Source organism: Streptomyces sp. NPDC089915 (genome assembly GCF_040684675.1).
GTDB lineage: Bacteria > Actinomycetota > Actinomycetes > Streptomycetales > Streptomycetaceae > Streptomyces.
In genome coordinates this window covers 1-47,434 of the sequence record NZ_JBFBGN010000046.1, presented here as the reverse complement: position 1 = coordinate 47,434, position 47,434 = coordinate 1, and the positions used below count along the sequence as shown (strand labels likewise).

Sequence of the window (47,434 nt, the reverse complement as noted above, 5' to 3'; positions counted from 1 at the left end):
ACGTACTGGGTGAAGACCAGCACGGAGCCGCCCTCGGCCAGGATCGTGTCCAACAGCTCGTCCAGCAGGGCGAGTTTGCCCGAGCGGTGCGGGATGCGCGGATCGGCCTCCCGCAGGTACTGCGCCGGGTGGTTGCAGATCTGCTTGAGCGAGGCCAGCAGCTTCATGATCATGCCGCGCCGCTCGATGCCCTCGCTCCCCTCGATCACCGCCATCGCCTCCTCCACCGCCGCCTGGTACAGCGAGACCTGCTCCCGCGTCAGGGACACCGGATGGTCGGTCTCGGTCTTCGGCGGCAGCTCGGGCGCGATGCCGGGGTCGGACTTGCGGCGGCGCAGCAGGAACGGCCGCACCAGCGCCGCCAGCCGCGCGACGGCCGCCTCATTGCCCCCGTCCTCCTCCTGCTGGTGCTCCACCGGACGGGCGTGCCGGGCCCGGAAGGCGGTGAGCGGGCCGAGGAGGCCGGGCGTGGTCCAGTCGAGGAGGGCCCACAGCTCGGACAGGTTGTTCTCCACCGGGGTGCCGGTGAGCGCGACCCGGGCCGGGGAGGGGATGGTCCGCAGGGCCTTCGCGGTCGCCGAGTGCGGGTTCTTCACGTGCTGCGCCTCATCCGCGACGACCAGCCCCCAGCTCTGGGCGGCCAGGCGCCCGGCCGAGGCCCGCATCGTCCCGTACGTGGTCAGCACGAACCCGCCCGCCAGCGAGTCCAGGCTGCGGTCCCCGCCGTGGAAACGCCGCACCGCCACCCCCGGCGCGAACCGCTCGATCTCCCGCTGCCAGTTCCCCAGCAACGACGCCGGACACACCACGAGCGTCGGCTCCGGACGCCCCCGGTGCAGATGCAGCGCGATCAGCGTCACCGTCTTGCCCAGCCCCATGTCATCGGCGAGGCAGCCCCCCAGCCCCAGAGAGGTCATCAGGTCCAGCCAGGCCAGACCCCGCAGCTGGTAGTCCCGCAGGGTGGCGTTCAGCCCCACCGGGGCTGTGACCGGGGCGAGCTCACCCGTCAGCCGGTCCCGCAGCGCCGCGAGCGCGCCCACGGGGACCGCCTCCACCGGCTCCCCGTCGATCTCGGCCGAGCCGGTGAGTACGGAGGCCAGCGCGTCGGCGGCCGTGACCGCGGCGGGCCGCTCCCGGCGGGCCCGGGCGGCGCGCACGGCGGCGGGGTCGACCAGCACCCACTGGTCGCGCAGCCGGACCAGGGGGCGCTTCGCCTCGGCGAGGCGGTCGAGTTCGGCCGGGGTGAGGTCGCCGGCCCCCTCGCCGAGGGAGTGGCGCCAGCCGAGGTCGAACAGGGCGGTGGGAGGGAGCGCGGGGGCGCCGGCGGGCGGGGGCACGGCGCCGGTGCCGATCACGGCGCGGGAGGTGAGGGTACGGGCCAGCCCGCGCGGCCAGTCCACCTGGACGCCGTCGGCGGCGAGCGCGGCGGAGGCCTCGCCGAGCAGCTCACCGACCTCCTCGTCGGCGAGGTCCACGGCGTCCGGTACCGCGGCCGTGAGCAGCGGGGAGAGGGCCGGCCAGATCCGGGCGGCGCGGCGCAGGGCGCGCAGCGCGTCCAGCCGGGCCCGTGGCGGGAAGGCCGCCGCGGCGGGGTGCGAGGCCGTCCAGACGTCGGCGGCGTCGGCGGCCAGGGAGGCGTCGGCGCGGCCGTGCAGGCGCAGGACGGCGCGGAAGGCGGGGGCGGCTGAGGCAGCGGGGGTGAGTGGGCGGGGTGTTTCGCGTGCTCCGTCGGGGTCGTGCGGGTCGTCCGGGTCGTGCGGCGCGAGCGGTTCCCGCAGTTCGAGGCGCAGGGAGATCCGGATCCCCGCGTCGTGGGTCGCCGCCACCTCGTCGGCCCAGGGGCGCAGGGCGGCGTACGGGCGGGGGTCCGGGGAGGTCCCGGCGGCGGCGTAGGCGGGCCCGCGCGTGGCGGCGGGGGCGGCGGGGGAGCGGGGCAGGGTGTCGGCGACCGCGTCGAGGAAGGCCCGCAGCAGGGGCTCGGGTGCGGGCAGGCGGAGCGCGCCGGGGGCGTCGAGGGGGGCGGGGGTGCCGCCGGGGACGAGGGGGGCGGTGGGGATGGTGGGGCCGAGGGGGCCTGTGGGGGCCAGGGGGACCGTGGGGCCGAGGGGGACGCAGTGGGCCCCGGGCGGCATCGCGGCCGCCAGCTCGCGGATCCGCGCGAGGTCGTCGGCGTCCAGCGGGCCCATGCGCCAGGCGTCGTGGCCCGCCGGGCTCAGGCCGGGCAGGAGCAGCCCGCGCGCGGCGAGGCCCAGGGCGAGCAGCGCGGCGGCACCCCAGAACGCGGCGGGGGAGGCGGGGGAGGAGGCCGTGGCGGCCGTGGCGGCGGCGCGGGCCCGGGTGAGGACGGGCAGGGCGGCGCCGACGGGCAGCACGAGGGCGGGCACGGTGGCGAGGCGGAGGTCCGGGGTGACGACGGTGAGCTCCTCGGCGGCGGCCGCCGGGGGGACCGCCGCCGGAAGGCCGGCGCCGTCCGGGTGCCAGAACGCCACCCGTCCCTCGCGCGGGGGGTCCGCGGGCAGGAAGACGGCGGAGCGGTGGACGAGGCCGGAGATCTCGGAGAGCACGCGTTCCTCAGTCGTTCCTGCCGGGTACGGGGCGGCCGAGAGTACCCCACCCGGGTGACCGCCCGGACGGAGCGCCGGAGTGACCCGGGTCACGTGACGGCCTCGCGGACGATCACGTGGCGTAGGGTCCGCGTGGCCGGGAACACGGCCGGGCGCATGGCCGGGAACGCACCACGGCCGCGGCGCGTTGTGCGGGTAGTGCCCGGCACACAGGAGGAGGTGTCCGCGATGTCGAGGAGCGGAAGGACCGCGGTCGTCGCGGTCGCGGCAGCGGTCGTGCTGTTCTGGCTGTTCGGATTCTGGCCCGCGCTGGCGGTCCTGATCGGGGTCCCGGTCCTGGCCTACCTCCTCCTGGACTCTTCCCAGAGGCAGCGGGTGCGGGGCATGTCGAGGAAGCGGATCGGCCGCTGAGAGCGGCGCGAGCAGGGGGGAACCACCAGATGAACACCACCGCACAGGTAGCGGCGGTCAGCAGCAACGGCGTGTACTCGTTCACCAAGCCGAACCGCGAGAGCATCACCCTGCTCTCCGGCCTCGGCGTCGAGGGCGACGTGCACGCGGGGGTCACGGTCAAGCACCGCTCGCGCGTGGCGGCGGACCCGACCCAGCCGAATCTGCGCCAGGTGCACCTGATCCACCGGGAGCTCTTCGCCGAGGTCGCCGAGGCCGGCTTCAGCGTCGCGCCCGGCCAGCTCGGGGAGAACGTCACCACCGAGGGCATAGACCTGCTCGCGCTCCCGACCGGCACCCTGCTGGGCATAGGCGAGGAGGCCGTCGTGGAGGTCACCGGCCTGCGCAACCCGTGCCCGCAGATCAACGCCTTCCAGGACGGGCTGCTCAAGCAGGTCGTCGGCCGGGACGAGGAGGGCAGGGTGGTCCGCAAGGCCGGCATCATGGGCGTCGTCCACCGGGGCGGCACGGTCCGCCCCGGCGACGGCATCACGGTCACCCTCCCGCCGCTGCCGCACATACCGCTCGAACGGGTCTGACCCGCGTCAGTAGTAGTCGCGCATCAGGGCCGTCGCCCACTCCGGCTGGCGGACCTCGCCCCGGGGGCCGAACTCGTCCATGTACGGCTTGAGGTCGAGCACCGGTGTGCCGTCCACCGCGTCCAGCCCCTCCACGTGCACGTCCAGCCCGTCCACCCGCACCACCCGGCAGCGGGAGACCCCGAGCCGGTTCGGCCGGTTCTTGCCGCGCTGGGCGAAGATGCCGACCAGCGGCCAGTCCTCGTTCCCCCGGGGGTGCCGGGCTCCCGTCTCGATCCTCTCCGCCGGTACCCGGTCGAAGTGGTAGACGACCTCGACGTGCGAGAAGTCCTCCAGCCCGTAGAGGGCTTCCGGTCCGAAGAGGCCGGGGTCCAGCCGGATCACGGCCCGTTCCCGTCCCCAGTCGTCGTCCACGACCTCCGCCCGTCCACCCACGACCACGCCCACGGGCGTCGACTCGACCATCACCGTTCCCCGTTCCCCTTCGTGTGCACGCCGGTTCAGACCGGCCGCGCGGCGACGCGGTCCAGCGCCGCCAGCAGGCCGGACAGTTCGGGCAGTCCGCCCGCCGCCTCGCGAGGTACCGCCAGTACCTCGCCCGGCTCGTCGTCCAGCAGGACGAAGGCCGCGTCGTCGGTGCGGGCCACCAGTGACCAGCCGGGCCCGTCCGCCCGGAGGGTCCGTACGCCCTCACCCGCGAAGGCCGACCGGACCCGCCCCGGCGGCGGCGCCTGCCGGGTGTACTCCTCGGCCTCCCGCAGCGCCCGCGCCAGCCCGGGGTGCGCGGCGGCCGCGGCCCCGCCGTCCTCCGCCACGCGCTCGCGCCAGTCCGCCCACTCCCGGGCGATCTGGTCCGCGCCCAGCCGCCGCTGCACCGGCCCCCAGGTGTCCGCCGAAGGCGGCGCCAGCGGCACCCGCCCGGTCCCGTCCGCACCCCGCTCCGGGTCGTGCGGCTCCGGGACGCCGGGCGCCGACACCGTCAGCTCCAGCGGCCAGCCCGCCAGCGAGAGCACCACCGACCGCTCGTCGGGGGACAGGTCGTACTCCATGCCGCAGTCCCAGGAGGCGATGGCGGCGGCCACGAGCGACACGTCGTCCACGACGACCGTCCAGCGGGCGCCCTCCTCGTCCTGGCCGAGCACGAGCCCGTACCCCTCGGCGGCCGGCGCCACGCCCAGCAGCGCGCAGGCCTCCGGGAAATCGTCGCCGAGCAACGCCGGGAACCGCGTGGGGGTCAGCAGTACGGCACTCAGCACGTACAGCGAGCCCCCGCCCTCCTCGTCCGACACGTGGCCTCCCGATGCAGTCTCGTCCGGCGCACCCTAACCAGCCGGTAACTCACCCGTCGAGACCCGGCGGCCTGCGATTTTCAAGCCCGCTACCTGCACGTAGAGTTGAGCACCCGCCACAGAAAGGGAGACCGGTGCAGCGTTACGACCGGCTGAAGGAGATCCTCCGGCTCGACCCCGACAAGGACTTCCTCGCCATCTACCGGCTCACCGCCACCTACGAATTCCCCTGGGACTTCACCCGCGCCCTGGAACTCGCCCTCTTCCGCACCTACGCCGTCCCGAGCATCGGGGGTCTGCTCGCCGAGACCGCCGAGTTCACCGAGCGCCCCCAGAAGCGCTACGACGACACCGCGCTGCTCCTCGACGCCGTCGTCGAGCACGGCTTCGACCACGACACGGCCCGCACCGCGATCCGCCGGGTCAACCAGATGCACCGCAGCTACGACATCTCCGACGACGACATGCGCTACGTGCTGTGCACGTTCGTGGTGATCCCGTCACGCTGGATCGACGCCTACGGCTGGCGCCCGCTGACCCACCACGAGCGCCGCGCCTGCGCCAACTACTACGCGACCCTCGGCCGGCACCTGGGCATCAAGGAGGTCCCGGGCTCGTACGAGGAGTTCGAGGCCACCCTCGACGCCTACGAGGAGGCCCACTTCGGCTGGGACGAGGGCAGCCGCGCGGTCGCCGACGCCACCCTGGGCCTGATGGCCTCCTGGTACCCGCAGCCCCTCGCCCCGGCCGTGCTCCGCGCGAGCCTCGCCCTCCTGGACGAGCCGCTGCTGAAGGCGTTCCGCTACGAGCGCCCGCATCCCGCCGTCAGCCGTCTGGTCCACGGGGCCCTGCGGCTGCGCGGCCGGGCGGTACGGCTGATGCCGCCGCGCGGCGCCCCGCACTACGGCCGTCAGAACCCCGAGATCAAGGGCTACCCCCACGGCTACGACGTGGGTGAGCTCGGCACCTTCCCGGTTGCCGGGGCCGGCGGCTGCCCGGTGCCGCACCCGCGCCGCCCGGCCGGCGCGGAGGCCCAGCCCCCGGCGTAGCCCCCGGGTCCGGCGGGGACCGGGGGTGCGGCCGGGGGAGTGCGCGGGGTGCCTCAGGGGCGGCGTACGGCCAGGACCAGGAAGCGGGAGTCCTCGTCGGCGTACGAGGTCATCTCCCAGCCGGAACCGGCCAGCAGCGGGCCGAGGTTGTGCTCGGCCCGCAGGTCGTCCGGGGTCAGCTCGCGGCCGTGGCGCGCGGCGAGCGCGGCTCGTCCGATCGGGTGGAACAGCGCGAGCCGGCCGCCGGGGCGCACCGCGCGGGCGAGCTCGCGCAGGTTCGCCGCGGGCTCGGGCAGGTGCGCGATCAGCCCGGCCGCGAACACCGCGTCCAGGACCCCGTCGCGCAGCGGCAGCCGGGCCACGTCCGCGCGCAGCAGCGTCCCGTCCGCGTCGCGTCCCGCCCGCCGGGCGGCGGCCAGCATCCGCTCGGTGAGGTCCACGCCCAGCACCGTTCCGGAGGGGCCGACGGCCGCGCGCAGCGGGGTCAGGGCCCGCCCGGTCCCGCAGCCCGCGTCGAGCACCCGGTCGCCGGGCCCGACGCCGAACTCGGCGACGGCCGTCGCGAAGGCGGGCCCGTCCTCCGGGAACTTCTCGTCCCAGGCGTCCGCGCGCGCCCCGAAGAACTCCTGTACGCGCGCCGGGTCCTCGCTCATGCGGTTCGCAGTGTCCATGCGCCCATGATTCCGCACCGGGAGCGGCCCGTGTGCAAGCTGTCCACCGCCGCGATCGCAGATGAACGTATCTCTGTCATATTCCAGCAGTTCCAGCGGCTTTCGAAATGCGCCCCGTGTTCGTCCCCTCACCCGGACTAGCGTCCGGTGGCCATGGGACACCTGGACCACGCCGCCTATGGCTGGCTGACACCCGCGCTGTCATACGTGATGGCATCGATAGGCGCCGCCCTCGGGCTGCGCTGCACCGTCCGCGCGCTCGCCGCGACGGGCCCCTCCCGCCGCAACTGGCTGCTCACCGCGGCGTCCGCCATCGGCACCGGCATCTGGACGATGCACTTCATCGCCATGCTCGGCTTCCACGTCACCGGCACCGAGATCCACTACAACGTGCCGCTGACCCTCCTCAGCCTGTTCGTCGCCGTGATCGTCGTCGGCGCCGGGGTCTTCGCCGTCGGCTACGGCAAGGACCGCGGCCGCTCCCTCGTCCTCGGCGGCCTCACCACCGGCCTCGGCGTCGCGAGCATGCACTACCTCGGCATGGCCGCCCTGCGCCTGCACGGCCGGATCTCCTACGACCCCCTCACCGTCGGGATCTCCGTCGCCATCGCCGTCGTCGCCGCGACCGCCGCGCTCTGGGCCGCACTCAACATCCGGTCGCCGCTGGCCGTGGCCGGCGCCTCCCTCGTCATGGGCGCGGCCGTCAGCAGCATGCACTACACGGGGATGATGGCCGTCGCCGTCCGGGTGAGCCCCTCGGACCAGGCGCTCCCCGGAGCCACGGCGATGCAGTTCATCTTCCCGCTCGCGGTCGGTCTCGGCTCGTACCTCTTCATCACGGCCGCCTTCGTCGCGCTGTCCCCGACGGCGGACGAGCGGGCGGCCTCGGACTCCGCGTTCGCCTCGGCGTCCGGTACGGGGTCGGCTCCTGCCCCCTCCTCCGCTTCCTCCGCTGCTTCCGCCTCCGCCTCCGCTTCGGCGCAGGTCTCCGCCCGGCCCCCGGTGGAACGGGCCGCCCCCTCCCGTTGAGCCCCTCCCGCGGCCCAACCGCGCCCCGTCCACCCGTACCGCCCCGGAACGAGGAGCCCATGCGCACACCCCGCAGAAGACCGGAACCGGCGCCGCCGCAGCCGCCCGCGCCCCCGTCGCGCGGCCGCCGCGCCCACGCCGGTCCGCCCGCCGAGGAGGCGGGCGCGCCGGGGCGGCCCGGCCCGGGCGACGGGGGCCTGGTGCGGCCGGGGCTGCGGCTGCGGCCCGCCACCGTCCGCGCGAAGATCGTCTCGCTGCTGATGGTGCCGGTGGTCTCCCTGCTCGCCCTCTGGGGGTTCGCCACCGTCGGCACCGCCCAGGACATCGCCCGCCTCGACCGCGTCCGGCAGGTCGACGCCGAGATCCGCACCCCCGTCGCGGCCGCCCTCACCGAGATCCAGGCCGAACGCCGCGCCACCGTCCGCTTCCTGGCCGATCCCGCCTCCGACCAGGCCTCCGCCCTGGAGGAGCAGGCCCGCCGGACCGACGCGGCCGTACGGCGGCTGCGCCTGGGCGACCGCCACACCGTCGCCGAGTCCGGCGACTACCGCGCCGACGTGGTCGCCCGGCTCGGCGCCTTCGTCACCGACGCCGAGGCGCTCGGCTCCGCCCGCAAGGACGTCACCGCCCGCCGCACCACCCCCGACGGCGCCTACGAGACGTACACCCGCGTGGCCGAATCCGCCCTCGCCGTCGAGGGAGCCCTCTCCGACGGCCGTGACGCCGGCAGCGGGCCGGACGCCCGGGTGCTGCTGGAGTTCGCCCGGGCCGCCGAACTGCTCTCCCGCGAGGACGCACTGCTCGCCCTGCCGAGTACGGGTACGGGTACGGGTGCGGGTACGGGCGCGGGTGCGAGTACGGGCACCGGCGCGGGCGCCCGCAACGCCGAGGCGCAGCGCCGGCTGACCGGCACCGTCGAATCCCGCCGCACCCTGACCGCGACCGGTGCGGCCGACCTGCCCCCCGGCCAGCGGGCGGTCTGGGACGCGGTGGCGAGGAGCGCCGCCTACACCGAGCTCACCGGCGCCGAGGACAAGGCCCTGACCCCCGCCGCCACCGGGCCCTCCGCCGCCAAGGACCCCCGCGGCACGCCCCCGGGCTGGGACGCCGCGTACGCGAGCGTCAGCAGCTCGATGCGCGAGATCGGCCAGGCCGCTCGCGCCGAGACCGCCGGACGCGCCGACCCGCTCGTCGAAGCCGCCCTCAGCCCCTCCGGCGCAGCCGTCCTGCTGGGCCTGGCCGCCGTCGCCGTCTCCCTCGTCATCTCCGTCCGCATCGGCCGCTTCCTGGTCGTCGAGCTGGTCTCGCTGCGCAACTCCGCCCTGGACATCGCCCACCGCAAGCTCCCGCGGGCCATGGACCGGATCCGGGCGGGCCGGGCCGACGAGATCGACGTCGAGGCCGAGGCCCCCTCGGGCCCGCCCGCCGAGGACGAGATCACCCAGGTCGGCGAGGCCCTGTCGACCGTCCACCGGGCCGCCCTCAGCGCCGCCGTCGAACGGGCCGAACTCGCCAGCGGGGTCAGCGGGGTCTTCGTCAACCTCGCCCGCCGCAGCCAGGTCCTGGTCCACAAGCAGCTCAGCCTGCTCGACTCGATGGAGCGCCGGGCCGACGACCCGGGCGAACTCGGCGACCTCTTCCGGCTCGACCACCTCACCACCCGGATGCGCCGCCACGCGGAGAGCCTGATCATCCTCTCGGGCGCCGCCCCCGGCCGGGCCTGGCGGATGCCGGTCCCGCTGACGAACGTCGTGCGCGCGGCCGTCTCCGAGATCGAGGACTACCCGCGCGTGGAGGTGCGCGGGCTCGCCGAGACCTCCGTCGCCGGCGGATCGGTCGCCGACCTCACCCACCTCCTCGCCGAACTGATCGAGAACGCCGCCCAGTTCTCCCCGCCGCACACCAAGGTCCGGGTCAGTGGGGAGCCCGTCGGCGCCGGCTACGTGCTGGAGGTCGAGGACCGGGGGCTCGGCATGGGCCGCGAGGCCCTCGCCGGGGCGAACCGCCGGATCGAACAGTCGGAGGACCTCGACCTCTTCGACAGCGACCGCCTCGGGCTCTTCGTGGTCAGCCGGCTCTCCGCCCGCCACGGCATCCGGGTGCACCTGCGGCCCTCGCCGTACGGGGGCACCACTGCCGTGGTGCTGCTGCCGCTCTCGCTGCTCCAGGGCGCCATCGGGGCCCCGCCGGCCGTCACCGCCGAGCCGCCCGAGGAGGAGCACGGCCAGGCCGCCGAGCTGCGGCCGGGCCCGCTGCGCGCGAGTGCCGTACGGGGGACCGCGCGCGGCATCCCGGCCCCAGGCCCGGGCCGCCCGAGGGTCGGGGTGCCCGCCGCGTCCGCCGACCCCGACGGGCCCGTCCGCCCGGGCCCCGACGGGCCTGTCCACCCGGGCCCTGCCGCGTCCGCCCGCCCCGGCCCGGCCGACGGCGATCCCGCCGATCCCGCAGCCTCCGCCCGCCCCGGCCCCGCCGCCCCGGCGCCCGGGCCCGCCGTTGGACCCCGCCCCGCGCCGGGGGAGCCCCTTCCCGCCCCGGTGGCGGAGCTCCGGCCCCGGGGCCCCGGTGGCGCGGGCATCCGTACCGCCCGGGGGCCCGTCCCGGTTCCGCCGCCGGAGGCCGCACCGGTCCCCGTACCGGCTCCGGGACCCACCGGCTCCGTCGCCGAACTGCCCCGCCGGGTGCGCCAGGCCAGCCTGGTCCCGCAGCTGCGCGAGGCCCCGGCGGGGGAGCGGGGCCCCGAGGAGCCCCCGGTGCGGAGCCCGGAGCAGGCGCGGGACCGGATGGCGGCCTACCGGGCCGGATGGGAGCGCGGCTCCCGGGACGATTCCCCCCACGCAGGCAGCGAAGGAGAAGTGTGATGATCGAACACCACAGAGCCGGTCTCGACGGCGTCCGCCGGACCGGGGACCCCGACTGGCTCCTCGACGAACTGGTGATGCGGGTCCGCGAGGTCCGGCACGCGGTGGTCCTGTCCAACGACGGGCTCGCCGTCGGCTCCTCCAGCGGCCTGGGCCGGGAGGACGCCGAGCACCTGGCCGCCGTGGCCTCCGGCTTCCACAGCCTGGCCAAGGGCGCGGGCCGGCACTTCCACGCCGGGGACGTGCGCCAGACGATGGTGGAGATGGACGAGGGGTTCCTCTTCGTCGCGGCCGCCGGAGACGGTTCCTGCCTGGCCGTCCTCAGTACGGCCGGCGCCGACATCGGCCTGATCGCGTACGAGATGGCCCGGCTGGTCAAGCGGGTCGGCGAACACCTCCACAGCCCGCCCCGGTTCGCCGTCCACCACCCGCCGGCCGCCGGATGAGAGCGGCGGCCCGGCACGTGGACGGCCGGTGGTACGACGCCGACGCGGGCCCGCTCGTCCGCCCGTACGCCATGACCGGGGGGCGTACGAAGCCGGGCGCGCACGGGGTCCGCTTCGACCTGATCGCCCTGGTCGTGGTCGACGGCGCCGCCGGCGGCGCGGCGGACGAGGCGCTGCTGGGGCCCGAACACCGGGCCCTGCTGGGGCTCTGCCGCTCCGAGACCCAGTCGGTGGCGGAGCTCGCCGCCGAGGCGGACCTCCCGGTGGGCGTGGTGCGGGTGCTGCTGGGGGACCTGCTGGAGGCGGGGCACGTGCGGGTCAGCCGTCCCGTGCCGCCCGCCCGGTTGCCGGAGATGCGGATTCTGCGGGAAGTCATCGAAGGATTGCGAGCACTGTGATGGGACTGCACGACGACGGGCCGGCGGAGACGGGGGGCCCGGCGAGCGACGGGGAACTGGCCGCGCTGGCACTGAAGATCCTCGTGGCGGGCGGGTTCGGGGTGGGGAAGACGACCCTGGTCGGCGCCGTCAGCGAGATCCGTCCGCTGCGGACGGAGGAGCTGCTGAGCGAGGCGGGCGAGCTGGTCGACGACACCGGCGGGGTGGACCGCAAGACCACCACCACCGTGGCCATGGACTTCGGCCGGATCACCATCCGCTCGGGGCTGTCCCTGTACCTGTTCGGGACGCCGGGCCAGGACCGCTTCTGGTTCCTGTGGGACGAGCTCTCCCAGGGTGCGCTCGGGGCGGTGGTGCTCGCCGACACCCGGCGGCTGGAGGACTGCTTCCCCGCCGTGGACTACTTCGAGCACCGGCGGATCCCCTTCGTGGTCGCCGTCAACTGCTTCACGGACGCCCGGCGTTACGGGGCGAACGAGGTGTCGCGGGCGCTGGACCTGGAGCAGGGGACACCGGTGGTGCTGTGCGACGCCCGGGACAAGGACTCGGGGAAGGAGGTGCTGATCCGGCTGGTCGAGTACGCGGGTCGGGTGCACACGGCACGGCTGCTGGACTCGGTGGGGCCGCAGGCCGGTTCCCTGTGAAGGGCCAGATTCCGTCTCTTGACGCTGCCGCCGCCGGCGGTGGAGGCGGGGCGGACGCCGCCGGGAACGGACCGGATGGGAGGGATGTGCGGGCTTCCGTCCGCTCGGGCCGCGTACGGCGGCGCGGTGGCGGCGGAGCGCGGGCGGGACGCCCGCCATTCCTCTTGAGTCATCTTCCGTGCCATGCGTCCGTCCTCCTTGCCGGAAAGCCCCTGGTGGGGAAGGCTTGCCGCACGACCACGCGGGGAGGGGCGCGGCCACGTCGGCCGGGTCAACGGGGAGGGGCTGGAAATGGCACTGGACAAGCAGCTCGACTGGTTGCTGGACGACCTGACGCGCAGGGTTCCGCAGGTCCGCCACGCGGTGGTGCTGTCGAACGACGGGCTGGTGACGGCGGCGAGCGCCGGGCTGGCACGGGAGGACGCCGAGCACCTGGCGGCCGTCGCGGCCGGGCTGCAGAGCCTGGCGAAGGGATCGGGGCGGCACTTCAGGGCGGGTGAGGTGCGCCAGACGATGGTCGAGTACGACGAGGGCTTCCTCTTCGTGGTGGCGGCGGGCTCGGGCAGCAGCCTGTGCGCGCTGAGCGCCGCCGAAGCCGACATCGTGCAGGTCGCGTACGAGATGACGCTGCTGGTCAACCGGGTGGGAGAGCACCTGGGCGTGGCGGAGCGGCGGATCACCGGGGGCTGAGCGCGGGGCGGGTAGCGGGCCCGGTTCGCGGGCTCGGTTCGCGGGCGCGGATGGTGGGCGCGGATGGTGGGGCCGGGCGTCGGGGCCGGAGGTTATCCACAGGCCCTGCGGGATGTCGTAGCGCTCGGTTACGGTCTTCACACAGAGTGATCGCCATGGGTGGTCGCCGGACGTGGGGGAGGACCGTGATGGAAAGGGAACTGTGCGGGCGCGCGCCCGTCGGGGTGGCGGCGCCGCGGGAGGACGCGCGGCCGGAGGGCCCGCTCGGCGGGGTCCGGGCCGCGGCGGAACTGGGCCTGGGGCGTGGTGAGTTCGCTCGGGCCGTCCAGCTGGGACTGGTGCGCCAGGGGCCCCGCGCCGCGGGCGGCGCCGCCCGCTTCACCCGGGCCGAGCTGGAACGGGTCAAGGCGGAGCGGGGGTTCCCGGGGGCGCTGCGGGCCCGGGTCGAGACGGTGGCCGGCACGGACCACGGGGCGCGGGTGCTGGGCACCGGGCCGACCCGGTTCACCCGGCTCGCCCGCTGCGGGCACCTCAGCCCCGTCGGCTACCGGGTCAACCGCTACCGGGCCCTCGTCTGGCTCTACCTGGCGGCGGAGCTGCGGGAGTTCGCGGCCCGGCGGTCCGCGCTGCTGAGTGGCGCGGCGCCACCGGAGGACCGGGAGCTGCTGGCCGGAGGGGCCGACCTACGGCCGGGCAAGTGGCGGGAGCGGCATGTGGGACTGCTGCTGAGACGGACCGCCGACCCCTGGGAGCGGGCGGCCGTCCTGGCCTCCGTCCTCCCGGAGGAGGAGGTGCTGGCCGCCGTCCCCGACCCGGCGGAGCGGATCGTGCTCGCCGCGCTCGCGCCGCCCCCGCCCTACGGCCACCCGCAGGTCCCGGCCGCGGCGGCCGTCGCCGGTCCGCTGCTGCTGGCGGGCCCGCCGGAGGAGGTCGGCCGCTACCGCGCCGGCCTGGACCTCGCCCTGGCCGGGGCGAGGGGTCAGTCGAACTCGACCGGGGTGAGGGGGCCGACGTAGACCCAGGCGCCGCCCTCCCGGGAGAAGGCGCTGTTCTCGCGCAGCGAGCCCGTGTGCCCGCCCTCGCGGTAGTGGGCGCGGAACTCCACCGACCCCTCGGTCTCGAAGATCCCGCCGCGCTCGGTGGCGAGGATCTCCAGCCGCTCCCAGCGCTGGTCCGGATCCAGTTCGAGCCGGCCCGGGCGGGTCGAGGGGTGCCAGGACCGCAGCAGGTAGGCGGTGTCGCCGACCGCGAAGGCGCTGAAGCGCGAGCGCATCAGCAGTTCGGCGGTGGGCGCCTGCCGGGCACCGGAGTGGAAGCGGCCGCAGCAGTCCGGGTAGGCGGCGGGCAGCCCGCAGGGGCAGGGGAGGACCGGGGTGGTCATGGGTGAGCTCAGTTCTTCGGGACGGGAAGGGAGGGGTGAGCGGGCGCGGCGGGGCCGGGCCTACTGCGGGGAGACGGCCGGCCTGGCCTTCTCGGCCGGGTACGGGCGGAAGAGGCCCTCCTGGACGACGGAGACCAGCAGCCTGCCCTCCAGGTCGTAGATGCGTCCCCGGGCCAGGCCCCGGCCGCCGTGGGCGATGGGCGACTCCTGGTCGTACAGGAACCACTCGTCCGCTCGGAACGGCCGGTGGAACCACATGGCGTGGTCCAGGGAGGCCATGTCGAAACCGCGCATGCCCCACAGCGGCTCCACGGGGATGCGCACGGCGTCGAGGAGGGTCATGTCGCTGGCGTAGGTGAGGGCGCAGGTGTGGACGAGCGGGTCGTCGCCCAGCGGGCCGACCGCCCGCATCCACACCGCGCTGCGCGGGTCGGCGTCCTTGAGCTCGTCGGGAGTCCAGCGGAGCCGGTCCACGTACCGGATGTCGAAGGGCTGGCGGCGGGCCATCCGCTCCAGTGCCTCGGGCAGCGCGCCCAGGTGCTCGCGGATCTCGTCCGCGACCTTCGGGAGCGAGTCCGGGTGGGGGAATTCGAGGCGGGGAGGAAGCTGGTGCTCGATGCTGCCCTCCTCCGGGTGATGGAAGGAGGCGGTCAGGTTGAAGATGGTCTTGCCCTGCTGGACGGCGGTGACCCGGCGCGTGGTGAAGGAGCGCCCGTCACGTACCCGTTCCACCTGGTACACGATCGGCACCCCGGGGAGCCCCGGGCGCAGGAAGTACGCGTGGAGGGAGTGGACGGGGCGGTCGCTCTCGGTGGTCCGGCCTGCCGCCACCAGGGCCTGGCCGGCGACCTGCCCGCCGAACACGCGCTGGAGGGACTCCTGGGGGCTGGCCCCCCGGAAGATGTTGACCTCGATCTGCTCCAGGTCGAGCAGGTCGACGAGTCTCTCGGCGGGGTTCGTCATCAGGGGCTCTCCACTGTCGGGTCCGGGGGGTGCGGCGGGCCGGGCGGGTCCGCCCGGCCGGGCGGCTTGCGGGTCGGGGGTCCCCCCGGACGGCGTCCGGGGGAGCTCAGAGCTCGCCGAGCTCGCCCACCGAGGTGACCCGGATGATCGCCCGGCCCTCCTCGTCGGACGCGGCGAGGTCGACCTCGGCGCTGATGCCCCAGCCATGGTCGCCGTTCGGGTCGGCGAAGGTCTGGCGGACGCGCCACAGGCCGTGCGCGGGGTCCTCCTCGATCTGCAGCAGCTTGGGGCCGCGCGCGTCGGGGCCGGTGCCCAGGTCGTCGTACTCGTCCCAGTAGCCGTCCATGGCCTCGCCCCAGGCGTCGGCGTCCCAGCCGGCCTCGGCGTCCAGCTCGCCCAGCTGGTCGACGTGGTCCAGGGCGGCCAGCTCGACCCGGCGGAACATCGCGTTGCGGACCAGCACGCGGAAGGCGCGGGCGTTGGCCGTGACCGGCTTGACCTGGTCGGCCTTCTCCTGGGCCTGCTCCGCCGTCTCCACCTCCGGGTTCGCCAGCTGCTCCCACTCGTCGAGCAGGCTGGAGTCGACCTGGCGGACCAGCTCGCCCAGCCAGGCGATCAGGTCCTCGAGGTCCTCGGACTTCAGGTCGTCGGGGATGGTGTGGTCGAGGGCCTTGTAGGCGCTCGCCAGGTAGCGCAGCACGATGCCCTCGGTGCGGGCCAGCTCGTAGAAGGAGGTGAACTCGGTGAAGGTCATCGCCCGCTCGTACATGTCGCGGATGATCGACTTCGGGGAGACGGGGTGGTCGCGGACCCACGGGTGGCTCTTGCTGTACACGTCGTAGGCGTGGACCAGCAGCTCTTCGAGGGGCTTGGGGTAGGTGACCTCCTGGAGGCGCTCCATCCGCTCCTCGTACTCGATCCCGTCCGCCTTCATCGCGCCGACCGCGATGCCGCGCTCCTTGTTCTGCTGGGCCGCCAGGATCTGGCGCGGGTCGTCCAGCGTGGACTCCACGACCGAGACCATGTCCAGCGCGTAGGAGGGGGACTCGGGGTCCAGCAGCTCGAAGGAGGCCAGCGCGAAGGTGGACAGCGGCTGGTTCAGCGCGAAGTCCTGCTGGAGGTCGACCGTGAGCCGGATGGTGCGGCCCTCGGCGTCCGGGGTGTCGAGCTTCTCCACGACCCCGCCGTCCAGCAGCGACCGGTAGATCGCGATGGCCCGGCGGATGTGGCGCAGCTGCGCCTTGCGCGGCTCGTGGTTGTCCTCGAGGAGGCTGCGCATCGCCTTGAAGGCGTCGCCCGGCCGGGCGATCACCGACAGCAGCATGATGTTGGTGACCTTGAAGCGCGAGGTCAGCGGTTCCGGGTCGGCGGCGATCAGCTTCTCGAAGGTGGTGTCCGACCAGGCGACGAAGCCCTCGGGGGCCTTCTTGCGCACCACCTTGCGGCGCTTCTTCGGGTCGTCGCCGGCCTTGGCGAGGGCCTTCTCGTTCTCGATGACGTGCTCGGGGGCCTGTGCGACCACGAACCCGGCCGTGTCGAAGCCGGCGCGGCCCGCGCGGCCGGCGATCTGGTGGAACTCGCGGGCGCGCAGCGTGCGGACGCGGTTGCCGTCGTACTTGGTGAGGGCGGTGAACAGCACCGTGCGGATCGGGACGTTGACGCCCACGCCGAGGGTGTCGGTACCGCAGATGACCTTCAGCAGACCGGCCTGCGCCAGCTTCTCGACCAGGCGCCGGTACTTGGGCAGCATGCCCGCGTGGTGCACGCCGATCCCGTGGCGGACGTAACGGGAGAGGTTCTGGCCGAACTTCGTGGTGAAGCGGAAGTTGCCGATCAGCTCCGCGATCTTGTCCTTCTCCTCGCGGGTGCACATGTTGATGCTCATCAGCGACTGCGCCCGCTCGACCGCCTGGGCCTGGGTGAAGTGCACGATGTAGACGGGCGACTGCCGCGTCTCCAGCAGCTCGGTGATGGTGTCGGTGATCGGCGTGGTCACGTACTCGTACGAGAGGGGGACGGGCCGGGTCGCCGAGCGGACCACCGAGGTCGGGCGGCCGGTGCGCCGGGTCAGGTCCTCCTCGAACCGCTTCACGTCGCCGAGCGTCGCCGACATCAGGACGAACTGCGCCTGCGGCAGCTCCAGCAGCGGGATCTGCCAGGCCCAGCCGCGGTCGGCCTCCGCGTAGAAGTGGAACTCGTCCATCACGACCTGGCCGATGTCGGCGTACTTGCCGTCCCGCAGGGCGATGGACGCCAGCACCTCGGCGGTGCAGCAGATCACCGGGGCGTCCGCGTTCACGGAGGCGTCGCCGGTCAGCATGCCGACGTTCTCGGTGCCGAAGAGCTTGCACAGGTCGAAGAACTTCTCCGACACGAGCGCCTTGATCGGCGCGGTGTAGAAGGTGACCTTGTCCTGGGCCAGCGCGGTGAAGTGCGCGCCGGCCGCGACCAGGCTCTTGCCGGAGCCCGTGGGGGTCGACAGGATGACGTTCGCGCCGGAGACGACCTCGATCAGCGCCTCCTCCTGAGCCGGGTACAGGGTGATGCCCTGGTCCTCCGCCCACGAGGAGAAAGCCTCGAAGAGGGCGTCGGGGTCGGCGGTCGGCGGGAGCTGATCAATGAGGGTCACGCCCCCCATCTTGCCTGGCTTCCCGCCGGAAGAGGGAACCGGAGGACGGAAAGAAGATCATCGCCGGTACGCTGGGCCGTCGAGGCGGCCCGACCGAAGTCATCGACGGGGCCCCACCACGACGGGACCGGGGCGGGAAACGAGCATGATGGGTCCGGCGCACTCACTGTCCGGGGCGGCGGCCTGGCTGGGGGTGGGCGCCGCGACCGCGGCCGCCGGGCACCCGATGCCCTGGCCCGTGCTCGTCGTCGGCGCGCTGATCTGCGCCGGCGCCGCCCTCGCCCCCGACCTCGACCACAAGTCGGCGACGATCTCCCGTGCCTTCGGGCCGCTGTCCAAGGGCCTGTGCGAGGTGGTCGACAAGATCTCGTACGCCGTCTACAAGGCGACCCGCGCACCGCGCGACGCCCGCCGCAGCGGGGGCCACCGCACCCTGACCCACACCTGGCTGTGGGCGGTCCTCATAGGCGCCGGCTCCTCCGCGCTCGCGGTGAGCTTCGACCGCTGGGGAGTGCTGGTGCTCCTCTTCGTCCACCTGGTGCTGGCCGTCGAGGGCCTGCTGTGGCGGGCGGCGCGGATGTCCAGCGACGTCCTGGTCTGGCTGCTCGGCGCGACCAGTGCCTGGATCCTGGCCGGGGTCCTCGACGAGCCGGGCAACGGAGCGGGCTGGCTGTTCTCCGGTCCCGGGCAGGAGTACCTCTGGCTCGGCCTGCCGATCCTGCTCGGCGCCCTCGTGCACGACATCGGTGACGCGCTGACCGTCTCCGGCTGCCCGATCCTGTGGCCCCTGCCGATCAAGGGGAAGCGGTGGTACGCGCTCGGCCCGCCGAAGGCCATGCGCTTCCGCGCGGGCAGCTGGGTGGAGCTCAAGGTGCTCATGCCGGTGTTCATGCTCCTGGGCGGCGTCGGCGGCGCCTCGGCACTCGGCCTCATCTGAGACCTCCGCGGACTCCGTCCGGGGCGGCCCGGCCGATCCGGGCGGCCCGCCAGGCCCGCCCGGGGCAACCCGGGACGGCCCGGCCGGGCGGAGCCGCCCGGCCGGCGCCCGGGAACGGTCAGCCGTGCCAGGAGCGCCACAGGGCCGCGTACGCCCCGTCGGCCGCCACCAGCTCGTCGTGCGAGCCGAGTTCGCTGATCCGGCCGGCCTCGACCACCGCGATCACGTCCGCGTCGTGCGCCGTGTGCAGCCGGTGGGCGATCGCGATGACCGTCCGCCCGTCCAGCACCCGCGCCAGCGACCGCTCCAGGTGCCGGGCCGCCCGCGGGTCCAGCAGCGAGGTCGCCTCGTCCAGCACCAGCGTGTGCGGGTCCGCCAGCACCAGCCGGGCCAGCGCGATCTGCTGCGCCTGCGCCGGGGTCAGCGCACTGCCGCCCGAGCCCACCTCCGTGTCCAGCCCCGACTCCAGGGCCCGCGCCCAGCCGTCGGCGTCCACCGCGCCCAGCGCCGCCCACAGCTCGGCGTCCTCGGCGCCCGTCCGGGCCAGCCGCAGGTTGTCCCGCAGCGAGCCCACGAACACGTGGTGCTCCTGGTTCACCAGCGCCACGTGCTCGCGCACCCGCTCCGCCGGCATCCGCGACAGCCGCGCCCCGCCGAGCGTGACCTCCCCGGTCCGCGGAGCGTAGATCCCCGCCAGCAGCCGGCCCAGCGTGGACTTGCCCGCGCCCGAGGGGCCGACCAGGGCCATCCGGGTGCCCGGCGGCACGGACATCGACACCCGGTGCAGGACGTCCACGCCCTCCCGGTAGCCGAACCGGACCTCCTCCGCCCGTACGTCCCGGCCCTGCGGGGCCACCGCGCCGTCACCCGCCGCCGGCTCGATCTCCCGCACCCCCACCAGCCGCGCCAGGGACACCTGGGCGACCTGGAGCTCGTCGTACCAGCGCAGGATCAGACCGATCGGGTCGACCATCATCTGCGCCAGCAGCGCGCCCGTGGTCAGCTGGCCCACCGACATCCAGCCGCGCAGCACGCAGTAGCCGCCGATCAGCAGCACCGCGCCGAGGATCGTCACATAGGTGACGTTGACGACGGGGAAGAGCACCGTCCGCAGGAAGAGCGTGTACCGCTCCCAGGCCGTCCACTCCCGGATCCGCCGCTCCGACAGCGCGATCCGCCGCCCGCCCAGCCGGTGCGCCTCCACCGTGCGCCCCGCGTCCACCGTCTCCGTCAGCACCGCCGCGACCGCCGCGTACCCGGCGGCCTCCGAGCGGTACGCCGAGGGCGCCCGCCGGAAGTACCAGCGGCAGCCCAGCACCAGGACCGGCAGCGCCACCAGCGCGGCCAGCGCCAGCTGCGGCGCGGTCACCGCGAGCGCCCCGTACAACAGCCCCGCCCAGACCACGCCGATGGCCAGCTGCGGCACCGCCTCGCGCATCGCGTTCGCCAGCCGGTCGACGTCGGTGGTGATCCGCGACAGCAGGTCACCGGTACCGGCCCGCTCCAGGACGCCCGGCGGCAGCCCCACCGACCGCACCAGGAAGTCCTCGCGCAGATCGGCCAGCATCTCCTCGCCGAGCATCGCCCCGCGCAGCCGCACCAGCCGCACGAAGCAGGTCTGGACGGCGAGCGCCAGCGCGAACAGCAGCGCCACGCGCCCCAGGTGCAGCTCCCGCGCACCCGTCGAGAGCCCGTCCACCACCCGCCCCAGCAGGTACGGGCCGACCATGGAGGCGACCACCGCGACCGCGTTGACGCACACCAGCGCCGTGAAGGCCCGCCGGTGCCGCCGCAGCAGGCCGCGCACATAGCCCCGTACGGTCGCCGACGTGCCCACGGGCAGGGTCGCGGCCGTCTCGGGGGCCGCCGGATCGTACTCCGGCGGAGCCACACCGATCATGCGGATTCCTCGATCTCTGTGAGTTCCTCGTCCGAACGGGTCTCCCCGTCGCGCTCCCCGTCGCCCTCCCCGCCGGTCTCCCGGGTGACGACCGCCCGGTAGCGCGGCTCGGCGCCCAGCAGCTCGCGGTGGGTGCCCGCCGCCACGGCCCGGCCCCCGTGCACCAGGACGACCCGGTCGGCGCGGTCCAGCAGCAGCGGCGAGGACGCCAGCACCACCGTGGTGCGCCCGGCGCGCAGCTCCGCGACCCCGTCGGCGATCCGCGCCTCGGTGTGCGCGTCCACCGCCGAGGTCGGCTCGTCCAGTACCAGCACCTCCGGGTCGGTGACCAGCGACCGCGCCAGCGCGAGCCGCTGGCGCTGCCCGCCGGACAACGACCGGCCGCGCTCGGTGATCCGCGCCTCCATCGCGTCCTCCACCCCGTCGGGAGCCGCCTGGACCAGCGCGTCCAGGACGTCCCCGCACTGCGCCGCCGCCAGCGCCGCCTGGGCGGTCACCGCGCCCGAGGCCGGTACCTCGAACAGCTCGCGCAGGGTTCCGGACAGCAGCACCGGGTCCTTGTCCTGGACGAGGACCAGCCCGCGCGCCGCGTCCAGCGCGAGGCCGTCCAGCGCGACCCCGCCGAGCAGCACCGACGGCCCGGCGCTCTCGGCCCCGTCGGCGTCCTCGGAGTTCCCGGCGCCTCCAGCGTCTTCAGCGTCCCCGGGGTCCCCGGCGGTCACCGCGTGCCCGCCCAGGCGGTCCGCGAGCCGGCCCGCCAGGTCGGGGTCCCCGCACACGACCGCCGTCAGGCGCCCGGCCGGGGCCAGCAGCCCCGTCACGGGGTCGTACAGGTCCCCGCCCGGTGCCGGGGGCTCCGCCGGCCCGTCGGCGGCGGGATCCGCCGCGCCGTCCGTGCGCGTCAGCGACAGCACCCGGGCCGCCCGCTGGGCGGAGGGCCGCGAGAAGGAGTACGCCATCGCGATCTCCTCGAAGTGCCGCAGCGGATACAGCATCGTGGCGACGGCGCTGAAGGCGGCGACGAGCTCACCGACCGCCAGCCGGCCGTCCAGGACGAGCACGGAGCCGTACCAGACCACCGTGATCATCAGGGCGCCCGGGAGCACCACCTGCACCGCGGCGATCAGCGCCCACATGCGGGCACTGCGCACCGCCGCCGCGCGGACCTCCTGCGAGGCCTCGCGGTAGCGGTCGAGGAAGAGCTCCTCGCCGCCGATGCCGCGCAGCACGCGCAGGCCCGCCACCGTGTCGGAGGCCAGCTCGGTGGCCCGGCCCGCCTTCTCGCGCTGCACGTCGGCGCGCCGGGTGGCCCGGGGCAGCAGCGGCAGCACGGACAGCGCGAGCACCGGGACGCCCGCCGCGACCACCACGCCGATCGCGGGCGCGTAGAACAGCAGCCCCACGCAGATGACCACGACGGCGAACGCGGCGGCGAGGAAGCGGGAGACCGCCTCGACGAACCAGCCGATCTTCTCCACGTCCCCGGTGGACACGGCCACCACCTCCCCGGCCGCGACCCGGCGGGTCAGGGCCGAGCCCAGTTCGGCCGTCTTGCGGGCGAGCAGCTGCTGCACCCGCGCGGCGGCGGTGATCCAGTTGGTGACGGCGCTGCGGTGCAGCATGGCGTCGCCCGTCGCGATGGCCGCGCCGACCAGCAGGAGGAGCCCGCCGACCAGCAGCAGCCGCCCGCCGTCGCGGTCGACGGCCGCCTCGACGCCCAGGCCCACCGCGTACGGCAGCCCGGCGATGCCGCAGAAGTGCACCAGCCCCCAGGCCAGGCTCCGGGCCTGCCCGCCGAGTTGGCCCCGGGCCAGCCACCACAGGAAACGCGGTCCGGAGCGGGCGTCGGGTACCCCGGGATCCGGATACGGAAGGTCGCTGATCTGCATGACGCCCCATCACGGCTCGGTGAGTGCAAACCACGCAAGGTTCGCCTTCCGGTCGCGGCCCCGGCAATCGATTTTCCGGCCGGGGGGCGCCGCTCGGCGCACGCCGTACGCACCCGGGGCGCGCACCGCGCGGGGGCGTACGAGGGGCGTGCGGAAGGGATCAGGGCCGGGTGGCGCGCTCCAGTTCGAGGAGGACCGAGGCGTAGGGGTGCCCGGTGGCCCGCTCCATGCCCACCTCGCACATCCGGTTCGCCGACAGGTACGCGTCGTACGGCCGCGCGGCCACCTCCGCCGCCTCCCGCTCCGTCGCCGAGGCCGTCAGCTCCGGGTGCAGCATCCCCCGGTCGCCGGCGAAGGCGCAGCAGCCCGCGTCGTCCGGGACCACCACCTCGTCGGCGCAGGCCCCGGCCACCGCGCGCAGCTGTTCCTCGTCCCCCAGGTGCCGCGTCGAGCAGGTGGGATGGAGGACCGCGGACCCGGCCGTGCGCCGCACCTCCAGGTGCGGCAGCAGTTCCTCCGCCGCCCAGACGACGGAGTCCACGATCCTCAGTTCCGCGTGCAGCTCCCGGTTGTCCTCGCTCAGGTACGGGACCACCTCCCGGGCCAGCCCCAGGGCACAGGAGGAGGCGTCGACCACGAGCGGGAGGCGGCCCCCGGCGGTCCAGCCCCAGGCGGCCGCCACGATCCGGTCCGCCATCAGCCGGTTGCCGGCCTCGTACCCCTTGGAGTGCCAGATCGTCGCGCAGCAGGTGCCCCGGACGTCGCGCGGGATCCACACCGGCCTGCCCGCCCGTTCCGCCAGGGCCACCACCGCCTCCGGCAGCGAGGGCCCGGGACGGTCCCCGGGGCCGCCGAAGATCCGGTTGACGCAGGCCGGGTAGTACACGGCGGCCGCGCCCACCCGCCGGGTCGGGGGCAGCCGGCGCGCGGCGGCCCCGGGCATGGGCGGGAGCCACCGCGGCACCAGGTCGGGGCGTACGGCCCTGCGCGCGGCCCGGGTGACGGCGGACGGCAGCCGGTCCCCGGCCCGGCCGGCGGCGGCCACGGCCAGCCGGGCGGCGGCCTCCACGACGGCGAACCGCTCGGCGGCCAGCGCGGCGGCACGCTCCTCGAACGGGCCGTGCCGCCGGTGGCGGAACTCCCGCATCAGGGCGCCGGTGTCGATGCCGACGGGGCAGGCGAGCGCGCAGGTGGAGTCGCCCGCGCAGGTGTCGACGGCGTCGTACCCGTAGGCGTCGAGCAGCCGGCCCAGGACCGGGGAGCCGGGTGCCTGGCGCATCATCTCGCGGCGCAGCGCGATCCGCTGGCGCGGAGTGGTCGTCAGGTCCTCGCTGGGACAGGTCGGTTCGCAGAACCCGCACTCGATGCAGGGGTCGGCCTCCGCCTCCACCCGGGGGATCGTCTTGAGGCCGCGCAGGTGCGCCCGCGGATCGCGGTCGAGGAGGATCCGCGGGGCGAGGATGCCCTCCGGGTCGATCAGCCGCTTGGTGCGCCACATCAGGTCGGTGGCGGCGGGCCCCCACTCCAGCTCCAGGAAGGGGGCCATGTTGCGGCCGGTGGAGTGCTCGGCCTTCAGCGAGCCGTCGAACCGCTCGACCGTGAGCCGGCAGAAGGCGTCCATGAAGGCCGCGTACCGGTCCACGTCCTGGGGCCGGGCGGCGTCGAAGGCCAGCAGGAAGTGCAGGTTGCCGTGGGCCGCGTGCCCCGCGACGGCCGCGTCGAAGCCGTGCTCCGCCTGGAGGGCCAGCAGCGCCTCGCAGGCCTCGGCCAGCCGGGACGGCGGTACGGCGAAGTCCTCGGTGATCAGGGTGGTGCCCGGGGGCCGGGCCCCGCCGACGGCGGTGACGAAGGCCTTGCGGGCCTTCCAGCAGCCGGCGATGACGGCCGGGTCACGGGTGAAGGCGTTGGTGACGGAGGCGACCGGCGCGACCAGGTCCAGGGAGGGCAGTACGGCCGCCGCCCGGCGCTCGTACTCCGCGCGCCCGGCGGCGTCCGGCGCGCGGAACTCCACCAGCAGCGCCGCCGTGTCCTTGGGCAGCGCCGCCCAGTCGGCGGGGACCCCGGGGACGCTGACCGAGGCGCGCAGGGTGTTGCCGTCCATCAACTCGACGGCGAGCGCCCCTGCCTCGTTGAAGAGCGGGACCGCGGCGGCGGCCGCCGGGAGGGAGGGGAAGAACAGCAGGGCGCTGACGAGCTCCCGGTCGAGGGGCAGGGTGTCGAAGACGACCTCGGCGATGAAGGCGAGGGTGCCCTCCGAGCCGACGGCGAGGCCGCGCAGGATCTCGACGGGGGTGGTGCCGTCGAGGTAGGCGTCGAGCCGGTAGCCGGTGGTGTTCTTGATCTCGTACTTGGCGCGGATCCGCGCGACGAGGGCCGGGTCGGCCTCGATCTCCCGCTTGAGCTCCATGAGCCCGTGGCACAGGGCCGGTTCGGCGCGCGCCAGCTCCTCGTCGGCGAGCGGGTCGGCGGTGTCCACGACGGTGCCGGTCGGCAGGACGAGGGTGAGGGAGGACAGCGTGCGGTACGCGTTCCTGGTGGTGCCGGCCGTCATGCCGGAGGAGTTGTTGGCGACGACCCCGCCCAGGGTGCAGGCGATCGCGCTGGCCGGGTCGGGGCCCAGGACCCGGCCGTGGCGGGCGAGGGCGGCGTTGGCGCGGAAGACGGTGGTGCCGGGCCGGATCCGGGCGCGCCGGCCCCCGTCGAGGACCTCGACGCCGCGCCAGTGGCGGCGTACGTCGACCAGCACGTCCTCGCCCTGGGCCTGGCCGTTCAGGGAGGTCCCGGCGGCGCGGAAGACCACCTCGCGCTGCCTGCCGTGGGCGTAGGAGAGGACGGCGGAGATGTCGTCGATGTCCTCGGCGATCACCACGACCTGCGGGACGAAGCGGTAGGGGGAGGCGTCGGTGGCGTAGCGGACCAGGTCGGAGACCCGCCACAGCACCTTCTCGGCGCCGAGGAGCCCGGTGAGCTCCTCGCGCAGGGTCCGCGGTGTGCCGGAGGCCGTCCGGTCCGGGACCCGGTCGGGGGCGGGGGCGCCGTGGCGGCGCGGGCGCAGGGCACCGGGCTTCGGTTCGAACAGCGGCATGTGCGACCCCTCGTCCGTGTGGGCGCCCCGGCCCGCCGCACGCGGCGCCCGTGAGAGGGACCGTTTCAGCAGCGGCGCTCCGCCGGGACGTCCGCGAGCGCGTTGAGCAGACCGCCGAGCACCTCGCGCTGTTCCGCGGTCAACGGGGCCAGGATCTCCTCTGCCGCGTCGGTTCGCGCGTTGCGCAGACGGCGCAGCGTGGCGCGGCCGGTCTCGGTGAGCTCGATCCGGATCACGCGCCGGTTCGCCGGGTCGGGCACCCGGCGCACGCGGTCGGCCGCCTCCAGGGCGTCGACCAGCGTGGTCACGGCGCGCGGGACGACCTCCAGACGGGCGGCCAGGTCGGCCATTCGGGGCGGCGGGCCGTCCCCGTAGTGCGCCACGATGCGCAGCAGCCGGCCCTGGGCGGGGGTGATCCCGAGCGGTTCCATGTGGCGCTTCTGGATGCGGTGGAGCCGGCGCGTGAGGCGCAGCAGCTGCTCGGCGAGGACGCCGTCGGTGGAATCGCGGGTGTCGCTCTCGGAACCGGTGCTCATACTGGGAACAGTAGCAGGACGGGATTCATTGTGAGTATAGGTAACAATGAGCTAGGCTCACCTGAGTCCCCTGCGGAAGGAGGCCCATGCACAGCGACGAGCCGAAGTGGACCCCGTCGAACGAAGCCCTCGACCCCAGCCGGCCGGCCCCCGGCGACCGGCCGCGCGAGATGCGCCGCATCATCGGCCTGTTCCGGCCCTACCGGGGCCGCCTGGCCGTCGTGGGCGCGCTGGTCGGCGCGTCCTCGCTGGTCGCCGTCGCCTCGCCGTTCCTGCTCAAGGAGATCCTGGACGTCGCGATCCCCCAGGGCCGGACCGGGCTGCTCAGCCTGCTGGCGCTCGGCATGATCCTGACGGCGGTCGTGACCAGCGTGTTCGGCGTCCTGCAGACGCTGATCTCCACCACGGTCGGGCAGCGCGTCATGCACGATCTGCGCACCGCCGTCTATGCCCAGCTCCAGCGCATGCCGCTGGCCTTCTTCACCCGCACCCGCACCGGCGAGGTGCAGTCCCGCATAGCCAACGACATCGGCGGCATGCAGGCCACCGTCACCTCGACGGCGACCTCGCTCGTGTCGAACCTGACCGCCGTCATCGCCTCCGTCGTCGCGATGCTCGCGCTCGACTGGCGGCTCACCCTCGTCTCCCTGTTCCTGCTGCCCCTCTTCGTGTGGATCAGCCGCCGCGTCGGCCGCGAGCGCAAGAGGATCACCACCAAGCGGCAGAAGCAGATGGCCGCCATGGCCGCCACGGTCACCGAGTCGCTGTCGGTCAGCGGCATCCTGCTCGGCCGCACCATGGGCCGCTCCGAGTCCCTCACCGCCGCCTTCGCCGAGGAGTCGGAGAAGCTGGTCGGCCTGGAGGTGCGCTCCAGCATGGCCGGGCGCTGGCGGATGTCCACCATCGGCATCGTGATGGCGGCCATGCCCGCGCTCATCTACTGGGCGGCCGGCATAGCCCTCCAGGCGGGCGCCCCCTCGCTCTCCGTCGGCACCCTGGTCGCCTTCGTCACCCTCCAGCAGGGCCTGTTCCGGCCCGCCGTGAGCCTGCTGTCGACCGGCGTGCAGATCCAGACCTCGCTCGCCCTCTTCGCCCGGATCTTCGAGTACCTCGACCTTCCGGTGGACATCACCGAGCGCGAGGACCCGGTCCGGCTGGGCCGCGCGAAGGGCGAGGTCCGCCTGGAGGACGTGCACTTCGCGTACGAGGCCAAGACCGGCCCGACCCTCACCGGCATCGACGTCACCGTCCCGGCGGGCGGCTCCCTGGCGGTGGTCGGCCCGACCGGCTCCGGCAAGAGCACGCTCAGCTACCTGGTTCCCCGGCTCTACGACGTGACCGGCGGACGGGTCGCCCTCGACGGGGTGGACGTGCGCGACCTGGACTTCGACTCGCTGGCCCGCTCCATAGGCGTGGTCTCCCAGGAGACCTACCTCTTCCACGCCTCCGTCGCCGACAACCTCCGCTTCGCCAAGCCGGACGCCACCGACGAGGAGATCGCCGAGGCGGCCCGCGCGGCGCAGATCCACGAGCACATCGAGTCCCTGCCGGACGGGTACGACACCCTGGTCGGCGAGCGCGGCTACCGCTTCTCCGGAGGCGAGAAGCAGCGCCTGGCGATCGCGCGGACCATCCTGCGCGACCCCCCGGTCCTCATCCTGGACGAGGCCACCAGCGCGCTCGACACCCGCACCGAGCATGCCGTGCAGCGGGCCATCGACAACCTCTCCCGGGGCCGCACCACCATCACCATCGCCCACCGCCTCTCCACCATCCGGGACGCCGACCAGATCGTGGTCCTGGACGCCGGGCGGATCGCCGAGCGCGGTACGCACGAGGAACTGCTGGGGGCCGGCGGCCGTTACGCCGCACTGGTCCGCCGGGACCGGGACGCGGCCCACGCGCCCCAGGCGGGGCAGGCGTCCGGGCGGGAGCGGGACCGGGACGCGGATGCCGCACCGGCTCCGGTGAACGTGTGATCATACGACCGCAATGGGGCGTGGTGCGTAGAACCCTGACATAAGGGGGCTAACGTGCCGCCATGCCTCATGCGTACCAGCCGCCGCAGCACCGCTCCCGGCTCACCCGCCGAGGCCGCCTGCTGCTCCTGTTCACCGCACTGCTCGGGATCGGGCTCGGGGCGGCGGTCCTCGTCCCCCTGCTGTCCGGCACGGAAGCGCCCGAGAAGCCGCGCCAGCTGCTGATCCCCGAGGGGTGGCGGGCCCCGCAGGTCTACGCCGCCGTCGACAAGGAGCTCCGGCTCCCGGTCGGCACCACCGCCGCGTCCGTGGCCACGGCCGGTCTGGCCCTGCCCGCCGAGGCGAAGGGCAACCCGGAGGGCTACCTGTTCCCGGCGACCTACCCGGTGACCTCGAAGACCACCCCGGCCGACCTGCTCGCGACCATGGTGCGGACGGCCAACCAGAGGCTCGCCTCCAAGGCCGTCGCCGACGGGGGCCGGGCCCACGGCATGACCCCGTACCAGACGGCCACCCTCGCCAGCATCATCGAGGCCGAGGCGGACAACCCGGCGGACATGGCCAAGGTCGCCCGGGTCGTCCACAACCGGCTCGCGAAGTCGATGCCGCTCCAGATGGACTCCACCCTCAACTACGCGCTCAACCGCAACACCGTGGACGTCAAGGTCAAGGACACCCGCATCGACCACCCCTTCAACACCTACGAGCGCCAGGGCCTGCCGCCCACGCCCATCGACAGCCCCGGCCTCCAGGCCATGGCCGCGGCGGTCGCCCCGGCCCCGGGCGACTGGCTGTTCTTCGTCACCGTGAAGCCCGGCGACACCCGTTTCTCCGCCACCTACGAGGAACACCGCAAGCACGTCGCGGAGTTCAACCGGCTCCGCGCGGCGGCGGCCGCCACGCCCGCCGCCACGGCGCCCGGCAGGCCGGCCCGCGCCCAGGCGGGCCCCCCGGCCCGGGCCGCGACCCCGGCCGCGTCCCTCACCCCGGCCGGGCGCGCCACCCCGGCAGCTCCCGCCGCTCCCGTGAGATGAGGGGCGCCCCCACAGACCCTCCGTGACACCGGGCGGCGGGTCAGGCCGGGGCCGGGGCCGGGACCACCGGTCCCCGGGCCAGCAGGCGGCGGATCTCGCGGACGGCGGCCCCGCCCGCCCGGTTGGCCCCGATGGTCGAGGCCGAGGGCCCGTACCCGACCAGGTGGACGCGTTCGTCGCGGACCGCCCCGGTCCCCTCGATCCGGATCCCGCCGCCCGGCTCGCGCAGCCGCAGCGGGGCCAGGTGGTCGACGGCGGGCCGGAAACCGGTGGCCCACAGGATCACGTCCGCCTCCACCCGCCGCCCGTCCGCCCAGACGGCCCCGGTCGGGGTGATCCGGTCGAAGGCGGGCAGCCGGTCCAGTACCCCGGACTCCAGCCCGGCCCGTACGGCCTCGTTCAGCGGCAGACCGGTCACGCTGACCACGCTGCGCGGGGGCAGCCCCCGGCGTACCCGCTCCTCGACCAGGGCCACCGCCGCCCGGCCCTCCGCCTCCCCGAAGCCCCCGTCGCGGAAGACGGGGGGCCTGCGGGTGACCCAGGTGGTCTCCGCGGCGACCTCGGAGACCTCCAGCAGGTGCTGCACCGCCGAGGTGCCCCCGCCCACCACGATGACCCGGGCCCCGGCGAACTCCGCCGGCCCCCGGTACCGCGCGGTGTGCAGCTGCCGCCCCCGGAACAGCTCCTGGCCCGGGTAGTGCGGCCAGAACGGCCGGTCCCAGGTCCCGGTGGCGTTGACCAGCGCCCGCGCCGACCAGTTCCCGGACGCGGACTCCACCAGCAGCCGCCCGCCGCCGCCCTCGCGGACGGCCGTCACGTCCACGGGCCGCCGCACGCGCAGCCCGAACCGCTCCTCGTACGCCGCGAAGTACTCCCCGATCACCTCGGACGAGGGCCGCAGCGGATCGGCGCCGGACAGCTCCATCCCGGGCAGCGCGTGCATCCCGTGCACCTTGCCGTAGGTGAGCGTGGGCCACCGGAACTGCCAGGCCCCGCCCGGCCGGGGGGAGTGGTCCAGCACCACGTGGTCTATGCCGGCCCGGGCCAGGTGGTAGGCGGTGGACAGGCCGGCCTGCCCGGCCCCCACGACCACCACGTCCACGTCCGCCGCGTCCCGCACCATTTCGTTCACGGTTCTACCAACTCGCGGGGCGCGCGGGATCTTCCCCCACCGGGGGAGGGGACGGGCCTCAGGCCGCGACCGGCGCCAGGGAGCGGAGCTCCTCCAGGCGCAGGCGGGTCTCCTCGTCCAGCGGGACGAAGGTCGTCAGGCGCGGGCCGGCCGCCGGGCCCAGCCACAGGCTGGTGTGCTCCAGGCGGAGCAGGCCCACATGGGCGTTGCGGACGTACTTCCTGTTGCTGCCCAGCCCGACCACCTCGTGCCGCGCCCAGATCTCCCGGAACTCCGGCGAGGCCCCCTCCAGCCGGGCCAGCAGGGCCTTCCAGGCCGGTTCGGCGAGGTGGCCGGCCATCGAGGCGCGGAACTTGGCCGCCAGCAGCCGGTTCACCTCCGGCATGTCGGCCAGCGACGCCCGCCACTCGGCGTTGGTGAAGGCCAGCCACAGGCAGTTGCGGTCCTCGCGCGGCAGCCGGTCCAGGTCGCACAGGAGGCGCGCGTAGGTGGAGTTGTAGGCGAGGATGTCGTAGCGGCTGTTCTGCACGCACGCCGGGATCGGGTCCAGCTGGTCGAGCATGGCGCGCAGCGCCGGGGTCACGCTCGCGCACCGGGTGTCCGGTGCCGGATCCGTCCCGCCCGCCAGGGCGAAGAGGTGCGCGCGCTCGGTGGAGTCCAGCAGCAGGGCGCGCGCCAGGGCGTCCAGCACCTGGGGGGACACCTGGATCTCGCGGGCCTGCTCCAGCCAGGTGTACCAGGTGACGCCGACGGCGGAGAGCTGGGCCACCTCCTCGCGGCGCAGCCCGGGCGTGCGGCGGCGTGCGCCGCGGGCCAGTCCGACCTGCTCGGGGGTGATCCGTTCGCGGCGGCTGCGCAGGAAGTCGGCCAGCTCGTGCCGGCGCAGGTCGCTCTGGGGGGCCACAGTGGTCATGGGTCCAGCCTGCCGTATCGCGCAGCCGGTTTCCAGGTACTGCCGGTACCAGGATAAAGAGACTCTGGTACCAGGCTGAGCGGAGGAGGATCGTCTCTTCCGTGACCGAAACCACCGTACGAACGCCGCCCCGTCCGTCCACCGCCGCCGCCCCCGCCCCGGCCGGGGCCGCTCCCGCCGGGATCTCGCCCCTCGGGCTGTTCACCGTGCTGCTGGGCGCGGCCCTCCCGCTCATCGACTTCTTCATCGTCAACGTGGCCCTCCCCGCCATCGACACCGACCTCGCCGCCGGCCCGGCCATGCTGGAACTGGTGGTGGGCGGCTACGGCGTCGCCTACTCGGTGCTGCTGGTGCTCGGCGGCCGCCTCGGCGACATGGCCGGCCGGCGCCGGCTCTTCCTGATCGGCATGGCCGCCTTCGGCGTCACCTCCCTCGCCTGCGGCCTGGCCCCCACCGCCTGGACCCTGGTCGGCGCCCGGGTGGCGCAGGGCGCCGCGGCCGCGCTGATGCTGCCGCAGGTGCTCGCCACCATCCAGGCCACCACGCAGGGCCCGCGCCGGGCCCGGGCGATGAGCCTGTACGGGGCCACCGCCGGACTGTCGATGGTCGCCGGGCAGATCCTCGGCGGGGTCCTGGTCGCCGCGGACGTGGCCGGCTCCGGCTGGCGCTCGGTGTTCCTGGTCAACGTGCCGGTGGTGCTCGTCGGGCTGGTGCTCACCCTCCGGTCCGTCCCGGAGACCCGCTCCGAGCGTCCGGCGTCCGTGGACGTGCCGGGGACGCTGCTGCTGGGCCTGACCCTGGTGTCCCTGCTGCTGCCGCTGACGGAGGGCCGCGCGGCCGGGTGGCCGCTGTGGACGTGGCTCTCGCTGGCCGTCTTCCCGCCGGCCGCCGTGGCCTTCTACCTGACCGAGCGCCGCGCCGACCGCCTCGGCCGGACCCCGCTGGTGCCGCCGAGCCTGCTGCGGCTGGTGTCGCTGCGCCGCGGGCTGGTGATGCTGCTGCCCTTCTCGATCGGCTTCAGCGGGTTCATGTTCGCCTTCGCCGTCGCGCTCCAGCAGGGCCTGCGCATGGGGCCGGTGTCGGCGGGCCTGGCCCTGGTGCCGCTGGCCGTGGCCTTCTTCGCCGCCTCGCTCGCCGGGCCCCGGCTGGTCGGGCGCTTCGGCAGCCGGGTCGTCACCGCCGGCGGGGTCATCCAGGCCGTCGGCATCGGCCTGCTCGCGGTCACCGTGTGGCGCGGCTGGCCGGACCTGGGGCTGGCCGCCCTCGCCCCCGGTGTGGCCCTCGCGGGCCTGGGACAGGGGCTCCAGCTGCCGGTGCTGATGCGGCTGATGCTCTCCGACGTGCCGGCCGACCGGGCCGGGGTGGGCGGCGGGGTCATGGTCACCACGCAGCAGTCCTCCCTGGCGCTGGGCGTGGCGACCCTCGGCAGCCTCTTCCTCGCGCTGGACGCCTCGCTCGGCATGCGCGACGCCCTCACCGTCACCCTGCTGGTGCAGCTCGGGCTGATCGCCCTGACCCTCCTGCTCAGCCTGCGCCTCCCGCGCGTCATGCGCTGAAGCCCCCCGCCGGACGGCAGCCCCCGCCGCCCGGCAGTTGCGGCCCGAGCCCTCGCCGCCCGGCGGCGCCGGTCACGCGCCCCCGGGCCACCCGGTGCCGAGCGAGCCCAGCCACTCCTCCGCCGCGGCCGCCGTGAACTCCGCCTGGCCGCCCGGGAAGAGCAGGCCCGCGCCGGCGAAGGCCGGGTCGGCGGCGCTCCGCGCGACGTACGGGACCGCCAGGCAGGCCATCCCGGCGGCGCGGGCGGCCAGGGCCCCCGGCGCCGCGTCCTCGACCACCACGCAGGAGGCCGGGTCGGCGCCCAGCCGGCGGGCCGCCTCAAGGAACACGTCCGGCGCGGGCTTTCCCCGTTCGACCTCCTCGGCGGAGACCACCGTGCCCAGCAGGGCCGCCAGCCCGGTGCCCTCCAGCACGGCGTCGATCGCCTCCCGCGAGGACCCGGAGGCCACCGCCATCGGCACCCCCCGCGCGTGCAGCCGCTCCACGAGCCCCCGCATCTCGGGGAAGGCCTCCGTACGGGTCCGGGCCAGCTCCAGATAGGCGGCGTTCTGTTCCGCCAGCAGCTGCTCCACCGGCGCCCGGAGCCCGTACCGCTCCTTGAGGACCTCCAGCGTCTCCAGGGTCCCGATGCCGATGAACCGGGCGTGCTGCTCCCAGGTGAAGTCGGGCACGCCGTGCCGCTCCAGGGTGAGCCGCCCGGACTCGTAGTAGTTCGGCTCGCTGTCCACGAGGGTGCCGTCGAGATCGAATATGACGGATATCATCCGCTGTGCCCGTCCTGCCGGTCGTATCGCTGTCCGCCCCATCCTGTCAGGGTTTGCGCGCCGCCCGTCCCACGGCTTCGACCAGCGGCAGCAGCCGGTGCGCGACCCGCTCCCGCAGGGCCACCTCCGTCCGGGTGCGGACCACCCCCGGCAGCCGGATCAGCCGCTGGATCACGTCCTCCAGGTGGGCGTTGTCCCGCGCCGCGACCCGGGTCAGCAGGTCCCCGCCGCCGGTGATCGAGAAGGCCTCGATGATCTCCGGCACGGCGGCCAGGGCGTCACCCACGTCGTCCAGGTGCCCCTGGGTGACCTCGATGTGCACGAAGGCCAGCACCGGGTGCCCGAGCGCCGCGGGGGACAGGGCGGGGCCGCTGCCGGTGATCACCCCCGTGCGCTCCAGCCGGTCCAGCCGGGCCTGGAGGGTCCCGCGCGCCACGCCGAGGATCCGGGCGTACTCGCGGACGCTGGTGCGCGGCTGTTCGATCAGCAGACGCAGGATCCGGGTGTCGAGCTCGTCCACCGCCATGCCAGGACTGTACCAATGGTCCGACAAGCCCGGATCATCCAGACTTCGGACGAGGGAGGCCCGCGCCGTGAAGACCGCCGTGGTCCTGTACACCAGCGACCTGCGCCTGCACGACCACCCGCCGCTGCGCGCCGCCCTGGCCTCCTGCGACCGGGTCGTCCCCCTCTTCGTCCGCGACCGGGCCGTCGGACGCGCCGGTTTCGCCGCGCCCAACCGGACGGCCTTCCTCGCCGACTGCCTCGCCGGCCTGGACGCCGGACTGCGCGAGCGGGGCGGCCGCCTCGTCCTGCGCTCCGGGGAGGCGGCCGACGAGGTCGCCGCCGTCGTCCGGGAGGCCGGCGCCGTCGAGCTGCACCTCGCCGCCGGGGTCAGCCGCTTCGCGCAGGCCCGCGAACGCCGCCTGCGCGAAGCCCTCCGGGCCCAGGGGTGCGCCCTGCACGCCCACGACGCCGTGATCACCGCGGTCGCCCCCGGCGCGGTCCTCCCCAGCGGCCGCGGCTCCGACCACTTCGCCGTCTTCACCCCCTACCTGCGCCGCTGGAGCGAACTGCCGCCGCGCCGGGCGGTCGCCGCCCCGCGCGTGGTCCGCGTCCCCGAGGACATCGGATCCGAGGAGCCGCCCCGCCGCTCCGCCGTCACCGGGACCTCCCCGGGCCTGGCGCGCGGCGGCGAGGACGAGGCCCGCCGGCTGCTGACCCGCTGGCTGCGCTCGGGCCTCGCCCGCTACGAGGACACCCACGACGACCTCGCCGCCGACGCCACCTCCCGGCTCTCCCCGCACCTGCACTTCGGCACCCTCTCACCCGCCGAGGCCGCCCAGCGGGCCCGCGCGGCCGGCGGACCCGGAGCCGAGGCCTTCGTCCGCCAGCTGTGCTGGCGCGACTTCCACCACCAGGTCCTCGCCGCCCGCCCCGAGGCCGCCGCCGAGGACTACCGGCCCCGCCACGACCACTGGCGCACCGGCCGCGCCGCCGAGGAGGAGGTCCGGGCCTGGAAGGAGGGCCGCACCGGATACCCCGTGGTCGACGCGGCCATGCGCCAGCTGCGCCACGAAGGCTGGATGCACAACCGGGGCCGGCTGCTGGCCGCCAGCTTCCTCACCAAGACCCTCTACGCGGACTGGCGCACCGGGGCCCGCCACTTCCTCGACCTCCTCGTGGACGGGGACGTGGCCGACAACCAGCTCAACTGGCAGTGGGTGGCCGGCACCGGCACCGACACCCGGCCCAACCGGGTCCTCAACCCCGTCCGCCAGGGCCTGCGCTACGACCCCGAGGGCCGCTACGTCCACCGCTGGGTGCCCGAACTCGCCGGCCTGCCCGCACCCCGCGTCCACGAACCCTGGCGGCTGCCCGCCGCCGAACGGGCCCGGTACGACTACCCCGAGCCGGTGGTCGGCCTCGCCGAGGCCCAGGCCCGCTTCCTCGAAGGACGCCGGGGCGCCCGCTCCTGAACGGCCGCGCCCGCTCCCGCGTCAGACGCTGCGCAGGGCCGGCTGCCGCACGTACGCCAGCGCCACGGCCAGCACCACCGCGGCCGCCGGCAGCAGCAGCCAGTTCACCGGGCAGCCCGCCCGCACCAGCAGCCCCCCGGTCAGCCCGCCCGTGAACATCGCGGCCACCCCGCGGGCGCGCCGCCCCCACGCCCCCGTCCCGTACCCGAACGCGTTGTCGTGCCCCAGCGCCGATCCGCCGAGCAGCGCGGTCATGGACCGGGTGACCAGGGTCGTCGGCACCCCCGGCAGGTTGACCCGCATGCTCGTGACGTTGCGGAAGCCCATCGCCACCGCCAGGGCGGACGCGGTCAGCAGGTGCCGGGGGGCCGGGCCCCCGAACCGCGGCGCCAGGCCCCAGCCGATCCCCGCCGCGACGGTGATCAGCGCCGCCTCGACGCACAGCCCGAGCACGAACCAGTGCCGCCCCCGGGCCTCCGCCGCCCCCTCCAGCCGGGCCGCGCAGACGGCCCCCACGGCGAAGGACAGCAGGGACACCCCGGCCGCCAGCGCGGGCAGGTGCCCCTGATGGGCCAGCCCGAAGGACAGGAACAGCACGTTCCCGGTCTGCATGGCGGTGAACACCGGCCCCAGCGCCAGCAGGCTGACCGCCTCGATCAGCCCGGTCACCCAGGTCAGCACCAGCAGCAGTTGGGTCAGCCGCTCGCACGCGCGCACGTCCATGACGTCCGACAGTGACACGCCCGCCCCGCTCCACCGGCCCGACATGCCGGGCGCGAGGGCCGCCCCGTAGGGTCCGGGACATGAGTGATCTGCTGCTGGTGAGGCACGGGGAGACGGCGTGGAGCGCCAACGGGCGCCACACCGGGCTCACCGACGTGCCGCTGACCGCGCGGGGGGCCGACGAGGCCCTCTCGCTGGCCCCCTACTTCCGCGACCGGAACCCCGCCCTGGTACTGACCAGCCCGCTCAGCCGGGCCGTGGCCACGGCCGAACTCGCGGGGCTGACCGACGGGGTCCCCGACCCCGACCTCCACGAGTGGGACTACGGCGGCTACGAGGGCATCACCACGGCCGAGATCCAGCGGACCCGCCCCGACTGGTCGCTGTGGACCGACGGCGTCCCGCCCGGCGACGCCCGGCACCCGGGAGAGGACGCCGCCCAGGTCGGCGCCCGCGCCGACCGCGTCCTGGCCCGGGCCGCGGAGGTGCTGCGGGCCGGCAAGGGGGACGTGGTCCTCGTCGCCCACGGCCACTTCCTGCGCGTCCTGACCGCCCGCTACCTGGGCCTGCCCCCGCAGGAGGGCCGGCTGTTCCTGCTGCGCACGGGCACCGTCAGCGAACTCTCCACGGAACACGGCCTCCCGGTGATCGCGGGCTGGAACACCCGCCCCTGAGACCCGGCCCGGCGGCCCCGCCACCCCCCGCCCCGCCCCCGGCGCGGGCCGCCGCCACCCGGACGCCCCGTGCCGCCTCGCGCGCCACCGCCCCGCGCGTGACGATGCGTACATGGACCAGGGCGACCGCGGCCGACCGGAGGACACCCTCCCCGACGCCGCCTCCGGCGAGGACACCCTCCAGGCCGGCGCGATCGGCTTCCTCGACGCGCTCGTCATCGGCCTGAACTCGACCTCGCCCGCGTACTCCCTGGCCGCCGTCATCGGCCCGATCGTCGCCATCGCCGGGATCTACGCCCCGGGCGTGATGCTGGCCTCGTTCGTCCCGATGCTGCTCATCGCCGCCGCCTTCTACTACCTCAACAAGGTCGACCAGGACTGCGGCACCACCTTCTCCTGGGTGACCCGCGCCATGGGCCCCTGGGCGGGCTGGCTCGGCGGCTGGGCCATCACCATGACCGGCGTCCTCGTCATCGGCTCCCTCGCCGACGTCGCCGTCCACTTCGGGCTGCTGGCCTTCGGCCTGGACGACCTGGCCGCCAACACCGTGGTCCGCCAGACCCTCACCGTCGTGCTGATCCTCGCCATGACCGCGATCTGCGTCATCGGCACCGAACTGTCGGCCCACTTCCAGGACGTCCTCATCCTCGCCCAGGTGTTCTTCCTCCTGGTCTTCGCCGTCGTCGCCATCTACCGGGTCTACGCCGGCACCAGCACCCTCGACGCCGTCCACCCCTCCGTCACCTGGCTCAACCCCTTCGGCGCCGGCGGCAGCGCCCTCACCGGAGGCCTGCTGCTCGGCGTGTTCATCTACTGGGGCTGGGAGTCGGCCGTCAACCTCACCGAGGAGGTCGAGGACTCCGCCACCGCGCCCGGCAAGGCCGGCATCTGGTCCACCCTGGTGCTGCTCGTCACCTACCTGTCCGTCGGCTTCGCGATCGTCGCCTACGCCGGGACGAAGTTCCTGGCCGAGAACGCCGGCGAGGAGGAGGCCATCTTCGCCGTCCTCGCGCACGAGGTGATGGGCGGCTGGGACTGGATGGTCCTCCTCGCCGTCTGCACCTCCGCCCTCGCCTCCACCCAGACGACGATCATCCCGGCCTCCCGCACCGCCCTGTCCATGGCCCGCCGGCACGCCCTGCCCCCGCACCTCGCCCACATCCACCACCGCTTCCACACCCCGGACGTCAGCACCTGGTGGGTGGCCGCCATCGCCATCGTCTGGTACCTCGCGGTCAACCAGATCAGTGAGAACGCCCTGCTCGACTCCCTCACCGCGCTCTCGCTGCTCATCGCCTTCTACTACGCCCTCACCGGCCTGGCCTGCGCCGTCTACTACCGCCGCCACCTGCTGGAGAACGCCCACAACCTCCTCCTCATCGGCGTCGGCCCGCTGGTCGGCGCCGGACTGCTGGCCTGGCTGCTGGTGGAGTCCATCCAGGACATGTCCAACCCGCGGAACTCGGCCAGCGGCGTCTCCTGGTTCGGCCTCGGGCCGCCCCTGGTCATCGGCATCGGCATCGCGGTCGCCGGCGTCCTCCTCATGTGCTTCTGGCGGATCCGCGACGGCAGGTTCTGGCAGGAACGGCGGGGCGTGGTCGACCCGGCCCTCGTCCGCGGGAAGAACTGAGGAGGCCCGGATGTCCGTAGTCCTCGGGTACGACGAGTCCCCCGGAGCCGAGCGGGCCCTGCGCGTCGCGCTGGAGGTGGCCACCGCCTTCGGGGAACCGCTGGTCCTCGTCTACGGCGCGGCCGCCCCCGGCGCCGCAGGTGAGGAGTACCGCGCCCACCGCGAGGCCGTCCTCCAGGCGGGCCGCAGCGCCCTCGCCCGGGCCGTCGAGGCCGCCGACGAGGCTGGGGTCCCCTCGACCGTCGAGGTGATGGACGACAGGCCCGCCCAGGCGCTGCTCGCCGCCGCCGAACACCACGACGCCCGCGTCATCATCGTCGGCACCTGGGGCGACAGCCCGATCCGGGGCGCCCTCCTCGGCTCCACCCCGCACAAGCTCCTGCACCTCTCCCCGGTCCCGGTGCTGTGCGTCCCGACCGAGGAGACGGCGTAGCCGTCCCCGTTACGCGAAGACCCCCGCGAGGTACCCGGCCAGCCCGTCGGCCGTCGGCGGGCACAGCCGGGCGCCCAGGTAGCCGTCCGGACGGACCACGAAGGCCGTCGCCTCCCGCACCCCGTAGCGCAGCGCGAACTCGCCGCGCGCGTCGCGGTACACCGGGAACGGCGTGGCCCCGGCGGGCGCGGTCCCGCCCTCGGTGAGGACCGCGTACGCCGTGAGCCGCCCCGCCGGCAACCCGCCCGTCAGTGCGGCGAGTCCGGGAACGAACGAGTCCCACGCGCCGTCGGTGTACACCAGCAGCACGTGCTCGCGGTCCCTCAGCAGGTCGTGGAGCCGCAGCGGATAGGCGCGGACGTCACCGGCCAGCCCGCCGCAGTCGGGGGCCCGTTCGCCGGGCCCGGGCCCGGAGCCGTCCGGCGTCCCGGAGCCGTCGGCCGCCCCGGGGCCGGTGCGCCGGACGACCGGGCTGTCCGGGTAGCCCACCAGCAGCTGGGCCTCGCGCAGCAGCGCCGCCGTCTCCTGATCGGCCGCCCCGGCGATCCTGCGGGCGTGGCGCACCGTGCGCCCCACGACCTCCTCGCCGACCGGCCGGCGCTCGGCGTCGTAGCTGCCCAGCAGCCCCGGGTGCGCGTGGCCGCCGACGGCCAGGGCGAGCTTCCAGGCCAGGTTCCAGGCGTCCTGGATGCCGGTGTTCATCCCCTGCGCACCCGTCGGCGGATGGATGTGCGCCGCGTCACCGGCGACGAAGACCCGCCCCTCGGCGTACCGGTCCACCAGCCGGTGGCTGATCCGGAACACCGAGGACCAGCGCATCGCGGAGGCGGTCGCCGGCCGGGGCGACATCCGGTCCAGGACCGCCTGGACGTCGGGGAGCGAGGGGCCCCGGGAGCCCTCCAGCCCGTGCGCCACGCCGTCCCCGGCCTCCGGCGCGGTGGCCGCGGAGAGCTCCGGCGGCACCAGCATGGACATCCGGTAGCGGCCGGGACCGGGCAGCGGGATGCCGACCAGCAGGTCGTCGACCTCCCCGGCGGCGTCGTGGTGCACCGCCCGCAGGGTGTACCCGTACGGCAGGTCCCAGTCGACCTCCACGTCGGCCAGCATGTACTCCTCGGGGAAGGCCCCGCCCTCGAAGGCCAGCCCCAGCCCCTTGCGGACGGTGCTGTGCGCCCCGTCACAGCCCACCAGGTACCGGGTCCGCAGCTCCTCCGCGCCGTCCCGTCCCGTCAACAGGACGGTGACCCCGGCGTCGTCCTGCGTGAAGGACACCAGCTCGGTGCTCCGCTCGATCCGGGTGCCGAAGCGGGCCAGGAAGGCCTCCAGGATCCGCTCCGTCTCGTACTGCGGCAGCGCGGCGAACCCGTACGGCACCTCCGGCGGCAGCGCCATCCTCAGCGTCTCCCGCTTCTCGCCGTCCACGTAGACCAGCTGCCCGCGCAGCGGGACCGCGCTCTCCAGCACGTCCCCGACCAGCCCCATCCGGTCCCACAGCTCCAGCGTGCGCGGCTGGATCCCGACGGCCTTCGCATAGGGCAGCCGCTCCGGCAGCCGGTCCACGATCCGGCAGGACACCCCGCGCCTGCGCAGTTCCACCGCCGCCGTCAGCCCCACCGGGCCCGCGCCGACGACGAGCACGTCCACCGTCGAGCCGTTCATGCCTCCATCGTGTCCACCGGCGCCGCCGCCGCGCCACCGGGCACGTCGCGGGGCAGGTCGCCGGGAACCCCGCCGGGCACCTCGCCGGACCGGCGCGGACACCCCGGCGCGCGGCCGATCCGTTGGTCCGCCCGTGGCCGGAAATGTACGCCCGGAGCGGGGCCAATGGCCCAGCGGGACGAGCCCGCCTTGAGCCAATGCCCCTGCGGATGCTTATCTGTGTCGTATCCATGTACTTTCGGCGCCGCGCGACGCCGGCCGGCAACGACGCCGGACCGGAGCGCGGCGCCTTCGCCGTGCCCGTACGCCGCCCACCACCCCCGGGCGGACACCGGCACGGCGCGCACCACTCCGAGGGGGGCGGCACACCGCCATGAAGAGGATGTTCACGGCTCCGGATCCGGGGCTCGCCAGACTCAGGAACTCGACGCGCGCGGTGATCGGCACCGGGCTGGCCGTCGCCGTCGCCGAGCTGGCCGGGCTCTCGCTGACCGCGTCCATCACCGGCGGGCTCGCGGCACTGCTCGCGCTGTTCACCGTCCTGGACGCGGACGTCCGCGCCCAGCGGGTGACCACCGCCCTGCTGCCCGTCGCCGGATTCCCGGTCCTGGTCCTGGCCACCTCCCTGCACGGCATGGCGCCCGTGCGCGACGCGGCCTGGCTCGCCGTCGTCTTCGCCGGGGTCTACGCCCGCCGCTGGGGGCCGCGCGGGCACGCCCTCGGGATCTTCGCCTTCATGATGTTCTTCGTCACCCAGTTCCTGCACGCCCGCCCCGCGCAGCTGCCCGAGCTGTTCGCGGCCGTCGCCCTGGCGCTCCTGTCGGCCGGGACCGTGCGGTTCGTGCTGTGGCCCATCGAACGCCGCACGCCCCCGGCCGCCGCCCCGCCGCCGCTGCCCGGCACCGGCCTCGCCCGGGCCACCACCCGCCAGGCCTTCCAGGCCACGGTCGCCTGCGGGTTCGCCCTGGCCGTCGGCCAGATCCTCTCCGAGGACCGCTGGTACTGGGCCGTCGGCACCGCCTGGTGGATCTTCGTCAACACCGCCTCGCGCGGCGAGACCCTGGTCCGCGGCTTCCGCCGGGTCCTGGGCACCGTCACCGGCATAGCCGCTGGCCTGCTGATCGCCGTACCCCTGCACGGAGCCCCCGCGCCCACCGCCGCACTGGTCGCCGTCTGCGTCTTCGGCATCTTCTACACGGCCGCCCCCTCGTACTCCTGGATGATGTTCTTCGTCACGGTCATGGCCGGCCTGCTCTACGGGCTCCTCGGCGTGCTCCACCCCGGGCTGCTCCTCCTGCGCTTCGAGGAGACCGCCGCCGGCGCCCTGGGCGCGGCCCTCGGCGTCACCCTGATCCTGCCGGTCACCACGCACGCCGCCAACGACGCCTGGATCCAGCGCGCCCTGCACTGCGTACGGGCCTCCACCGCCGCCTCCCTCGACCGCCTCGCCGGCGACCCCGACGCCGACCCCGCCCCGCACGCCGCCGAGCTGGAGCTGCTCCTGGCCCGGGTGCGGATGGCGCTCGCCCCCCTGGTCCACCCGCTGAGCCCGCTGCGCGCCCGCAAGGCCCGCGCCCGCCAGGTGCTGGCCCTGCTCGACGACTGCGCCCGCGAGGTGCGCGGGCTGGTCTCCGTCGCCGCCGACCCGCAGGCCTCCCACGACGCCCGCCTCGCCGCCGCCTGCTGGCGGGTCGAGGCCGCCGTCGAGGCGCTCACCGCCCCGCAGGGCGCCGCTGGGGCCGACACCCCCGCCACCCCGGCCGGCCCCGCCGGAGCCGAGCCGGCCCTGGCCCACCTGCACGGCCTGGAGACGGCCCTGGCCGCCCTCGCCACCCCGCTGCGCACCGACCCGCGCGCCCCGCTGGTCATCACGGCCTGACCCGGACCGCCCCCGCCCGCCCGCGGGCGGGGGTACGGTCGGGGCCATGACCACCCCAGGCGCCCCCGCCGTCGAGTTCCGCACCGCCCGCCCCGGGGACCGGGCGGCCATCGAGGCCCTCGACGGCTCCTTCCACACCCGGACGGTCTTCGAGGTGGACCACTCCGCCACCGGGTTCACCCTCCGCGAGGTGCCGGTGGACCCGCCGCTCCACAAGGTCTTCCCGCCCGACGAGCCGGACGCGTCCGACGAGCCGGACGGGCCCGACGAGTCCGGGGACCCCGCCGGGCCGGCGGCCGGCCGCGCCGCCCGCGCCTTCGTCGCCCTCGACGGCGGCGTCCTCTGCGGGTTCGCCGCCGTCCGCTACGCCCCCTGGAACCGGCGCCTGACCGTCGAGGACATCGGGATCGCCCCCGCCCACCGCGGCCGGGGCATCGGCCGGGCCCTGATGGACCGCGCGGCCGCCTTCGCCCGCGAACTCGGCGCCGCGCACCTGTGGCTGGAGGTCAGCTCCGTCAACGCCCCCGCCGTACACGCCTACCGGCGCATGGGCTTCACCCTCTGCGGCCTGGACACGACCCTTTACGACGGCACGCCGGCGGCGGGGGAGCGGGCTCTGTTCATGAGCCGCCCCTGCGGCTGAGGCCCCGCCTCCGGCGATCCGGAATGCCGCGGATGGTAGGCGAACCCACCGTCCCACCGCAGGCCGATGACTGAAGATCACTCGGAAGGGTGTTCCGTCCGCGCGAGGACCCCGGCGCTGACCTGCCGCATGTACAACGGGTGATTGTTCATTGCACATTCATCCGGCATGTACAGGGTGGATCTGTCCGGACAGGGGGTAACCGCCCGGAATGGAAATTCTGCAGAAGCACTCGAGCGACGCTCAGGTGTGGGAGGAAGCCGAGGAGTTCATCCGGCTCTTCCACCGGGAGAATCCGCAGGCCGGTGATCCGCGCGCCCGGCTCGCCGCCGTACGGGCCGAGCTCGCGGAGACCGGCACCTACCGCCACACGCCCGAGGAACTCGTCCACGGGGCCCGGGTGGCCTGGCGCAACAGCAACCGCTGCATAGGCCGGCTCTACTGGAACTCGCTGCGCGTCCGCGACCGGCGCGGGCTGACGGACGCCGAGGACATCGCCGCCGAGTGCTTCGAGCACCTGCGCGAGGCGACCAACGGCGGCCGGGTCCGCCCCACCATCACGGTCTTCGCCCCGGACGCCCCGGGCCGGCCGGGCCCGCTGATCTGGAGCGAGCAGCTGGTGCGCTACGCCGGTTACGGGGACCACCCCTCGATAACCGTCGGCGACGCCCGCAACAGACGGCTCACCGAGGCCCTGCTGCGGCTCGGCTGGGCCGGCGGCCCGGGCACCCCCTTCGACCTCCTCCCGCTGGTGGTCCAGGGCGTCGACGACAAGCCCCGCTGGTTCGACACCCCCGCCGACGCCGTGCTGGAGGTGCCCATCCGCCACCCCGACGGGCGGGACGACTGGTCGGACTGGGGACTGCGCTGGCACGCGGTTCCGGCCATCTCCAACATGTGCCTGGAGGTCGGCGGGATCCACTACCCGGCCGCCCCCTTCAACGGCTGGTACATGGGCACCGAGATCGGCGCCCGCAACCTCGCCGACACCGACCGCTACAACCTCCTCCCGGCCGTCGCCCGCAGGCTCGGCCTGGACGTCTCCAGCGACCGCTCGCTCTGGAAGGACCGGGCCCTGGTCGAGCTGAACCGGGCCGTGCTGGAGTCCTTCGACCGGGCCGGGGTCACCATCGCCGACCACCACAGCGAGTCCCGGCGGTTCCTCTCGCACCTGGAGCGCGAGGAGCGCAAGGGCCGCGAGGTGGGCGCCGACTGGTCCTGGATCGTCCCGCCGATCTCGGGGTCCGCCACCCCCGTCTTCCACCGCACGTACGAGGACCGGCCGAGCGCGACCGCCTACGTCCACCACGACGGCGCGCAGGAACGGGCCTGGGGGCGGGACTTGGTCTAGACCTTCTGTTACGGTCGGCTCGGAACGGATCCGGGACGACGGAGAGGGGCACCGGTGCACGGCGGCCACAGCACGGACCACGGCGGCGGACACCGGGCCTACATCGGCTCGTTCACCTCGGGGGGCGGCCGCGGTGTCATCACCGCGGCCGTGGATCCGGCCACCGGGGCGCTGACCCCGCTCTCGGCGGAGGGCTCCCTGCCGGACCCCTCGTACCTCGCCCTCGACCCGGCCACGGGCGTGCTCTACGCGGTGAGCGAGACCGAGCGGGGCACGGCGGGCGCCTTCCGCCCCACCGATGCGGGGCTCGCCCCGCTCGGCACCCCCGTCCCGGTCGGCGGCGCCGGACCCACCCACCTCGCGGTGGCCGGGCGCCGGCTGCTGACCGCCCACTACACCTCAGGCAGCCTCGGCAGCCTGCCGATCGCCGCCGACGGCGGCCTCTCCGGGCCCGCCGCCGTCCTCGCGCACGAGGGCAGCGGCCCCGACCCCGAACGCCAGGCCGGCCCGCACGCCCACCAGGTACTGCCCGACCCCACCGGCCGCTGGGTCCTCGGCGTGGACCTCGGCACCGACACCGTACGGGTCTGCCTCCTCGACCCGGCCACCGGCGAACTCCGCGTCCACGCAAGGACCGTGCTGCGCGCCGGGACCGGTCCGCGCCACCTCGCCTTCCACCCGGCGGGCGGCGTGGTCTACGTCCTGCACGAACTGGAGCCGCTGCTGACCGTCTGCCGCTGGAACGCGGAGGAGGGGCTGCTCGACCCGGTCGCGGAGGTGCCCGTCGCCCCCGAGGGCCTCCTGGAGGGCGTACGGGCCTACCCGTCGGCGATCGCCGTCTCGCCCGACGGCCGCTTCCTGTGGGCGGCGGTGCGCGGGGCCGACGCCCTGGTCACGTTCTCGCTCGCCGGCGGCCCCGAGGACCCCCGCCCCGCCGGCACCGTCGGCTGCGGCGGGCACTGGCCCCGCGACCTCGCCGCGGATCCGTCGGGCCGGCGCCTCTACGCGGCCAACGAGCGCTCCGGGGACGTCACCTGGTTCGACGTGGACCCGCGCACCGGCCGCCCCGTCCGCGCCGGCTCCACGCCCGCACCGGCGGCCTCCTGCGTGGTCTTCGGCCGAGGCTGAGGGCGAGGACGCCGGACACGCGGAAGGGCCCGCCCGGGAACGTCCCGGGCGGGCCCTCGCGCGTACGCCTTACTGGGCGGGCGCTCCCAGCTGCAGCCCCAGGGCCGCGCTGTACTGGGCGACGGCGAGCTTGCCGAGCGCGGAGTAGGCACCGAGCACCTCGGCGGTCGCGCAGTCGGCCTCCTTGCAGGCCGTGTCCAGCAGTCCCTCGGCCGCCTCCGGGCCGATCAGGTAGGGCGCCAGCGCCAGCTGGACGGCCCCCGCGCCGCGCAGCTCGGCGGCTACGGCGGCCACCGAGCCCTCCTGGTCCAGGGCGGCGGCCATCACGGGCACCGCGAGCCGGGCGGCGAGCAGCATGCCGGTGATCCCGGCGGCCTGGACGGCCTCCTCGCCGCCGGTGGTGGCCAGGATGATGCCGTCCGCGGCGGTGGCCACGGTGAAGAGGCGGGCGCGGTCGGCGCGGGCCAGGCCGGCCTCCGAGAGGCGCACGTGCAGGCCCTCGGCCAGCAGCGGGTGCGGGCCGAGCACGTCGGCCAGCTCGGCGGCGGCGGAGGAGTCCATCAGCGCCTGGCGCATCCGGCGCAGCAGGTCGGCGTCCGGGCCCGCCAGCAGCGGCACGACCACGGCGTCCGGCCCGGTCGGCGCGGGCACCTCGTGGCCGGCGGCGCGGGCGAACTCCGCGCGCACGGTCCGCTCATCGGCGACGGCGGTCAGCACGCCGGACAGCGAGGGGAACTCGCTCCCCTCCGTGTCCTCGCCCTCCAGGAAGCCGATCCGGGCGTCCAGGCCGGGCAGCTCGGAACGGCCGATGCTGATGATCTCCTCGGCGAGGCTGCGCGAGGCGGCCGAGGGGGCACCGGGCACGGCGAGCACCAGCGCGGGCGCGCCCTCGGGCGCCACCGCGGGCTCGGGCCGGCGGTGCCGTCCGGTCTGGCGGGGTCGCGGCATTCGTACGGGCAGGCCGTTTGCGGGCCCAGTGGGGGAGCTCATGGCGCCGCATGCTACTGGCTTATCGGAACCGGGTGTTCGGGCAGGGCCCGCCCAGGTGGCATCTGTCCTCTTTTATCCGTTGAATGTCATACACGGTTCAACCGGATCAACTCACGGACGGCGAGCGGCGGTCGACGGAACGTACCGGTAACGCCCTGTCAGTGTGACCCAGTAGAGTGACGCAGCGTGGCACCACGACCCTTGAACGAACTTGTCGAAGCGGGCTGGGCGAAGGCCCTCGAACCCGTCGCGCCCCGCATCGCGGGCATGGGGGACTTCCTCCGCGCCGAGATAGCGGCCGGCCGGACCTACCTGCCCTCCGGGCCGAACGTCCTGCGCGCGTTCCAGCAGCCCTTCGACGACGTCCGCGTACTGATCGTCGGACAGGACCCCTACCCGACACCGGGCCATGCCATCGGGCTGAGCTTCTCGGTCGCGCCCGAGGTGAGCCCGGTACCGGGCAGCCTGGAGAACATCTTCCGCGAGATGCACACCGACCTCGGCCTGCCCCGGCCCTCCAACGGGGACCTCACCCCGTGGACGAGGCAGGGCGTGCTGCTGCTCAACAGGGCGCTGACGACCGCCCCGCGCAAGACGGGCGGCCACCGCGGCAAGGGCTGGGAAGAGGTCACCGAGCAGGCCATCCGGGCCCTCGCCGCCCGCGGCAAGCCGCTGGTGTCCATCCTCTGGGGCCGTGACGCGCGCAACCTGCGGCCGCTGCTCGGCAACCTCCCGGCGATCGAGTCGGCGCACCCCTCGCCCATGTCGGCCGACCGGGGCTTCTTCGGCTCCCGCCCCTTCAGCCGGGCCAACGAACTGCTCGTCGGCGGCGGCGCCCAGCCCGTGGACTGGCGTCTGCCCTAAACTCCTCCGGATCCGGCCCGGCCCGCCCCGGCGGCCGCCGTCAGCGGACGGCGGCCAGGACGTGGCTCGGGCCGACCTGCCAGACGGCCCCCACGTCCGCGAACCCCGCCCCGCGCAGCAGCGCGACGTGGCCGGACACGGTGAGGTCGTTGCCC

At 75.0% G+C, this 47,434-nt stretch carries 41 protein-coding genes and 1 pseudogene; 23 read left to right on the top strand and 19 right to left on the bottom strand.

The features are described from left to right. A partial coding sequence (locus AB0O29_RS16650) for an SNF2-related protein (RefSeq protein ID WP_365152204.1) occupies positions 1 to 2,564 on the bottom strand: 2,564 nt, incomplete at its 3' end. Between the two features lie 228 nt (positions 2,565 to 2,792). Between AB0O29_RS16650 and AB0O29_RS16645 the strand changes: the two genes are divergently transcribed. Then, a complete protein-coding gene (locus AB0O29_RS16645) occupies positions 2,793 to 2,975 on the top strand; it encodes a hypothetical protein (RefSeq protein WP_365152202.1) in 183 nt (60 codons plus the stop codon). Positions 2,976 to 3,004: 29 nt separating this feature from the next. Next, positions 3,005 to 3,553 carry an MOSC domain-containing protein gene (locus AB0O29_RS16640; protein WP_365152200.1) on the top strand — a complete coding sequence of 183 codons (549 nt, stop codon included), beginning with the start codon at positions 3,005 to 3,007 and terminating at the stop codon, positions 3,551 to 3,553. 6 nt (positions 3,554 to 3,559) lie between these two features. Here the strand turns inward: AB0O29_RS16640 and AB0O29_RS16635 are convergent, their stop codons facing one another. Together AB0O29_RS16635 and AB0O29_RS16630 are read right to left on the bottom strand one after the other, a co-directional pair. Beyond that, positions 3,560 to 4,018, bottom strand: a complete 459-nt coding sequence (locus tag AB0O29_RS16635; protein WP_365152198.1) for an SAM-dependent methyltransferase — start codon at positions 4,016 to 4,018, stop codon at positions 3,560 to 3,562. Between the two features lie 35 nt (positions 4,019 to 4,053). Further along, entirely contained in the window at positions 4,054 to 4,842 is a 789-nt protein-coding gene (locus AB0O29_RS16630) for a hypothetical protein (protein WP_365152196.1), read from the bottom strand. Between the two features lie 134 nt (positions 4,843 to 4,976). Here AB0O29_RS16630 and AB0O29_RS16625 point away from each other — a divergent pair, with 134 nt between their 5' ends. Continuing rightward, the gene (locus tag AB0O29_RS16625) at positions 4,977 to 5,891 is read left to right on the top strand and encodes an oxygenase MpaB family protein (protein WP_365152194.1); all 915 of its coding nucleotides are present in this window, start codon (positions 4,977 to 4,979) and stop codon (positions 5,889 to 5,891) included. Positions 5,892 to 5,944: 53 nt separating this feature from the next. Here the strand turns inward: AB0O29_RS16625 and AB0O29_RS16620 are convergent, their stop codons facing one another. Further along, a complete protein-coding gene (locus tag AB0O29_RS16620; protein ID WP_365152210.1) occupies positions 5,945 to 6,544 on the bottom strand; it encodes a methyltransferase domain-containing protein in 600 nt (199 codons plus the stop codon). Between the two features lie 171 nt (positions 6,545 to 6,715). Between AB0O29_RS16620 and AB0O29_RS16615 the strand changes: the two genes are divergently transcribed. The 7 genes from AB0O29_RS16615 to AB0O29_RS16585 all read left to right on the top strand — a co-directional run bounded on the left by AB0O29_RS16615 (position 6,716) and on the right by AB0O29_RS16585 (position 13,643). Beyond that, on the top strand, positions 6,716 to 7,591 hold the full coding sequence (locus AB0O29_RS16615) for an MHYT domain-containing protein (protein ID WP_365152192.1): 876 nt from the start codon (positions 6,716 to 6,718) through the stop codon (positions 7,589 to 7,591). Between the two features lie 59 nt (positions 7,592 to 7,650). Next, the gene (locus tag AB0O29_RS16610) at positions 7,651 to 10,449 is read left to right on the top strand and encodes a nitrate- and nitrite sensing domain-containing protein (RefSeq protein ID WP_365152190.1); all 2,799 of its coding nucleotides are present in this window, start codon (positions 7,651 to 7,653) and stop codon (positions 10,447 to 10,449) included. Next, positions 10,449 to 10,895, top strand: a complete 447-nt coding sequence (locus AB0O29_RS16605; protein WP_365152188.1) for a roadblock/LC7 domain-containing protein — start codon at positions 10,449 to 10,451, stop codon at positions 10,893 to 10,895. Before AB0O29_RS16610 ends, AB0O29_RS16605 begins: the two co-directional genes overlap by 1 nt. Further along, entirely contained in the window at positions 10,892 to 11,293 is a 402-nt protein-coding gene (locus tag AB0O29_RS16600) for a DUF742 domain-containing protein (RefSeq protein WP_365152186.1), read from the top strand. The genes AB0O29_RS16605 and AB0O29_RS16600 overlap by 4 nt, the downstream gene beginning before the upstream one ends. Further along, positions 11,293 to 11,937: an ATP/GTP-binding protein gene (locus AB0O29_RS16595; protein WP_344150456.1), complete on the top strand. Its 645-nt coding sequence runs from the start codon at positions 11,293 to 11,295 to the stop codon at positions 11,935 to 11,937. The genes AB0O29_RS16600 and AB0O29_RS16595 overlap by 1 nt, the downstream gene beginning before the upstream one ends. A gap of 291 nt (positions 11,938 to 12,228) precedes the next feature. Next, positions 12,229 to 12,627, top strand: coding sequence for a roadblock/LC7 domain-containing protein (locus AB0O29_RS16590; protein ID WP_042809302.1), 399 nt, complete (start codon positions 12,229 to 12,231; stop codon positions 12,625 to 12,627). Positions 12,628 to 12,815: 188 nt separating this feature from the next. Continuing rightward, on the top strand, positions 12,816 to 13,643 hold the full coding sequence (locus tag AB0O29_RS16585) for a DUF6397 family protein (protein WP_365152184.1): 828 nt from the start codon (positions 12,816 to 12,818) through the stop codon (positions 13,641 to 13,643). Here AB0O29_RS16585 and AB0O29_RS16580 read toward each other — a convergent pair. From AB0O29_RS16580 to AB0O29_RS16570, 3 genes are all read right to left on the bottom strand, one after another. Further along, on the bottom strand, positions 13,607 to 14,008 hold the full coding sequence (locus AB0O29_RS16580) for a YchJ family metal-binding protein (protein WP_365152182.1): 402 nt from the start codon (positions 14,006 to 14,008) through the stop codon (positions 13,607 to 13,609). The two genes, AB0O29_RS16585 and AB0O29_RS16580, sit on opposite strands and share 37 nt — an antisense overlap. Positions 14,009 to 14,068: 60 nt before the next feature. Then, positions 14,069 to 14,971: an acyl-CoA thioesterase II gene (locus AB0O29_RS16575; protein ID WP_365152180.1), complete on the bottom strand. Its 903-nt coding sequence runs from the start codon at positions 14,969 to 14,971 to the stop codon at positions 14,069 to 14,071. 106 nt (positions 14,972 to 15,077) lie between these two features. After that, positions 15,078 to 17,600 (bottom strand): DUF3516 domain-containing protein, encoded by a 2,523-nt coding sequence (locus tag AB0O29_RS16570; RefSeq protein ID WP_365152179.1) that lies wholly within the window; start codon positions 17,598 to 17,600, stop codon positions 15,078 to 15,080. 145 nt (positions 17,601 to 17,745) lie between these two features. Between AB0O29_RS16570 and AB0O29_RS16565 the strand changes: the two genes are divergently transcribed. Continuing rightward, a complete protein-coding gene (locus tag AB0O29_RS16565) occupies positions 17,746 to 18,537 on the top strand; it encodes a metal-dependent hydrolase (protein ID WP_365152177.1) in 792 nt (263 codons plus the stop codon). A 118-nt stretch (positions 18,538 to 18,655) separates the two neighbouring features. On the opposite strand, the gene AB0O29_RS16560 is transcribed toward AB0O29_RS16565, so the two are convergent. The 4 genes from AB0O29_RS16560 to AB0O29_RS16545 form a co-directional block, all read right to left on the bottom strand. Then, positions 18,656 to 20,437, bottom strand: coding sequence for an ABC transporter ATP-binding protein (locus tag AB0O29_RS16560; protein ID WP_365152175.1), 1,782 nt, complete (start codon positions 20,435 to 20,437; stop codon positions 18,656 to 18,658). Continuing rightward, positions 20,434 to 22,326 (bottom strand): ABC transporter ATP-binding protein, encoded by a 1,893-nt coding sequence (locus AB0O29_RS16555; RefSeq protein ID WP_365152173.1) that lies wholly within the window; start codon positions 22,324 to 22,326, stop codon positions 20,434 to 20,436. Before AB0O29_RS16555 ends, AB0O29_RS16560 begins: the two co-directional genes overlap by 4 nt. A gap of 160 nt (positions 22,327 to 22,486) precedes the next feature. Then, positions 22,487 to 25,411: an FAD-binding and (Fe-S)-binding domain-containing protein gene (locus AB0O29_RS16550; RefSeq protein ID WP_365152171.1), complete on the bottom strand. Its 2,925-nt coding sequence runs from the start codon at positions 25,409 to 25,411 to the stop codon at positions 22,487 to 22,489. A 65-nt stretch (positions 25,412 to 25,476) separates the two neighbouring features. Beyond that, a complete protein-coding gene (locus AB0O29_RS16545; protein WP_365152169.1) occupies positions 25,477 to 25,947 on the bottom strand; it encodes a MarR family transcriptional regulator in 471 nt (156 codons plus the stop codon). Between the two features lie 86 nt (positions 25,948 to 26,033). Here AB0O29_RS16545 and AB0O29_RS16540 point away from each other — a divergent pair, with 86 nt between their 5' ends. Both AB0O29_RS16540 and mltG read left to right on the top strand, forming a co-directional pair. After that, positions 26,034 to 27,926 carry an ABC transporter ATP-binding protein gene (locus AB0O29_RS16540; RefSeq protein ID WP_365152167.1) on the top strand — a complete coding sequence of 631 codons (1,893 nt, stop codon included), beginning with the start codon at positions 26,034 to 26,036 and terminating at the stop codon, positions 27,924 to 27,926. A 62-nt stretch (positions 27,927 to 27,988) separates the two neighbouring features. Then, positions 27,989 to 28,960: an endolytic transglycosylase MltG gene (mltG, locus tag AB0O29_RS16535; RefSeq protein WP_365152165.1), complete on the top strand. Its 972-nt coding sequence runs from the start codon at positions 27,989 to 27,991 to the stop codon at positions 28,958 to 28,960. Positions 28,961 to 29,000: 40 nt separating this feature from the next. Here mltG and AB0O29_RS16530 read toward each other — a convergent pair whose 3' ends face one another. Both AB0O29_RS16530 and AB0O29_RS16525 read right to left on the bottom strand, forming a co-directional pair. Beyond that, entirely contained in the window at positions 29,001 to 30,083 is a 1,083-nt protein-coding gene (locus tag AB0O29_RS16530; protein WP_365152208.1) for an FAD-dependent oxidoreductase, read from the bottom strand. Between the two features lie 67 nt (positions 30,084 to 30,150). Continuing rightward, positions 30,151 to 31,005, bottom strand: a complete 855-nt coding sequence (locus AB0O29_RS16525; protein ID WP_365152163.1) for a helix-turn-helix domain-containing protein — start codon at positions 31,003 to 31,005, stop codon at positions 30,151 to 30,153. A gap of 182 nt (positions 31,006 to 31,187) precedes the next feature. Here AB0O29_RS16525 and AB0O29_RS16520 point away from each other — a divergent pair, with 182 nt between their 5' ends. Then, positions 31,188 to 32,561, top strand: coding sequence for an MFS transporter (locus AB0O29_RS16520; protein ID WP_365152206.1), 1,374 nt, complete (start codon positions 31,188 to 31,190; stop codon positions 32,559 to 32,561). Positions 32,562 to 32,633: 72 nt separating this feature from the next. Here AB0O29_RS16520 and AB0O29_RS16515 read toward each other — a convergent pair whose 3' ends face one another. Continuing rightward, complete coding sequence (locus AB0O29_RS16515; RefSeq protein WP_365152161.1) at positions 32,634 to 33,326, bottom strand: HAD family phosphatase; 693 nt, start codon at positions 33,324 to 33,326, stop codon at positions 32,634 to 32,636. A 46-nt stretch (positions 33,327 to 33,372) separates the two neighbouring features. Next, a complete protein-coding gene (locus AB0O29_RS16510; RefSeq protein WP_365152159.1) occupies positions 33,373 to 33,852 on the bottom strand; it encodes an Lrp/AsnC family transcriptional regulator in 480 nt (159 codons plus the stop codon). Between the two features lie 67 nt (positions 33,853 to 33,919). On the opposite strand from AB0O29_RS16510, the gene AB0O29_RS16505 reads away from it, so the two are divergent. Continuing rightward, positions 33,920 to 35,305, top strand: a complete 1,386-nt coding sequence (locus AB0O29_RS16505) for a deoxyribodipyrimidine photo-lyase (RefSeq protein ID WP_365152157.1) — start codon at positions 33,920 to 33,922, stop codon at positions 35,303 to 35,305. 21 nt (positions 35,306 to 35,326) lie between these two features. On the opposite strand, the gene AB0O29_RS16500 is transcribed toward AB0O29_RS16505, so the two are convergent. Beyond that, a complete protein-coding gene (locus tag AB0O29_RS16500; RefSeq protein WP_365152155.1) occupies positions 35,327 to 36,046 on the bottom strand; it encodes a YoaK family protein in 720 nt (239 codons plus the stop codon). Between the two features lie 62 nt (positions 36,047 to 36,108). Between AB0O29_RS16500 and AB0O29_RS16495 the strand changes: the two genes are divergently transcribed. The 3 genes from AB0O29_RS16495 (at position 36,109) to AB0O29_RS16485 (ending at position 38,765) form a co-directional block, all read left to right on the top strand. Continuing rightward, positions 36,109 to 36,702 (top strand): histidine phosphatase family protein, encoded by a 594-nt coding sequence (locus tag AB0O29_RS16495; protein WP_365152153.1) that lies wholly within the window; start codon positions 36,109 to 36,111, stop codon positions 36,700 to 36,702. A 112-nt stretch (positions 36,703 to 36,814) separates the two neighbouring features. After that, complete coding sequence (locus AB0O29_RS16490) at positions 36,815 to 38,332, top strand: APC family permease (protein ID WP_365152152.1); 1,518 nt, start codon at positions 36,815 to 36,817, stop codon at positions 38,330 to 38,332. A gap of 10 nt (positions 38,333 to 38,342) precedes the next feature. Next, entirely contained in the window at positions 38,343 to 38,765 is a 423-nt protein-coding gene (locus tag AB0O29_RS16485) for a universal stress protein (protein WP_365152150.1), read from the top strand. A 9-nt stretch (positions 38,766 to 38,774) separates the two neighbouring features. On the opposite strand, the gene AB0O29_RS16480 is transcribed toward AB0O29_RS16485, so the two are convergent. After that, the gene (locus AB0O29_RS16480; RefSeq protein WP_365152148.1) at positions 38,775 to 40,424 is read right to left on the bottom strand and encodes an FAD-dependent monooxygenase; all 1,650 of its coding nucleotides are present in this window, start codon (positions 40,422 to 40,424) and stop codon (positions 38,775 to 38,777) included. A gap of 373 nt (positions 40,425 to 40,797) precedes the next feature. Between AB0O29_RS16480 and AB0O29_RS16475 the strand changes: the two genes are divergently transcribed. From AB0O29_RS16475 to AB0O29_RS16460, 4 genes are all read left to right on the top strand, one after another. Then, entirely contained in the window at positions 40,798 to 42,303 is a 1,506-nt protein-coding gene (locus AB0O29_RS16475) for an FUSC family protein (protein ID WP_365152146.1), read from the top strand. A 46-nt stretch (positions 42,304 to 42,349) separates the two neighbouring features. Next, a complete protein-coding gene (locus AB0O29_RS16470) occupies positions 42,350 to 42,946 on the top strand; it encodes a GNAT family N-acetyltransferase (protein ID WP_365152144.1) in 597 nt (198 codons plus the stop codon). Positions 42,947 to 43,157: 211 nt separating this feature from the next. Then, entirely contained in the window at positions 43,158 to 44,297 is a 1,140-nt protein-coding gene (locus AB0O29_RS16465) for a nitric oxide synthase oxygenase (protein WP_365152142.1), read from the top strand. Between the two features lie 54 nt (positions 44,298 to 44,351). After that, positions 44,352 to 45,425 carry a lactonase family protein gene (locus AB0O29_RS16460; RefSeq protein WP_365152140.1) on the top strand — a complete coding sequence of 358 codons (1,074 nt, stop codon included), beginning with the start codon at positions 44,352 to 44,354 and terminating at the stop codon, positions 45,423 to 45,425. Between the two features lie 69 nt (positions 45,426 to 45,494). Here the strand turns inward: AB0O29_RS16460 and AB0O29_RS16455 are convergent, their stop codons facing one another. After that, a complete protein-coding gene (locus AB0O29_RS16455; RefSeq protein WP_365152138.1) occupies positions 45,495 to 46,415 on the bottom strand; it encodes a hypothetical protein in 921 nt (306 codons plus the stop codon). 186 nt (positions 46,416 to 46,601) lie between these two features. Here AB0O29_RS16455 and AB0O29_RS16450 point away from each other — a divergent pair, with 186 nt between their 5' ends. After that, positions 46,602 to 47,279 (top strand): uracil-DNA glycosylase, encoded by a 678-nt coding sequence (locus tag AB0O29_RS16450; RefSeq protein ID WP_365152137.1) that lies wholly within the window; start codon positions 46,602 to 46,604, stop codon positions 47,277 to 47,279. Positions 47,280 to 47,319: 40 nt separating this feature from the next. Here the strand turns inward: AB0O29_RS16450 and AB0O29_RS16445 are convergent. Beyond that, positions 47,320 to 47,434: pseudogene (locus AB0O29_RS16445) on the bottom strand (methyltransferase); the annotation flags it as partial.

Coding starts and splice junctions, on each gene's coding strand:
- AB0O29_RS16455 (WP_365152138.1), bottom strand. CDS start 46,415: ATGAGCTCCCCCACTGGGCCCGCAAACGGCCTGCCCGTACGAATGCCG.
- AB0O29_RS16515 (WP_365152161.1), bottom strand. CDS start 33,326: ATGATATCCGTCATATTCGATCTCGACGGCACCCTCGTGGACAGCGAG.
- AB0O29_RS16540 (WP_365152167.1), top strand. CDS start 26,034: ATGCACAGCGACGAGCCGAAGTGGACCCCGTCGAACGAAGCCCTCGAC.
- AB0O29_RS16555 (WP_365152173.1), bottom strand. CDS start 22,326: ATGCAGATCAGCGACCTTCCGTATCCGGATCCCGGGGTACCCGACGCC.
- AB0O29_RS16615 (WP_365152192.1), top strand. CDS start 6,716: ATGGGACACCTGGACCACGCCGCCTATGGCTGGCTGACACCCGCGCTG.
- AB0O29_RS16465 (WP_365152142.1), top strand. CDS start 43,158: ATGGAAATTCTGCAGAAGCACTCGAGCGACGCTCAGGTGTGGGAGGAA.
- AB0O29_RS16560 (WP_365152175.1), bottom strand. CDS start 20,437: ATGATCGGTGTGGCTCCGCCGGAGTACGATCCGGCGGCCCCCGAGACG.
- AB0O29_RS16645 (WP_365152202.1), top strand. CDS start 2,793: ATGTCGAGGAGCGGAAGGACCGCGGTCGTCGCGGTCGCGGCAGCGGTC.
- AB0O29_RS16475 (WP_365152146.1), top strand. CDS start 40,798: ATGAAGAGGATGTTCACGGCTCCGGATCCGGGGCTCGCCAGACTCAGG.
- AB0O29_RS16525 (WP_365152163.1), bottom strand. CDS start 31,005: ATGACCACTGTGGCCCCCCAGAGCGACCTGCGCCGGCACGAGCTGGCC.
- AB0O29_RS16530 (WP_365152208.1), bottom strand. CDS start 30,083: ATGGTGCGGGACGCGGCGGACGTGGACGTGGTGGTCGTGGGGGCCGGG.
- AB0O29_RS16545 (WP_365152169.1), bottom strand. CDS start 25,947: ATGAGCACCGGTTCCGAGAGCGACACCCGCGATTCCACCGACGGCGTC.
- AB0O29_RS16470 (WP_365152144.1), top strand. CDS start 42,350: ATGACCACCCCAGGCGCCCCCGCCGTCGAGTTCCGCACCGCCCGCCCC.
- AB0O29_RS16600 (WP_365152186.1), top strand. CDS start 10,892: ATGAGAGCGGCGGCCCGGCACGTGGACGGCCGGTGGTACGACGCCGAC.
- AB0O29_RS16550 (WP_365152171.1), bottom strand. CDS start 25,411: ATGCCGCTGTTCGAACCGAAGCCCGGTGCCCTGCGCCCGCGCCGCCAC.
- AB0O29_RS16490 (WP_365152152.1), top strand. CDS start 36,815: ATGGACCAGGGCGACCGCGGCCGACCGGAGGACACCCTCCCCGACGCC.
- mltG (WP_365152165.1), top strand. CDS start 27,989: ATGCCTCATGCGTACCAGCCGCCGCAGCACCGCTCCCGGCTCACCCGC.
- AB0O29_RS16590 (WP_042809302.1), top strand. CDS start 12,229: ATGGCACTGGACAAGCAGCTCGACTGGTTGCTGGACGACCTGACGCGC.
- AB0O29_RS16485 (WP_365152150.1), top strand. CDS start 38,343: ATGTCCGTAGTCCTCGGGTACGACGAGTCCCCCGGAGCCGAGCGGGCC.
- AB0O29_RS16580 (WP_365152182.1), bottom strand. CDS start 14,008: ATGACCACCCCGGTCCTCCCCTGCCCCTGCGGGCTGCCCGCCGCCTAC.
- AB0O29_RS16640 (WP_365152200.1), top strand. CDS start 3,005: ATGAACACCACCGCACAGGTAGCGGCGGTCAGCAGCAACGGCGTGTAC.
- AB0O29_RS16565 (WP_365152177.1), top strand. CDS start 17,746: ATGATGGGTCCGGCGCACTCACTGTCCGGGGCGGCGGCCTGGCTGGGG.
- AB0O29_RS16510 (WP_365152159.1), bottom strand. CDS start 33,852: ATGGCGGTGGACGAGCTCGACACCCGGATCCTGCGTCTGCTGATCGAA.
- AB0O29_RS16495 (WP_365152153.1), top strand. CDS start 36,109: ATGAGTGATCTGCTGCTGGTGAGGCACGGGGAGACGGCGTGGAGCGCC.
- AB0O29_RS16635 (WP_365152198.1), bottom strand. CDS start 4,018: ATGGTCGAGTCGACGCCCGTGGGCGTGGTCGTGGGTGGACGGGCGGAG.
- AB0O29_RS16620 (WP_365152210.1), bottom strand. CDS start 6,544: ATGAGCGAGGACCCGGCGCGCGTACAGGAGTTCTTCGGGGCGCGCGCG.
- AB0O29_RS16480 (WP_365152148.1), bottom strand. CDS start 40,424: ATGAACGGCTCGACGGTGGACGTGCTCGTCGTCGGCGCGGGCCCGGTG.
- AB0O29_RS16605 (WP_365152188.1), top strand. CDS start 10,449: ATGATCGAACACCACAGAGCCGGTCTCGACGGCGTCCGCCGGACCGGG.
- AB0O29_RS16610 (WP_365152190.1), top strand. CDS start 7,651: ATGCGCACACCCCGCAGAAGACCGGAACCGGCGCCGCCGCAGCCGCCC.
- AB0O29_RS16585 (WP_365152184.1), top strand. CDS start 12,816: ATGGAAAGGGAACTGTGCGGGCGCGCGCCCGTCGGGGTGGCGGCGCCG.
- AB0O29_RS16595 (WP_344150456.1), top strand. CDS start 11,293: ATGGGACTGCACGACGACGGGCCGGCGGAGACGGGGGGCCCGGCGAGC.
- AB0O29_RS16575 (WP_365152180.1), bottom strand. CDS start 14,971: ATGACGAACCCCGCCGAGAGACTCGTCGACCTGCTCGACCTGGAGCAG.